Annotated in this window: 54 protein-coding genes, 1 other RNA gene and 1 pseudogene (2 of these 56 cut by a window edge); 28 read left to right on the forward strand and 28 right to left on the reverse strand. The window is 72.4% G+C overall.

What is annotated here, in order from left to right; all coding sequences use genetic code 11:
* The 7 genes from AB0947_RS07310 to AB0947_RS07340 all read left to right on the forward strand — a co-directional run.
* Positions 1-1,425: the 3' portion of an FtsK/SpoIIIE domain-containing protein gene (locus AB0947_RS07310; protein WP_366749282.1), read on the forward strand. The gene continues 723 nt to the left of window position 1, outside the view; the window shows 1,425 of its 2,148 coding nt (coding positions 724-2,148); its start codon lies beyond the left edge, outside the window; it ends in the stop codon at positions 1,423-1,425.
* A 207-nt stretch (positions 1,426-1,632) separates the two neighbouring features.
* Positions 1,633-2,100 (forward strand): hypothetical protein, encoded by a 468-nt coding sequence (locus tag AB0947_RS07315; RefSeq protein ID WP_366749283.1) that lies wholly within the window; start codon positions 1,633-1,635, stop codon positions 2,098-2,100.
* 15 nt (positions 2,101-2,115) lie between these two features.
* On the forward strand, positions 2,116-2,406 hold the full coding sequence (locus AB0947_RS07320) for a hypothetical protein (protein WP_366749284.1): 291 nt from the start codon (positions 2,116-2,118) through the stop codon (positions 2,404-2,406).
* Positions 2,407-2,491: 85 nt separating this feature from the next.
* The gene (locus tag AB0947_RS07325) at positions 2,492-3,367 is read left to right on the forward strand and encodes a bifunctional DNA primase/polymerase (protein WP_366749285.1); all 876 of its coding nucleotides are present in this window, start codon (positions 2,492-2,494) and stop codon (positions 3,365-3,367) included.
* A 2-nt stretch (positions 3,368-3,369) separates the two neighbouring features.
* Entirely contained in the window at positions 3,370-4,848 is a 1,479-nt protein-coding gene (locus AB0947_RS07330) for an ATP-binding protein (protein WP_366749286.1), read from the forward strand.
* Positions 4,849-5,291: 443 nt separating this feature from the next.
* On the forward strand, positions 5,292-5,531 hold the full coding sequence (locus AB0947_RS07335; RefSeq protein ID WP_366749287.1) for a helix-turn-helix domain-containing protein: 240 nt from the start codon (positions 5,292-5,294) through the stop codon (positions 5,529-5,531).
* 75 nt (positions 5,532-5,606) lie between these two features.
* Positions 5,607-6,875 (forward strand): site-specific integrase, encoded by a 1,269-nt coding sequence (locus AB0947_RS07340; RefSeq protein WP_366749288.1) that lies wholly within the window; start codon positions 5,607-5,609, stop codon positions 6,873-6,875.
* Between the two features lie 75 nt (positions 6,876-6,950).
* Here AB0947_RS07340 and glnA read toward each other — a convergent pair whose 3' ends face one another.
* Positions 6,951-8,312 carry a type I glutamate--ammonia ligase gene (gene glnA / locus AB0947_RS07345; RefSeq protein ID WP_030653337.1) on the reverse strand — a complete coding sequence of 454 codons (1,362 nt, stop codon included), beginning with the start codon at positions 8,310-8,312 and terminating at the stop codon, positions 6,951-6,953.
* A gap of 308 nt (positions 8,313-8,620) precedes the next feature.
* On the opposite strand from glnA, the gene AB0947_RS07350 reads away from it, so the two are divergent.
* A complete protein-coding gene (locus AB0947_RS07350; protein ID WP_366749289.1) occupies positions 8,621-9,805 on the forward strand; it encodes a globin domain-containing protein in 1,185 nt (394 codons plus the stop codon).
* Between the two features lie 87 nt (positions 9,806-9,892).
* Here the strand turns inward: AB0947_RS07350 and AB0947_RS07355 are convergent, their stop codons facing one another.
* Positions 9,893-10,342 carry an Rrf2 family transcriptional regulator gene (locus tag AB0947_RS07355; protein ID WP_366749290.1) on the reverse strand — a complete coding sequence of 150 codons (450 nt, stop codon included), beginning with the start codon at positions 10,340-10,342 and terminating at the stop codon, positions 9,893-9,895.
* 136 nt (positions 10,343-10,478) lie between these two features.
* On the opposite strand from AB0947_RS07355, the gene AB0947_RS07360 reads away from it, so the two are divergent.
* The 3 genes from AB0947_RS07360 (at position 10,479) to AB0947_RS07370 (ending at position 13,945) form a co-directional block, all read left to right on the forward strand.
* Positions 10,479-11,162, forward strand: a complete 684-nt coding sequence (locus AB0947_RS07360; protein ID WP_366749291.1) for a DUF3105 domain-containing protein — start codon at positions 10,479-10,481, stop codon at positions 11,160-11,162.
* A complete protein-coding gene (locus AB0947_RS07365) occupies positions 11,159-11,791 on the forward strand; it encodes a DUF305 domain-containing protein (protein ID WP_366749292.1) in 633 nt (210 codons plus the stop codon). Before AB0947_RS07360 ends, AB0947_RS07365 begins: the two co-directional genes overlap by 4 nt.
* Positions 11,792-12,001: 210 nt before the next feature.
* Positions 12,002-13,945, forward strand: a complete 1,944-nt coding sequence (locus AB0947_RS07370) for a S53 family peptidase (RefSeq protein ID WP_366749293.1) — start codon at positions 12,002-12,004, stop codon at positions 13,943-13,945.
* Between the two features lie 71 nt (positions 13,946-14,016).
* Here the strand turns inward: AB0947_RS07370 and AB0947_RS07375 are convergent, their stop codons facing one another.
* Positions 14,017-14,220 (reverse strand): DUF397 domain-containing protein, encoded by a 204-nt coding sequence (locus AB0947_RS07375; RefSeq protein WP_366749294.1) that lies wholly within the window; start codon positions 14,218-14,220, stop codon positions 14,017-14,019.
* Entirely contained in the window at positions 14,192-15,055 is an 864-nt protein-coding gene (locus tag AB0947_RS07380; protein WP_366749295.1) for a helix-turn-helix transcriptional regulator, read from the reverse strand. The genes AB0947_RS07375 and AB0947_RS07380 overlap by 29 nt, the downstream gene beginning before the upstream one ends.
* 114 nt (positions 15,056-15,169) lie before the next feature.
* Here AB0947_RS07380 and AB0947_RS07385 point away from each other — a divergent pair, with 114 nt between their 5' ends.
* Positions 15,170-15,391 carry a hypothetical protein gene (locus AB0947_RS07385; protein ID WP_366749296.1) on the forward strand — a complete coding sequence of 74 codons (222 nt, stop codon included), beginning with the start codon at positions 15,170-15,172 and terminating at the stop codon, positions 15,389-15,391.
* Entirely contained in the window at positions 15,388-15,744 is a 357-nt protein-coding gene (locus tag AB0947_RS07390; RefSeq protein ID WP_366749297.1) for an ATP-binding protein, read from the forward strand. The genes AB0947_RS07385 and AB0947_RS07390 overlap by 4 nt, the downstream gene beginning before the upstream one ends.
* A gap of 34 nt (positions 15,745-15,778) precedes the next feature.
* Here the strand turns inward: AB0947_RS07390 and AB0947_RS07395 are convergent, their stop codons facing one another.
* The 5 genes from AB0947_RS07395 to AB0947_RS07415 all read right to left on the reverse strand — a co-directional run bounded on the left by AB0947_RS07395 (position 15,779) and on the right by AB0947_RS07415 (position 21,248).
* Positions 15,779-16,306: an STM3941 family protein gene (locus AB0947_RS07395; protein WP_366749298.1), complete on the reverse strand. Its 528-nt coding sequence runs from the start codon at positions 16,304-16,306 to the stop codon at positions 15,779-15,781.
* 96 nt (positions 16,307-16,402) lie between these two features.
* On the reverse strand, positions 16,403-17,623 hold the full coding sequence (locus AB0947_RS07400) for an MFS transporter (RefSeq protein ID WP_366749299.1): 1,221 nt from the start codon (positions 17,621-17,623) through the stop codon (positions 16,403-16,405).
* A gap of 95 nt (positions 17,624-17,718) precedes the next feature.
* Positions 17,719-18,768 carry an endonuclease/exonuclease/phosphatase family protein gene (locus AB0947_RS07405; protein ID WP_366749300.1) on the reverse strand — a complete coding sequence of 350 codons (1,050 nt, stop codon included), beginning with the start codon at positions 18,766-18,768 and terminating at the stop codon, positions 17,719-17,721.
* Between the two features lie 187 nt (positions 18,769-18,955).
* A complete protein-coding gene (locus AB0947_RS07410) occupies positions 18,956-19,585 on the reverse strand; it encodes a TetR/AcrR family transcriptional regulator (RefSeq protein WP_366749301.1) in 630 nt (209 codons plus the stop codon).
* A gap of 76 nt (positions 19,586-19,661) precedes the next feature.
* Entirely contained in the window at positions 19,662-21,248 is a 1,587-nt protein-coding gene (locus AB0947_RS07415; protein WP_366749302.1) for an MFS transporter, read from the reverse strand.
* Positions 21,249-21,428: 180 nt separating this feature from the next.
* On the opposite strand from AB0947_RS07415, the gene panB reads away from it, so the two are divergent.
* The 3 genes from panB (at position 21,429) to AB0947_RS07430 (ending at position 24,284) form a co-directional block, all read left to right on the forward strand.
* Positions 21,429-22,307, forward strand: a complete 879-nt coding sequence (gene panB, locus AB0947_RS07420) for a 3-methyl-2-oxobutanoate hydroxymethyltransferase (RefSeq protein WP_171156881.1) — start codon at positions 21,429-21,431, stop codon at positions 22,305-22,307.
* Positions 22,308-22,440: 133 nt separating this feature from the next.
* Positions 22,441-23,466 carry an ATP-binding cassette domain-containing protein gene (locus AB0947_RS07425; RefSeq protein WP_366749303.1) on the forward strand — a complete coding sequence of 342 codons (1,026 nt, stop codon included), beginning with the start codon at positions 22,441-22,443 and terminating at the stop codon, positions 23,464-23,466.
* Positions 23,463-24,284: an ABC transporter permease gene (locus AB0947_RS07430; protein ID WP_366749304.1), complete on the forward strand. Its 822-nt coding sequence runs from the start codon at positions 23,463-23,465 to the stop codon at positions 24,282-24,284. The genes AB0947_RS07425 and AB0947_RS07430 overlap by 4 nt, the downstream gene beginning before the upstream one ends.
* A gap of 13 nt (positions 24,285-24,297) precedes the next feature.
* Here the strand turns inward: AB0947_RS07430 and AB0947_RS07435 are convergent, their stop codons facing one another.
* Positions 24,298-27,555: a BTAD domain-containing putative transcriptional regulator gene (locus AB0947_RS07435; protein ID WP_366749305.1), complete on the reverse strand. Its 3,258-nt coding sequence runs from the start codon at positions 27,553-27,555 to the stop codon at positions 24,298-24,300.
* A 35-nt stretch (positions 27,556-27,590) separates the two neighbouring features.
* The gene (locus AB0947_RS07440; protein ID WP_181140252.1) at positions 27,591-28,136 is read right to left on the reverse strand and encodes a Uma2 family endonuclease; all 546 of its coding nucleotides are present in this window, start codon (positions 28,134-28,136) and stop codon (positions 27,591-27,593) included.
* A gap of 133 nt (positions 28,137-28,269) precedes the next feature.
* On the opposite strand from AB0947_RS07440, the gene AB0947_RS07445 reads away from it, so the two are divergent.
* Positions 28,270-29,073, forward strand: a complete 804-nt coding sequence (locus tag AB0947_RS07445; protein ID WP_366749306.1) for a site-2 protease family protein — start codon at positions 28,270-28,272, stop codon at positions 29,071-29,073.
* Here the strand turns inward: AB0947_RS07445 and AB0947_RS07450 are convergent.
* From AB0947_RS07450 to AB0947_RS07460, 3 genes are all read right to left on the reverse strand, one after another.
* Positions 29,063-29,275: a hypothetical protein gene (locus tag AB0947_RS07450; protein WP_366749307.1), complete on the reverse strand. Its 213-nt coding sequence runs from the start codon at positions 29,273-29,275 to the stop codon at positions 29,063-29,065. The genes AB0947_RS07445 and AB0947_RS07450 overlap by 11 nt on opposite strands.
* A gap of 82 nt (positions 29,276-29,357) precedes the next feature.
* Positions 29,358-30,071: an NADPH-dependent F420 reductase gene (gene npdG / locus AB0947_RS07455; RefSeq protein ID WP_366749308.1), complete on the reverse strand. Its 714-nt coding sequence runs from the start codon at positions 30,069-30,071 to the stop codon at positions 29,358-29,360.
* 37 nt (positions 30,072-30,108) lie between these two features.
* Positions 30,109-31,182, reverse strand: coding sequence for a sialidase family protein (locus tag AB0947_RS07460; RefSeq protein WP_366749309.1), 1,074 nt, complete (start codon positions 31,180-31,182; stop codon positions 30,109-30,111).
* Positions 31,183-31,297: 115 nt separating this feature from the next.
* Between AB0947_RS07460 and AB0947_RS07465 the strand changes: the two genes are divergently transcribed.
* On the forward strand, positions 31,298-31,894 hold the full coding sequence (locus AB0947_RS07465) for a hypothetical protein (protein WP_366749310.1): 597 nt from the start codon (positions 31,298-31,300) through the stop codon (positions 31,892-31,894).
* Positions 31,895-32,476: 582 nt separating this feature from the next.
* Complete coding sequence (locus AB0947_RS07470; RefSeq protein WP_366749311.1) at positions 32,477-33,745, forward strand: MFS transporter; 1,269 nt, start codon at positions 32,477-32,479, stop codon at positions 33,743-33,745.
* Here the strand turns inward: AB0947_RS07470 and AB0947_RS07475 are convergent, their stop codons facing one another.
* Positions 33,746-33,979 carry a hypothetical protein gene (locus AB0947_RS07475; protein ID WP_366749312.1) on the reverse strand — a complete coding sequence of 78 codons (234 nt, stop codon included), beginning with the start codon at positions 33,977-33,979 and terminating at the stop codon, positions 33,746-33,748.
* Positions 33,980-34,037: 58 nt separating this feature from the next.
* On the opposite strand from AB0947_RS07475, the gene map reads away from it, so the two are divergent.
* Positions 34,038-34,895 carry a type I methionyl aminopeptidase gene (gene map, locus AB0947_RS07480; RefSeq protein ID WP_366749313.1) on the forward strand — a complete coding sequence of 286 codons (858 nt, stop codon included), beginning with the start codon at positions 34,038-34,040 and terminating at the stop codon, positions 34,893-34,895.
* Between the two features lie 51 nt (positions 34,896-34,946).
* On the opposite strand, the gene AB0947_RS07485 is transcribed toward map, so the two are convergent.
* Together AB0947_RS07485 and AB0947_RS07490 are read right to left on the reverse strand one after the other, a co-directional pair.
* Positions 34,947-35,144, reverse strand: a complete 198-nt coding sequence (locus AB0947_RS07485) for a hypothetical protein (protein WP_366749314.1) — start codon at positions 35,142-35,144, stop codon at positions 34,947-34,949.
* A 126-nt stretch (positions 35,145-35,270) separates the two neighbouring features.
* Positions 35,271-35,960 (reverse strand): PhzF family phenazine biosynthesis protein, encoded by a 690-nt coding sequence (locus AB0947_RS07490; RefSeq protein ID WP_366749315.1) that lies wholly within the window; start codon positions 35,958-35,960, stop codon positions 35,271-35,273.
* A 142-nt stretch (positions 35,961-36,102) separates the two neighbouring features.
* Here AB0947_RS07490 and efeO point away from each other — a divergent pair, with 142 nt between their 5' ends.
* From efeO to AB0947_RS07510, 4 genes are read left to right on the forward strand one after another with little or no spacing between them, the layout of a single operon-like run.
* Positions 36,103-37,239, forward strand: a complete 1,137-nt coding sequence (gene efeO / locus AB0947_RS07495; RefSeq protein ID WP_366749316.1) for an iron uptake system protein EfeO — start codon at positions 36,103-36,105, stop codon at positions 37,237-37,239.
* A 17-nt stretch (positions 37,240-37,256) separates the two neighbouring features.
* Entirely contained in the window at positions 37,257-38,513 is a 1,257-nt protein-coding gene (efeB, locus tag AB0947_RS07500) for an iron uptake transporter deferrochelatase/peroxidase subunit (protein WP_366749317.1), read from the forward strand.
* Positions 38,514-38,516: 3 nt separating this feature from the next.
* Positions 38,517-39,389: an iron uptake transporter permease EfeU gene (gene efeU, locus AB0947_RS07505; RefSeq protein WP_366749318.1), complete on the forward strand. Its 873-nt coding sequence runs from the start codon at positions 38,517-38,519 to the stop codon at positions 39,387-39,389.
* Positions 39,349-40,341 carry a hypothetical protein gene (locus tag AB0947_RS07510; RefSeq protein WP_366749319.1) on the forward strand — a complete coding sequence of 331 codons (993 nt, stop codon included), beginning with the start codon at positions 39,349-39,351 and terminating at the stop codon, positions 40,339-40,341. The genes efeU and AB0947_RS07510 overlap by 41 nt, the downstream gene beginning before the upstream one ends.
* Positions 40,342-40,380: 39 nt before the next feature.
* On the opposite strand, the gene AB0947_RS07515 is transcribed toward AB0947_RS07510, so the two are convergent.
* From AB0947_RS07515 to AB0947_RS07535, 5 genes are all read right to left on the reverse strand, one after another.
* Positions 40,381-41,121 carry a bifunctional DNA primase/polymerase gene (locus AB0947_RS07515; protein ID WP_366749320.1) on the reverse strand — a complete coding sequence of 247 codons (741 nt, stop codon included), beginning with the start codon at positions 41,119-41,121 and terminating at the stop codon, positions 40,381-40,383.
* Positions 41,122-41,260: 139 nt separating this feature from the next.
* Positions 41,261-41,875, reverse strand: coding sequence for a TetR/AcrR family transcriptional regulator (locus AB0947_RS07520; protein ID WP_366749321.1), 615 nt, complete (start codon positions 41,873-41,875; stop codon positions 41,261-41,263).
* 42 nt (positions 41,876-41,917) lie between these two features.
* Positions 41,918-42,895: a small ribosomal subunit Rsm22 family protein gene (locus AB0947_RS07525; protein ID WP_366749322.1), complete on the reverse strand. Its 978-nt coding sequence runs from the start codon at positions 42,893-42,895 to the stop codon at positions 41,918-41,920.
* 114 nt (positions 42,896-43,009) lie between these two features.
* The gene (locus AB0947_RS07530) at positions 43,010-44,185 is read right to left on the reverse strand and encodes a serine hydrolase domain-containing protein (protein ID WP_366749568.1); all 1,176 of its coding nucleotides are present in this window, start codon (positions 44,183-44,185) and stop codon (positions 43,010-43,012) included.
* Positions 44,131-45,447 (reverse strand): multidrug effflux MFS transporter, encoded by a 1,317-nt coding sequence (locus AB0947_RS07535; protein WP_366749323.1) that lies wholly within the window; start codon positions 45,445-45,447, stop codon positions 44,131-44,133. The genes AB0947_RS07530 and AB0947_RS07535 overlap by 55 nt, the downstream gene beginning before the upstream one ends.
* Before the next feature lie 135 nt (positions 45,448-45,582).
* Between AB0947_RS07535 and AB0947_RS07540 the strand changes: the two genes are divergently transcribed.
* Together AB0947_RS07540 and AB0947_RS07545 are read left to right on the forward strand one after the other, a co-directional pair.
* Complete coding sequence (locus tag AB0947_RS07540) at positions 45,583-46,614, forward strand: Gfo/Idh/MocA family oxidoreductase (protein WP_366749324.1); 1,032 nt, start codon at positions 45,583-45,585, stop codon at positions 46,612-46,614.
* Positions 46,615-46,670: 56 nt separating this feature from the next.
* Complete coding sequence (locus tag AB0947_RS07545; RefSeq protein ID WP_366749325.1) at positions 46,671-47,429, forward strand: SDR family oxidoreductase; 759 nt, start codon at positions 46,671-46,673, stop codon at positions 47,427-47,429.
* A gap of 291 nt (positions 47,430-47,720) precedes the next feature.
* Here the strand turns inward: AB0947_RS07545 and AB0947_RS07550 are convergent, their stop codons facing one another.
* Together AB0947_RS07550 and AB0947_RS07555 are read right to left on the reverse strand one after the other, a co-directional pair.
* Positions 47,721-48,914, reverse strand: coding sequence for a serine hydrolase (locus AB0947_RS07550; RefSeq protein ID WP_366749326.1), 1,194 nt, complete (start codon positions 48,912-48,914; stop codon positions 47,721-47,723).
* Positions 48,915-49,069: 155 nt separating this feature from the next.
* A complete protein-coding gene (locus AB0947_RS07555) occupies positions 49,070-50,050 on the reverse strand; it encodes an aldo/keto reductase (RefSeq protein WP_366749327.1) in 981 nt (326 codons plus the stop codon).
* A 285-nt stretch (positions 50,051-50,335) separates the two neighbouring features.
* Here AB0947_RS07555 and AB0947_RS07560 point away from each other — a divergent pair, with 285 nt between their 5' ends.
* The gene (locus tag AB0947_RS07560; RefSeq protein WP_366749328.1) at positions 50,336-50,881 is read left to right on the forward strand and encodes a DoxX family protein; all 546 of its coding nucleotides are present in this window, start codon (positions 50,336-50,338) and stop codon (positions 50,879-50,881) included.
* Positions 50,882-51,168: 287 nt separating this feature from the next.
* Here AB0947_RS07560 and rnpB read toward each other — a convergent pair.
* The 4 genes and pseudogenes from rnpB to AB0947_RS07580 form a co-directional block, all read right to left on the reverse strand.
* Positions 51,169-51,581, reverse strand: an RNA gene (gene rnpB / locus AB0947_RS07565) — RNase P RNA component class A.
* 115 nt (positions 51,582-51,696) lie between these two features.
* A pseudogene (locus AB0947_RS07570) lies at positions 51,697-52,476 on the reverse strand (EamA family transporter); the annotation flags it as partial.
* Complete coding sequence (locus tag AB0947_RS07575) at positions 52,473-53,321, reverse strand: AraC family transcriptional regulator (RefSeq protein ID WP_366749329.1); 849 nt, start codon at positions 53,319-53,321, stop codon at positions 52,473-52,475. The gene AB0947_RS07575 and the pseudogene AB0947_RS07570, both read right to left, overlap by 4 nt.
* A 109-nt stretch (positions 53,322-53,430) precedes the next feature.
* Positions 53,431-54,864 carry an RNB domain-containing ribonuclease gene (locus tag AB0947_RS07580; RefSeq protein ID WP_366749330.1) on the reverse strand — a complete coding sequence of 478 codons (1,434 nt, stop codon included), beginning with the start codon at positions 54,862-54,864 and terminating at the stop codon, positions 53,431-53,433.
* Between the two features lie 74 nt (positions 54,865-54,938).
* On the opposite strand from AB0947_RS07580, the gene yaaA reads away from it, so the two are divergent.
* Positions 54,939-55,570 carry the 5' portion of a peroxide stress protein YaaA gene (gene yaaA, locus AB0947_RS07585; protein WP_366749569.1) on the forward strand. It continues 151 nt past the right edge of the window, so the window shows 632 of its 783 coding nt (coding positions 1-632); it begins with the start codon at positions 54,939-54,941; its stop codon lies beyond the right edge, outside the window.

Below are 55,570 nucleotides of genomic sequence, written 5' to 3' on the forward strand. Positions count from 1 at the left end.
GTCAAGGCGCTGCGTGACCTGGGTATCCCGGCCCTGCGCAAGGCCATTACGGAGATGGGCGACGCCGGCGCCTCCATGCTGTCGCCGATCGTGATCGCCGGATGCGGTGTGGAAGTCGACGTGACCCTGCCGTCGGGGGTGTCGACCAACGAGGTGCAGGGCAAGCGGCGCAAGCTGGCGGAGAACCTGTCCCGGCACGAGCACGAGGTGTTCATCACCATCCCGCAGGCTGCCCGCACGGTGCGGCTGTGGGTGGCGGACTCCGGTGCGCTGGACGAGCCGATCGGCCCCTCCCCGCTGGTCACCGACGAGACGCTGACCGCCGACTACAAGAAGGGCCGCGCCCCCTGGGGTCAGGACCTGCGCGGGGACGCCGCCGCGCTGAGCCTGTACCAGCGGCACCTGCTCATCACCGGCCTGTCCAACCAGGGCAAGACCGCCTCCCTGCGCTCCCTCGCGCTGTGGGCGGCCCTGGACCGCACGGTGGAGTTCCGGATCGCCGACCTCAAGGGTGTGGGCGACTGGGCGATGTTCGACGGACTGGCGACCGTGCTCATCCAAGGGCCGGCGGATGAGCAGGTCATCCAGGCTACCGAGATGGTGGAGGGCCTGGTGGAGGAGATGAACCGCCGTATCGAGGCCCGCCGGACCGACCCGAACGCGGTGTTCCCGCCGCTGCTGGGCATCGTGGACGAAGCCCAGGTGGCGTTCATGTGCCCGGTCAAGGACGAGGACGGCCGGCCCTACGGCGGCTCCAAGGCCACCTCCCGCTACTTCATGGCCGTCCGCAAGGTCCACAACCAGGGCCGCGCCGTGGACGTGCTGATGTGGGAAGGCACGCAGGACCCCACCGACCAGAACCTGCCCAAGCTGGTCCGCGAGGGCGCCCACACCCGCGCGTCCCTCGCCCTGGGCACCGAATCCCAGGCCCGCATGGCGCTCGGTGACAAGGCCGTGGACGGCGGCGCCGCCCCGCACCTGCTCCGCCAGGGCCTGGACAAGGGCACCCTTGTCGTCGCCTCCGACGGCATCGAGATCCCGGCCGGGCAGGCGTCCATCACCGTGCGCACCCACTACATCGGCGACGACGACGCCCACGCCATCGCCGAGCGGGCCAAGGCCCTGCGCGACGGAGTTACCACCCTGCACGCCATCGAGCGCGACGACGCCGACCGGGACCCGCTCGCCGACATCGCCTCCATCATCGGCGACGCCGAACGCGTCTTCACGCAGGACATCGTCAAGCGGCTGTCCGTGCTCAACGCGGACGCCTACGGCGGCTGGACGTTCACCGACCTCAAGCGCGTGCTGGAGGCCGCTGGCGTCGAGCCGTACAAGTCGCACGGCCGCATGGTCGTCCGCCGCGACGACGTCACCCGCGCCCTCGCCGACCGCGACGCGGACGGTTCCGCTTCCGCCGCCTGACAACGGGGAGCCACCCGAACGCCGTGCGGGGAGGCGGGGAGAACTCCCCAACCGCCTCCCCGACCCGCCTCCCCCGCACTGATCAGCGAAAACACCCCTTCGGGGAGGCGGGGAGGCGCCCAGGTCAGCACCCCTGAAACCCCCTCCACAGCCACCCCCGAGGGGGGTGCGTCTGCCTCCCCGAGCGAGCACCGGAAGGGATTCCGCATGTACCCCGAACCGCTCCGCAACGCGCCCGACGAGCGGGCCGTAACCGTCCACCAGCCCGGCCCCCTCGCCCCCGTACCGGCCATCGCAACGGCGCTAGTTCCGGTGCAGCCGAGCGCAGTACCGACGGTAGCGAGCATCGTCCTGCCCGACGGCCGCGTCGTCACCGGCTACGCCGTCACACCGACCCACCCGGCACCGGCCACGGCCAAGCCGGCGGCCGTCTCCCGCACGGCGGTGAACATCGCGCTCGGCGGCATCGGCTTCGGGGCCGTCTGCGGCGGGCTGCTCCTGCTGACCACGTTCATCACCGCCCTCACGGCGCTGATCACCCAGCTCATCACCCTGGCCGCCATCTGCTTCGGCGGATACGCCGCCGTCCAGATCTTCAAGCCCAACCACAGCAAAAGCGGCATCACGTTCCACATCCGCAAGGCCGTCTTCAAGCGCAACCACTTCCACGGCTGACAGGAGACCAGCACCGTGCGACTGCGCATCCAGCTCACCACCTGGCCCCGCCGGGCCCTGATCCTCACCGACACCCCCCGCCCGAACTGCCGGATGTGCGACGGGGAGGGCGGCACCAACCACGACTACGGCGACACCGCCACCGGCGAGTACGCCGGCACCGACTGGGAGCCCTGCACCTGCTGGGACGAGAACCGCCGCCGGACCCTGCTGCCCTTTCCGCGCCGGCCCCGGTGGCTGCGCCGCCGTGACACCGGCTGTGACCCGTGGGCGCCCGGCGGCTACAGCAACGAACCGCCCTTCTAGCTACGCCAAGGGCGGCCCCCATCCGACCAAGAACCGGGGCCGCCCTTGTCTCCAGTCCTCAACAGACCTGCGGAGGTTTCCCAGCATGACCCAACTGACCCCCGTTCGGCGAGCGTCCGGCCACCGGCCGCCCGTGCTCGACACCGCGCTCACGCTCGCCGCCGACGGCCTGCCCGTGCTGCCGCTGCGGGCAGGCAAGGTGCCGTTCGGCAACTGCCTCACCTGCGCCGGCAACGCGTGCGGCGGCCGGCCGAACATGAAGACGCCGAGCACGTGCCACTGCCCCGGTGTCTGCCACGCGTGGGCCGCCGCCACCACCGACCCTGCCGTCATCACCTCGCCCCCGTGGCTGGTGGCGTGGGATCGGGCGGTGTGCGTGGGTTACCACCCCGGCGGCGCCGGGCTGACCGTGGTGGACCTGGACGACGCGGCGGCCGTCGCATGGGCCCGCGAGACGCTACCCGCCACCCGGACCGTGGCGACGACGCGCGGGGAGCACTGGATCTACCGGGGTGCCATGACCTCCCGCAACGCGGTCCGGCCCGGCGTCGACATCAAGTCGTCCATGGCCTACGCCCGCTACCTCGGCCCCGGCACCGGCAGTCTTGCCGACCTGCCCGACGCCGTACGCGCCCTGGCCATCAAGCAGCCTTCCCCGGTCCGGTCGGTGCCGCAGGCCGTCACCGTGCCCCCACGCGCCGGCGAGGAGTGCCCGCACCGCACGCCCGCCTTCTTGGAGCGCGGTATCGGCATGGCGGTGGAGCGAATCACCGAGGCGCGCAGCGCGATCCACGCGACCGTGTACCGGACGTTCCTCGCCGTGCTATCCACGCACGGCCGGTGCGGCTGCCTCACCGACGCCCACGTCATGCGGCTGTTCGCCGCCGCGCAGGCCAAGGGCGAGTCCCCGCGGCACTGCTCAGACGCGTGGACCAACGCCCGCACCACGTTGGGACTGTGAGCATGACCGACGACGACAAGAACCCCGCCCGCGAGATCATCACCAACTACGCGCAGGACCACTTCCGGTACTTCCGCACCGCCGACGGGACCGTGTACGCGCAGCGCAACGGCCACCCCGTGGCCCGCCCGATCCGCTCCCAGGGCACCACCGGCAGCCACCGCCAGGAACTCATGGTCGGTCTCTTCCGCGACGGAGTCGGCGTCTTTAACGGGACCGCGCTCAAGGAGGCTTTGGACTTGATCGAAGCCTTGGCGCTGACCGAGGACGTGCAGCCCGTCCACATCCGCGTCGCCCCCGGGCTCGACGGGGCAACGTGGCTGGACCTGGGGCGTGCCGACGGGCAGTCCGTCCGCATCCACCCCACCGGCTGGGACATCGCCGTCCCCGACCCGCGAGAGGTGTGCTGGCGGCGCACCCAGCTCACCGGGGAGCTGCCGATCCCGGCCAAGGACACCGACGGCAAAGGCATCGACCTGTTGCTCAGGTTGTGCAACTTCGCCAACGCGGAGACGGAGTGCCTGGCCATCGCCTGGCTCATCGGCTGCCTCGGACCGTCCGTACCTGTCCCCGCCCCATTCCTCACCGGCCCGCAGGGGGCGGGCAAGTCCACCAGCGGGCGGATGCTCGTGCGGGTCATCGAGGGCATGAGCGGGGACCTGCGCCGGGCCCCGAAGGACGAGGAAAACCTGATCGCGGCGGTAGCCGCCGGATGGGTCACAGCCTTGGACAACCTCTCCCACATGACCCCGGACCTGTCGGACGCGATGTGCTGCATCGTCACCGGGGCCGAGAACGTCAAGCGCGCGCTGTTCACCGACGGGGACGTCTTCCGCGCCCGCTACCGCCGCCCCCTGCTCCTGACCGGTATCGACGTCGGCGTCATCCGGCCCGACCTCGCGGAACGGCTCCTGCCCCTGCGGCTGGAGCGGCCCAAGGTCCGGCGCACGGAAGCGGAACTGTGGGCGGACTACGCCGAGGCACTGCCGGTCATCCTCGGGTCTCTCCTGGACCTCACGGTCAAGGTCCGCGCAGCAGAGGCAGACATCCCCACCGACCTGCGCATGGCCGACTTCGCCCACCTGTGCGCGCAGCTCGACGCGGCCACCGGCCTCGGAGCACTCGCCGCCTACCGGGCCAGCCTGGACGACCTCAACGACGACGTCATTGAAGGTGACCTGCTGGCGCAGACCGTCCTGAAGCACGCCGCCGGCATCGAGCCGGGCACCGAGCAGCGGATGACGTCGGCCGAGTGGCTGCACTGCCTCAGCGGCCTTTACGCGGGCGAGGACTTCCGTCCCCTGCCCAAAGGGTGGCCGACCACCGGCAAGGTGCTCTCAGACCGCCTCAAGCGCCTTCAGCCCACCCTCGCCGCCCGAGGCGTCCTCATCGACTGGGGCCGCACCAAGACGGCCCGCTACATCGAGATCGCGCGGCCGGCCCACTCACCGGCCCCGCACGAGCAGGCAGCGGCCTTCTGACCGCGCGGCACCACGCCCGCCCGCACAAGCAAGAGGAGCACCCGCCGCCGCGTGCTCCTCTTGCTGTTCGGCGGCGCCGCCGCCCTGTGATGGTCGCGCCGCGAAGCGGCCCGTTCTTTACTCTCTGAGCCGCGCACCACAACAGACACCACCCCCCCTCTTTGTCCGAAGTAGAAAGACGCTGCGTCACCTGCGTCACCCGCACCCCGTAAACGGCCGGTGACCTGCCGGAAGACGGGTGACGCAGACGGCCGATCTCTGCGTCACCCCGCGTCACCTGCGTCACCCGGTGACGAAGGCCTGCGTCACCGGTGACGCACCTTCTCGGTCCTGCGTCACCACGAAACGGCAGGTCAGGTGCATGAATGACGCAGATGACGCGGGTGACGCAGAAATCCGCACCTCGGACACACCCGGCCCTGCGCTCCCTGCTTGGAGTCCCTATGGCAAAGCCGACAGCCCCCGACCCCCGCGCCACCCTCCGAAGCGGCCTGCCGGACCGGTACCTAACCCCTGACGACATCGCCGGCATGTTCGAGGTGCCCCTAGAGACCGTCTACCAGTGGCGTAAGAAGCGCACCGGTCCGCCCGGCTTCCGCATCGGCAAGCACCTCCGCTACGACCCCGCCGACGTACGGGCCTATGTCGACCAGCTCAAGCACGCCGAAACCGCAGCCGCCTAACCAAACACCCACCACACAGCAGGGAGAGCCGCCCGTGCGGCTCTCCCTGCTGCATGTCGAGAGGACCATTGCCTGATGGCAGGGCACATCCAAGACCGGTGGTACAAGACCGAATCCGACGCCACCGGCAAGCCCCGTCGTGTACGCACGGACCGCTACGGCACCGGAATGCGTTACCGCGCCCGCTACATCGGCCCGGACGGAACAGAGAAAAGCAAGTCATTCCCCGACGGACAGAAGCGACTGGCCGATCAATGGCTCGCCCACATTGAGGCGGACATGTCTCGCGGCCAGTACGTGGACCCGGCCGCGAGTCGAGTGACGTTCCGGCAGTACGCCGAGAAGTGGCTGAACACCCAGACCACCGACATGACAACGCGAGAGTCGGTGGAGTCCGCGATTCGCGGCCATGCCATCCCCTACCTGGGACCGCGACCACTCGGTTCTTTCAAGCCGGAACACATCCGGGATTGGCTCAGCGAACTGGAACGGGCCGTCCCCGCGTCGTCATACCGGCGCGTGATCTACAACAACGTGTCGACGGTCCTTAACGCGGCCGTGGACGACGGCCACTTGGCGAAGAACCCGTGCCACGCGCAATCGGTTCGTCCGCCTGCTGCGGGTACTGGTCGCGTTGTGCCGTGGAGCGCAGAGCGCGTCTTTGCTGTGCGTGCAGCGCTGCCGGAGCGATACCGCGCGACGGTCGACCTCGGAGGCGGATGCGGACTCCGGCAAGGGGAGATCTTCGGGCTACCCGTCGACGCAATCGGCTTCGACTCCGGATGGCTCCACATCGCGAACCAGGTGAAAGTGACGAAACAGGGTCTCGTATTCGCCCCACCCAAGCGCAACAAGATCCGCGACGTTCCCTTGCCGGACCGCGTGGCGCACGCTCTCAAGCAGCACATGGAGGCGTTCACCCCGGTGGAGATCACCCTGCCGTGGCTCCGGGTGGACGGTCCGCCTGTCACGAAGCGGCTGCTGTTCACCCGCCTTGACGGCGCCGGCGCGGTTCGACGTACCGACTTCAACGACCGCGCATGGAAGCCCGCCCTCGTGTCTGCTGGAGTGATTCCCGCGCCCAAGCCCGGTCAGCGTCACCAGGCTGCCCGCGAGCACGGCATGCACGCCCTCAGGCACTTCTACGCCTCGGTCCTGCTGGACGCCGGCGAGAACATCAAGGCACTGAGTCACTACCTCGGCCACAACGATCCAGGGTTCACGCTCCGGGTCTACACGCACCTCATGCCGAGCAGCGACGCACGGGCCCGCAAGGCCGTGGACGGCCTGTACGAGGGCACCGATCCGACGCCGGACGGCCCAGAGACGGCCCAGGGTCAGTGAGACGCAATGGGGCCGACGGTCCGCAGCCGTCGGCCCCATCCGCCGAATCAGCGGGAACCCCGCTCTGACCTGCCCTTACAGCACCGGCAGGTTCTTCCGCAGCTCGAACGCCGTCACCTCGGACCGGTACTCCTCCCACTCCTGCCGCTTGTTGCGGAGGAAGAAGTCGAAGACGTGTTCGCCGAGGGTTTCGGCGACGAGGTCGCTGCCCTCCATGAGGGTCAGGGCCTCGCCGAGGTTCTGCGGGAGGGGCTCGATGCCCATGGCGCGGCGTTCGGCGTTGGACAGGGCCCAGACGTCGTCCTCGGCGCCCGGCGGGAGCTCGTAGCCCTCCTCGATGCCCTTCAGGCCGGCGGCGAGCAGGACGGCGTAGGCCAGGTACGGGTTGGCGCCGGAGTCGATGGAGCGGACCTCGACGCGGGCCGAGCCGGTCTTGCCGGGCTTGTACATCGGGACGCGGACCAGGGCGCTGCGGTTGTTGTGGCCCCAGCAGATGTAGGAGGGGGCCTCGCCGCCGGCGCCGGCGGTGCGCTCGGAGCCGCCCCAGATGCGCTTGTAGGAGTTCACCCACTGGTTGGTGACCGCGGAGATCTCCGCCGCGTGCCGCAGCAGGCCCGCGATGAAGGAGCGGCCGACCTTGGAGAGCTGGTACTCGGCGCCGGACTCGTAGAAGGCGTTGCGGTCGCCCTCGAAGAGGGACAGGTGGGTGTGCATGCCGGAGCCGGGGTGTTCGGAGAAGGGCTTCGGCATGAACGTCGCCTGCACGCCCTGCTCCAGCGCCACCTGCTTCATGACCAGCCGGAACGTCATGATGTTGTCGGCCGTGGAGAGCGCGTCGGCGTAGCGCAGGTCGATCTCCTGCTGGCCCGGCGCTCCCTCGTGGTGGGAGAACTCCACCGAGATGCCCATCGACTCCAGCATGGTGATCGCCTGGCGGCGGAAGTCCATGCCGACGTTGGTCGGGGTGTGGTCGAAGTAGCCCGAGTTGTCGGCGGGGGTGGGGCGGGAGCCGTCCAGCGGCCGGTCCTTCAGCAGGAAGAACTCGATCTCCGGGTGGGTGTAGAAGGTGAAGCCGAGGTCGGAGGTGCGGGCGAGGGCGCGCTTGAGGACGTACCGCGGGTCGGCGAAGGAGGGGGAGCCGTCCGGCATGAGGATGTCGCAGAACATGCGGGCCGTGCCGGGGGTCTCCGCGCGCCACGGCAGGACCTGGAAGGTGGACGGGTCCGGCTTGGCGATCATGTCGGACTCGTAGACCCGGGCGAAGCCCTCGATGGCGGAGCCGTCGAAGCCGATGCCCTCGTCGAAGGCCTGTTCCAGCTCGGCGGGGGCCACGGCGACGGACTTGAGGAAGCCCAGCACGTCCGTGAACCACAGGCGTACGAACCGGATGTCGCGCTCCTCCAAGGTCCGGAGCACGAACTCCTGCTGCTTGTCCATCTTCCGCTTCCCCATCCTTGCTGGTCAGGCCGCCTGTCCCCCGTATCACGGGAGGCGGTCGGGCACCTGAGCATCCCACCACAACACGGTTTCACGCGCGTTGCGGGCCTTGATCGCCCGGGCGTCCTCGCCCTGAACGCCTCCCGTACGGCAGGTGTAGTGCGCTCTCGACCCATCTTGCCTGCTCGGGCCGACATCCGTAATGGCCGGTCCGCTTCCCCCGTGACCGACACCACGCCCGTTAAATTTGCATCTCCGATGCAACTTTTCATAGCGTGTTGATCAGCCGAGTTCTCCGAGGGGTCCCGATGCTGACCGAGCAGTCCGCAACCACCGTCCGCGCCACCCTGCCCGCCGTCGGCGCGGCGATCGGCGAGATCACCGAGCGCTTCTACGCCCGCCTCTTCGACGCTCACCCCGACCTGCTGCGCAACCTCTTCAACCGTGGCAACCAGGCCGCCGGAACCCAGAAGCAGGCCCTCGCCGGGTCGATCGCCGCCTTCGCCACGCACCTGCTGGACCGCCCGGACCAGCGGCCGGACGCGATGCTCGGCCGCATCGCGCACAAGCACGCCTCCCTGGGCGTGGCCCCCGAACAGTACGACGTCGTCCACGAGCACCTCTTCGCCGCCATCGCCGAGGTCCTCGGCGAGGCCGTCACCCCCGAGGTGGCCGCCGCCTGGGACGAGGTGTACTGGCTGATGGCGAACGCCCTCATCGCGATCGAGAAGCGGCTGTACGAGGAGAGCGGCGGCCCCGGCCTGCGCGCCTGGCAGGTCGTCGAGCGCTTCGAGGAGACCCCGGACGTCGTCACCTTCCGGTTGCGCCCGGCGGACGGCGGCCCGGTGGCCGGCTTCCGCGCGGGACAGTACGTCTCCGTCGGCGTCACCCTGCCCGACGGCGCCCGGCAGATACGGCAGTACAGCCTGACCGGGGCGCCGGGCGAGACGGTGCGTCAGATCAGCGTCAAGCGCGTGCGGGGCGGGGCGACGCCGGACGGCGAGGTCTCGAACCACCTCCACGCGCGTGTGCGGCCCGGCGACGTCCTGGAGCTGTCCGAGCCGTACGGCGACCTCGTACCGGCCGGCGGCCCGGACACGCCCCTGCTGCTCGCCTCCGCGGGCATCGGCGTGACCCCGATGATCGCCATGCTGGCCGGCCTCGCCGCCGGCGGCCACCGCGCCCCGGTCACCGTCGTCCACGGCGACCGCTCCCCCGCCGACCACGCCCTGCGCGCCGACCACACGGCGTACACGGAGAAGCTGCCCGAGGCCGCCGCGCACTTCTTCTACGAGCGCGACGCCGAGCCCGGCACCCGCACCGGCCTGGTCGACCTGACCGGCATCGACGTCCACCCCGGCACGCGCGCGTACCTGTGCGGCCCCCTCCCCTTCATGCGCGCGATCCGCACCCAGCTGATCGAGAAGGGCGTCGCCCCGGCCGACATCCACTACGAGGTCTTCGGCCCCGACCTCTGGCTGGCCCAGGGCTGACCGCCCCGAAGGGGCGCGGGGAACCGCCGGCCCCGGCCCGCATCCATCTGGCGGCCGGCCCAGGCTGAGCATCCAGGAGACGCGCGTTCAGTCCGGCCCCGGCCGCCGGGAGATCCCCAGCAGCAAGGGCCCCGTCGGCCCGGTGACGAGGTCCCCGATCGTGACGGAGTCCAGCGCGGCGAAGAACGCCTCCTGGGCCCCCCGCAGAGCGCCCCGCAGGCGGCAGCCGGAGCGCAGGGGGCAGGCCGCCGTGCCCTGCGTCCCCTCGCAGTCCACCACGTCGCCCTCGCCCTCGAAGGTCCGCACGACCGCGCCCACCGACGCGGTGCGGCCCCGCTCCGTGAGCGCCAGCCCGCCGCCCCGCCCGCGCCGGGCGTCGACCAGGCCCAGGTGCTGGAGTTCGGCGACGACCTTCGCGGCGTGCGTGTAGGGCACGTCCATGTCGGCGGCGACCTGACGGGTCGTGGGCGTGGCGTCGGCGACCGCGAGTCGCATCAGGACGCGCAGGGCCAGGTCGGTGGAGCGCAGCAGCCGCATACCGCGAGCGTAGATAATGCGCATCCCCGCTTCAAATTTCCGGTTCCTGTGCCCTGCCCACGTCAAGCGCGGCCCCGCCGCATTACGATCAGCGGGCCCCACCGTCCACGTCCCCTTCCGCAGAAGGACACGCCTCATGGGTTCCGGCAAGAACAGCAGCACCGCGGCGCGCAAGGCGCGCATCGAGGAGATGCGGCGCGCGGACCGTGCCCGCGAGCGCCGCAACCGGGTGCTCACCATCGCCGCCAGCGCGGTGGTCGTCGTCGGTCTCGTCGTCGGCGGTGTGGTCCTGGTGAAGACGCAGAACGACTCCGGCAAGGACCAGGCCACGCCGAGCGGTGACGCCAAGGGCTCCGGGGACTCGGGGAAGTTCACCACCGGCGCGGACGGGGTGAAGACCTGGTCGGGCAAGCTGTCCCGGACGCACGTGACGACCAAGGTGTCGTACCCGATGCACCCACCGGTCGGCGGCAACCACAATCCGGTCTGGCTGAACTGCAACGGCGACGTCTACACCAAGGCGGTGCCCGAGGAGAACGCCGTGCACTCGCTGGAGCACGGCGCGGTCTGGGTGACGTACACCGGCAAGGCGGCCAAGGCCGACGTCGACGCGCTCGCGGCGAAGGTGAAGAAGACCCCGTACTCGCTGATGAGCCCGTACGAGAACCAGGACGCCCCGCTGATCCTGTCGGCGTGGGGCCACCAGGTCGCGGTGAAGAGCGCCAAGGACCCGGAAGTGGACAAGTTCTTCGCCACGTACGTGCAGGGGCAGCAGACGCCCGAGCCGGGCGCCTCGTGCACCGGCGGGGTCATGAAGTGAGGCGGCAGCACGTCGGCTGGGTCGCCGGAACCGCGGCGGCGGTGCTCGTCGCGGCCGGCGCGATCACCTACGCGGTCGCCGAGGAGACCGGCGGACCGAGTCCGAAGACGCCGAGCGCGGATTCGGCGGACGCCGGGTTCGCCCGGGACATGGCCGTCCACCACCAGCAGGCCGTCGAGATGTCGTACATCGTGCGCGACCGCACGAAGGACGAGGAGGTGCGGCGGCTCGCCTACGACATCGCGCAGACGCAGGCCAACCAGCGCGGCATGCTGCTGGGCTGGCTGGACCTGTGGAACCTGCCCAAGGTGTCAGCCGACCCGCCGATGACCTGGATGGGCATGGGCGGCATGGCCTCCGGCAAGGACGGCGCGCTGATGCCGGGGATGGCCACGAACACCGAGCTGAAGAAGCTCGGGTCGCTCAGCGGCAAACAGGCCGAGGTCTTCTACCTCCAGCTGATGACGGCCCATCACAAGGGCGGCATCCACATGGCCGAGGGCTGTGTCGCCAAGTGCACGGTCGGCGTGGAGAAGCGGCTCGCGCAGGGCATGGTCGACGCGCAGCAGTCGGAGATCGAGCTGATGGCCGGAATGCTCAAGGAACGGGGCGCGCAAGCCCGTTCGTAACACCGCCGTAAGGATGAAACGGTCAAACCGCCCTGCAGGGCGGTTACTTGAGCTTCTCTTGACTTTTACGTTCCCCTTGCATGAACGGTTCATCGCAAGAGTGGCCCCCATCGTGTGATCCACTCGTCGGCCGACACCGCCGCGGGCCGGCGCGCGCCTCCACGACGTGCCAACCACTACATGCATGCGAACCGCATCGCAGGGGGTTCTATGAGATCCAACCGCGCCACCGTGCGCGCCGGTGTGAGCATGGCAGCGACACTGCCCATGATCGCCGGTGCGCTGGCGCTGGGCATACCCGCGGCACACGCCGCGGACAGCCCCGCTCGTGACGTACTGAAGGGCACCAAGCCGCTGTGGGCCACGGCCAAGGCGGACAAGGGCGCGACCTCGGACAAGGCCCAGGTCAAGGCCCGCGTCTACCTGGCCGGCCGGGACGCGGCCGGACTCGCCGCCTACGCCAAGGCGGTGTCCGACCCCAGCTCGCCCCTGTACGGCAAGTACCTCAGCGCCAAGAAGGCGCAGGCCCGCTTCGGGGCCACCAAGGCCCAGGTGGCCGCCGTCACGTCCTGGCTGAAGTCGGCCGGCCTGACGGTCACCGCGGTCACCCCGCACTACGTCGCCGTCTCCGGTGACGTGGCCGCCGCCGAGAAGGCGTTCGGCACCCAGCTGCACAACTACGCCAAGGGCTCCAAGACCTACCGCGCCCCGGCGCGCACGGCCTCCGCCCCGTCCGCCCTGAAGGGCGCGGTCCTCACCGTCACCGGCCTGGACAACGCTCCGCACAAGGCGAACCACGACGACCAGCTGCCGCCCCCGGACGCGGTCTTCAAGAACGCGGGCCCCTTCTCGTCGTACTACGGCTCGAACGTCGCGACGACGCTCCCGGACGCCTACGGCCAGAAAATCCCGTACGCGATCAAGGGCTACACCGGCGAGCAGCTGCGCGCGGCGTACGGCGCCGGCACGTACACCGGCAAGAACGTCCGCGTCGCGATCACCGACGCGTACGCCTCCCCGACGATCGCCTACGACGCCGGCAAGTACGCCGTGAAGAACGGCGACGCGGCCTGGAAGACCGGCCAGCTGCACCAGGTGCTGCCGAAGAACTACACCAAGACCGACGAGTGCGGGGCCGCCGGCTGGTACGGCGAGGAGACCCTGGACGTCGAGGCGGTCCACGCGGTCGCACCGAACGCCGACGTCACCTACGTGGGCGCGGCCTCCTGCTACGACGACGACCTGCTGGACTCCCTCAGCAAGGTCGTCGACAGCCACCTGGCCGACATCGTCTCCAACTCCTGGGGCGACATCGAGGCCAACCAGACGCCGGACCTCGCCGCCGCCTACGACCAGGTCTTCCAGCTGGGCGCGGTCCAGGGCATCGGCTTCTACTTCTCGTCCGGTGACAACGGCGACGAGGTAGCCAACACCGGTGTGAAGCAGGTCGACACCCCGGCGAACTCCGCCTGGGTCACCGCGGTCGGCGGCACCTCGCTGGCCGTCGGCAAGGGCGACAAGTACCAGTGGGAGACCGGCTGGGGCACCGAGAAGGCGTCGCTGTCCCCCGACGGCAAGAGCTGGGTCGGCTTCCCCGGCGCGTTCACCTCGGGCGCGGGCGGCGGCACCAGCAAGACGGTGCCGCAGCCGTACTACCAGAAGGGCGTCGTCCCGAACGCGCTGGCCACGGCCAACAACGCCGCCGGCAACCGCGTCGTCCCGGACATCGCGGCCATCGCCGACCCGAACACCGGCTTCCTGGTCGGCCAGACCCAGACCTTCCCCGACGGCACCGAGCAGTACAGCGAGTACCGCATCGGCGGCACCTCGCTGGCCGCGCCGGTCATCGCGGCGGTCCAGGCCCTGGCCCAGGAGGCCCGCGGCGGCAAGCCCCTCGGCTTCGCCAACCCGGTGATCTACGCCAAGTACGGCAAGAAGGGCGTCTTCCACGACGTCACGGACAACCCGACGGGGTCGGGCCTGGCCGTGGCGCGCGTGGACTTCGCCAACGGCCTCGACGCCGCGGACGGTCTTCTCACGTCGGTCCGCAGCCTGGGCAAGGACAGCTCGCTGTCCGCGGTGAAGGGCTACGACGACGTGACGGGGGTCGGCTCGCCGGCCAACGGGTACGTGGAGTCTTTCCGGCAGCGGTAAGTCGCCGGGGTTGTCGTCCCGCTGACGGGGCGTGGGGTGCCGGGCACCTCACGCCCCGTTCGCGTCGCTGGTTACGCAGACTTCAGCGCGGCGACGAAGGGGGTCCAGGCGGCGGGGGCGAGGAGGAGGACGGGGCCGCCGGGGACTTTCGAGTCACGTACGGGGATGAGGGTGGGGATGTTGTGGGCTACTTCGACGCAGTCCCCGCCGCCCGCGTTGCTGTAGCTGCTCTTCACCCAGAGCGCGTCACTCAAGTCGATCCGCTTGCTTGCCATTTCGGTAATCCTCTGCCGCTGATTTGATCATGGCCAGGGACGCCTTCGGCGATAGTGCGACGGCCCTGAGCTGATCGTACGACCAGCGGTACTGCGCCACGAGGGTCGGATCATCGATGGTGTCACCGCTGTGTAGCGCCTCCGTGTAGAACAGTGGCGGGGCATCGGCAAAGGTCATGATCTTCGCCGGACCAGTCATGAGCGGATGCGCACCGACCTTCCGCAGGATGAGCTGCGGAGTGATCCGACGACGTTCAGCCAACTCCACGATGCGGTCGAGCTGCTCCGCCATCTCGGGCGGCGGCAGGATCGGGTCGGTGATCAGCGACTCGTGCAGGATCGCCCAGTACCCGGGGGTGCGGTGATCCAGATCGAAAAGCTCGGCACGGGCCATTCGGCCGCTGACCTTCTCCTCGACCTCCTCGTCGAGGGACAGCGGGAAGCCCGCCAAGATCACGGCTCGCGCATAGGCCGCAGTTTGAAGCAGCCCAGGAATGAGGATCGGGCACCACTCCTCGATGGTCAGGGCATACTTCTCGGCCTCCAAGACCTTCTCGAAGTACGCCGCATGCCCGCCCCTCTTGGCCATGCGCACATCCTCGCAACGGCGCTCGAAGAAGCCGTCGGTCCGGAGCACGCGATCCGCGTGGCGAGCCAGATCGATGGGCATCCTCCGCTCCCCGTGCTCGATGTCGCTGAGGTACGTCTTGCCGTAGAAGCTGCCCTCAAGGAACGCCTCCAACGACAGGCCGGCCGCCTCCCGCTTCCACCGCAACTCCTTGCCGTAGAAGGTCGGGACGCTCATCGAGCCGTCAATGTCCTTGCCCCGAGCCACCGCTCACTCTCCTCCGCTGCCCTGGTCGCGAACGCGAAACCTCTTCCACGGTAGCGAGCGTGGCGACAGTCTGTGAGGCGTTCGTCACACACCGCACAGAAGGTGCCGCCGCTCATGTCCGACCGCTCCCCCACCGCCTACGACGTCACCCTCTGCGTCGAGGAACTCCGCGCCGCGCTCGCCCTGCACGGCATCACGCTGCCCTCGCTCCGGGTCGACCTGCCGGGCTTCGCGGGTACGTACGACCCGCCCGCCGGACTCGTCACGCTCGGGAACTGCAACACGGCCACGGCGCGGGCGCTGGCCGCCGCGCTGAGGAAGGCGGCGGCGCAGTGACGACGTCACTGGAACTACACCTGCTGGCCACGGCGAAGGCGGCGCCGGAACTGCGCCACCACCTCCGTGGGCACGGCTTCGACGTCCGCCTGTGTGCGACGGAGCTGTTGACCAACGTCATCGACCACCTCGGCGAGGGAACACCGGTGACGGTCCGGGTCGGGGGTACGGCGGTGGGGCGTACGCGGATCGAGGTGACCGATCCCGACCCGCGCGCGTTGCCCGTCCTGCTGTCGGCCGCGGAGACGGCGGAGTCGGGGCGGGGGCTGGCGCTCGTGGACGCGCTGGCCGAGCGGTGGGGCGTGGACCAGGGGCCGGACCGGAAGACGGTGTGGTGCGAGCTGAGGAACTGAGGCAGGTGCCGCGGGGGCTCGCGGGGAGCGGGGCTCAGTGCTGGACCGGGAGTCCGGGGCAGTGGCGCCGCATCGCTTCCAGGACCGCTTCCGGCGGCACCGGCAAGGTGTTCGTGGCCATGTTGGCCGGGCCGAGGCCGAGCCGTGCGGTCGCGGGCGCGGTCCTGCGGACGAGCCTGGGCGCTCGCGCCAGGTAGGCATCCGGATCGTGCAGCACCAGCTCGATGAACCGCTGCGAGGTGGTGCGCACCCGCTGCTCCCGCATCCGCACGGCGGCTATCTCGTCCCAGCCGAACCGGCCCAGCCTCACGTGGTCCACGCCCGCGTCGTCCAGCACCAGCTCGGGTCGGTCACGGAACAGGCGCCGGATGAAGCTCACCGAGCAGGACCCGAAGAAGAGGACGGCCAGCGCCCCGGCCACAGTCATCTTCACGGTGCTGTGAGCGACCAGGAAGACGATGCCCAGGGCGACGAAGACCAGCGAACCGGCCAGCGTGGCCCACACACGTCCCTTGGCGAGCGGGAAGACCGTCGGGGGCAGCGGAGCCGCTTTTTCGACCACGGACCCAGACGATAGGACCAGAGCCCCGGCCGGCGGAACCCTTCGGGGTCCGTCGGCCGGGGCCGGCGCTGTCCGGGGATGCTCGCCTTCTTCGCGTCACCTCGGCAGCTCGGTCAGGTGCGGCTCCGGTACCCGGGACGCCACCACCCGCCCCACCGACGGAGTCTCCCGGCGGCGGTCCACCGCGTACGCCACGCTCGCCACGCCCAGGCCCAGGACGGCCAGGGCCGCTCCCGCGAGCGCCGGGGACGTCGCGCCGAAGCCGGCCGCCAGGGCGAGGCCGCCGATCCAGGCGCCGCCCGCGTTGGCCAGGTTGAACGCCGCCTGGTTGGCCGAGGAGGCGAGGGAGGGGGCCGCCGACGCCTTCTCCATCACCATCAGCTGGAGCGGGGATCCGGTGACGAACGCCGCCATGCCCAGCAGGGCGACCGCCAGGGCCGCGCTCCACTCCGCCCGCATCAGCAGGGGGAAGAGCGCCAGGACCGCGCCCAGGGACGCCAGGCCGCCGAAGAGGGTGGCGCGCAGGGAGTGGTCGGCGAGCCGGCCGCCGAGCAGGTTGCCCGCCGTGGCGCCGACGCCGAACAGGGCGAGGAGCAGGGTCACGCTGGAGTCGGCGTAGCCCGCCGCGTCCGTCAGCATCGGGGTGACGTAGCTGTAGGCCGAGAAGAGCGCGCCGAAGCCCGCCACCGTCGTACCGAGGGCCAGCCAGACCGGTACCGACTTCAGGGCCGCGAGTTCGCCGCGCAGGCCCGTCGACGTGGCCGCGTGGTTCCGGTCGTGCGGGATCAGCAGGGCCAGGGAGGCGATCGCGGCGATGCCGATCACGCTCACTCCCAGGAACGTCGCCCGCCAGCCCAGGTGCTGGCCCATCAGGGTGGCGACGGGGACGCCCGCGATGTTGGCGACGGTCAGGCCGAGGAACATCAGGGACACCGAGCGGGCCTTGCGCTCCGGTGGGACCATCGCCGTGGCGACGACCGCGCCGACGCCGAAGAAGGCGCCGTGCGGCAGGCCGCTGAGGAAGCGGGCGGCCAGCAGGGAGCCGTTGCCGGGGGCGAACGCCGACAGGGCGTTGCCCGCCACGAACAGGGCCATGAGGGAGATCAGGACCGTGCGGCGGGACATCCGCGCGGTCAGCGCGGCCAGCAGCGGGGCGCCGATGACGACGCCCAGCGCGTACGCCGAGACCAGGTGGCCGGCGGCGGGGATCGAGATGTGCAGGTCGTCCGCGACGTCGGGCAGGAGGCCCATCATCACGAACTCGGTCGTGCCGATGCCGAAGGCGCCCACGGCGAGGGCGAGCAGGGCCAGGGGCATGAGGGACCTTTCAGAGAGCGCGGTGCCGTACAGGTTCAGTCTCGCGATATGTTCCTGGGCGGAACAAATTCTCTCAGGTCCACTATTCCGGCAGGTTAAGCCCCTGTGTCGAGCTTCACACGGGCCGCTACGGGCAGGTGATCGCTGTTCGTGCGCGGCAGCGTCCAGCTCTTCTCCGGCTCCACGCCCTTCACCAGGATCTGGTCGATGCGGGCCATCGGGAACGACGCCGGCCAGCTGAACCCGAAGCCGCTGCCCGCCGCGCCCTGCGTGGAGCGCATCTGGGAGGTGACGCCGTTGAGGGCGCGGTCGTTCATGGTGCCGTTCAGGTCGCCGAGCAGCACGACCTGCTTCAGGGGCTCGTCGGAGATGGCCTCGCCGAGCGCGTCGGCGCTCTTGTCCCGCTGCCGGGCGGTGAACCCGGCCTCCATCTTCACCCGCACCGAGGGCAGGTGGGCGACGTAGACCGCGACCGGGCCCCTGGGCGTCGCCACGGTGGCGCGCATCGCCCGCTTCCAGCCGAGCTTGATGTCGACGGCGTGGACGCCGGTCATCGGGTACTTGCTCCACAGCCCGACCGTGCCGACGACCGCGTGGTACTTGTACGTCGACGCCAGCGCCTTCTCGTAGACGGGTACGGCGGAGGCGGGCAGCTCCTCCAGGGCCAGTATGTCGGCGCCGGACGCGGCCACGCCGGTGGCGGTCGCGGCCGGGTCGGGGTTGTCGGCGTTGACGTTGTGGGTGGCCACCGTGAGGTCGCCGCCGGTGCCGGACTTGTCGGTCAGCAGCCCGCCGAAGAGGTTCAGCCAGACGATCGCCGGGAGCAGGATCACGATCAGCGCGGTCAGCGACCGGCGGACCAGGGCGAGGACCAGCAGCACCGGGACGGCCAGGCCCAGCCAGGGCAGGAACGTCTCGGTGAGCGAGCCGAGGTTGCCCACCGCGTTCGGCATGTGGGCGTGCAGCAGCATCACCAGGGCGAGCAGCAGGGCCAGCACGGCGAGGACGACGCCGCGCCGCCAGACGCCCGGATCGTTCCGCCACCCGGTGAAGAGGCGGTGCGCCAGGCGTCGGAGCCGGGATCCCGGTCGCTCGGGCTCCGAGCCGTCGCCCACCGTCTCCGTCATGTACGCCTGCTGCGCCATACCGTCTGCCTCACTGCCTGCCGTGCACACCGTTCGCCCCCCGTGTTCTTCCGACCCTAGGGGATGATCGGCTCCGTTCCGCCGTCCCATGACGGCCGTACGGAAGACGAGGACGAACGAGCCGGGGCCGCGAGTTCCGGTGACCCCCGGGGTGCGCGGGATCTGTGACGAAACGCGCACATTAGTGCTACGGCACCGTGGACCTGACGGGGCGTAGGCCGTCCAGGACCGCGTCGACGATCTGCTCCGCCAGTCCCTCGGGCAGTTCGGCGTCGGGGCGCATGACGGAGCGGACGAGCATGGGGCCGACGAACATGTCGTTGGCCAGGTCCAGGTCGATCTCCGCGCGGATCTCGCCGTTCGCCTGCGCGCGGCGCAGCAGGTCCAGGGCGAGGTCGCGGCGGGGCGCTATGACGCTGGCGTGGTACGCCGCCCAGATCCGCGGGCTGCTCTTCATCTGCGCGTACACGTTGTGCAGGATCGCCGAGGAGCGGCTGACCAGGCCGCGCCGGCGCAGGGACTCCAGCAGCACGACGAGGTCGTCGCGCAGGGAGGTGCCGGGGAGTTCGGGGTCGGGGGGCTCGGCGGCGCGTACGACGTCGACGAACAGTTCCTCCTTGCCGCTCCAGCGGCGGTAGATGGTGGCCTTGCCGACCCCGGCGGTGCGGGCGACCCGCTCGATGGACAGCTCGGCGAGGGGCACGCCCTCCTCCAGGAGCTTCATCACGCCTTCCAGGATGGCGCGTTCCACCGCTTCGCTGCGCGGCCGGCCGCGCGCGGGTCCGTCCGGACGCGGTCGGCTCTCGGCAAGGCTCACGACGATCCGTCCTCTCACTGGGCTGCGGGGATTGTCCCGCAGCCCCCTCCTTCCCCCGTGGAACCCCGCGCGTGCCTCATTCCCCCGCGGCGACCAGCTCCGGCTCCTTGTCCTGCCGCCGGCCGGCGGGCGGCTTGCCCGGCAGGAACAGGAAGGTCACCACGGCGCCGACCAGCGCGACGCCCGTACCGCACAGGGCGGTGACGTGCATGGCGTGCAGGAACGCGTCGTTGGCGGGGGTGACCAGGGCCTGGCCCCGCGGGCCGAGCTTCTCGGCGACGCCGAGGGTGGCCTCGATGGACTCGCCGGCGGTGGCGCGCAGGCCGGGCGGCAGCAGGCCGAGCTTGTCCTCGATGCCGTTGCGGTACGAGGTGGCGAGCACCGAGCCGAGGACGGCGATGCCGAGGGCGCCGCCGACCTGGCGGAAGGTGTTGCTGAGCGCCGAGGCGGAGCCGGCCTTCTCGCGGGGCAGGGCCTGCATGATGACGACCGAGGTCGGGGTCATGATGTGCGCCATGCCGGTGCCCATGAGGAAGAACACGACCTCCAGCAGCCAGATCGGCGTGTCGGCCTGGAAGGTGGCGAACGCGGCCAGCGTCGCCGCGATCAGCACCAGACCGCCGGTGGTGGTGGCCTTGTTGCCGAACCGGTCGACCAGCAGCCGGGCCCGGGGCGCGAAGATCAGCTGGGCGGCGGCGAGCGGCAGCATCAGCACGCCGGACTCCAGCGGCGAGTAGCCGCGCACGCTCTGGGTGTAGAAGACGCCGAAGAACGTGACGCCCATCAGCGCGAAGAAGACCAGCGCGATGGCGCTCATGGCGGCCGAGAAGACCTTGTTGCGGAAGTAGGTGACGTCCAGCGACGGGTGGTCGCTGCGCTTCTCGAAGACGACGAAGGCGGCCAGGACGACGAGGCCGGCGACGATGGTGCCCAGCGCCTTGGCGTCGGTGAAGTCGGCCAGCTCGCCACCCTTGATGATGCCGTAGACGAGCAGCACGAGGCCGACGACGGACAGGACCACGCCGATGGGGTCGAGGCGGCCGGGCCGCGGGTCGCGGGAGTCGGGCACCAGCCAGGCCATCAGGACCAGCGCGACGATCACGATGGGCACGTTGACGAGGAAGACCGAGCCCCACCAGAAGTGGTCGAGGAGGGCGCCGCCGGTGATCGGGCCGATGGCGATGGCCAGGCCGACGCCGCCGGCCCAGATGCCGATGGCCTTGGGCTGTTCCTCGCGCTCGAAGACGTTCATGAGCACGGCGAGAGTGGCGGGCATGACGAAGGCGGCACCGAGGGCCATCACCGCCCGGTAGGCGATCAGCTGGCCGGGCGAGCCGGACTCGGCGGCGAGCGCGGAGCCGATGCCGAACACGAGGATGCCGCCGAGCAGCACCTTCTTGCGGCCGAGCCGGTCGCCGACGAGTCCGGCGGTGAACAGCAGGCCGGCGAAGACGAGGGTGTAGGCGTTGATCGCCCACTCGATCTGGCTCTGCGTGGCGCCGAGGCCGGTGGGCGCCGGGGTGGCGATGGTCTTGATGGCGACGTTCAGGATCGAGTTGTCGAGCACCACGATCAGCAGGCTGAGCATGAGCACGCCGAGGATCGCCCAACGGCGTCGGTGCACCGCTTCCGGTATTCGGGAGGCAGGGACGGGACTTGTCATGCGTCCGAGCCTACGATCATTCCGATACGGAACCGTCTCGTATCTTATTTCTTTACCAAGGCCTTACGCGGTTCGGCTCACACGGGGGTACCCCTGGCCCCGAATGGCACGAGGTGCCACCATGGAGTCGATCCGGGGACGCCGTCAGGGCGCCTCGAGATGACTGAAGGAGCCGTTGCCATGACGCAGCTTTCGGCTGCCCAGAACAAGCCCTCCGACGGCAGCAAGGCGCTGTACGGGGGCCTCTACGGAGGAAAGGGCACCCGCCGCATCACCGTCCGCGACATCGCCCTCGCCAAGGAGCGGGGCGAGAAGTGGCCCATGCTCACCGCGTACGACGCGATGACCGCGTCCGTCTTCGACGAGGCCGGCATCCCGGTCATCCTGGTCGGCGACTCGGCGGGCAACTGCCACCTCGGGTACGACACCACCGTCCCCGTCACCCTCGACGAGATGACCATGCTGTCCGCGGCCGTCGTACGCGGCACCACCCGCTCCCTGATCGTCGGCGACCTGCCCTTCGGCTCCTACCAGGAGGGCCCGGTGCAGGCGCTGCGCTCGGCGACCCGGCTGGTGAAGGAGGCCGGGGTCGGCGCGGTCAAGCTGGAGGGCGGCGAGCGGTCGCACGAGCAGATCCGGCTGCTGGTGGAGTCCGGCATCCCGGTCATGGCCCACATCGGGCTGACCCCGCAGTCCGTCAACGCGATGGGCTACCGGGTGCAGGGACGCGGCGAGGAGGCGGCACAGCAGCTGCTGCGCGACGCCAAGGCCGTGCAGGACGCGGGCGCGTTCGCGGTGGTGCTGGAGCTGGTCCCGGCGGAGCTGGCGGCCGAGGTGACGCGGGTGCTGCACATCCCGACCGTCGGCATCGGCGCGGGACCGGAGACGGACGCGCAGGTCCTGGTCTGGACGGACATGCTCGGGCTGACCTCCGGCCGGGTCCCGAAGTTCGTCAAGAAGTACGCGAACCTGCGTGAGGTCATGGGCGACGCGGTCAAGGCTTTCGCGGAGGACGTGGTCGGCGGGACGTTCCCGCTGGAGGAGCACTCCGTCCACTAGACCACTGCGGCACCACCGGGCAGCCCGCCGATCGTCCCCCGTCGGCGGGCTGCTGGCCGTCCGTCGGTCGACTGTCGGCGGGTGTCGGTCGGCTGTCGGTGGTTTGTCGGTGGGGGCTGGCACTGTCATCGGCATGACACGCATCGACGACAACCCCGTCGGCGGACGCTCCGCCGTGACCGTACGGGGACTGGTCAAGCACTACGGCGAGACCAAGGCGCTGGACGGTGTCGACCTGGACGTGCGCGAGGGCACCGTGATGGGTGTGCTCGGACCGAACGGCGCCGGCAAGACCACCCTCGTACGCATCCTGTCCACCCTCATCACCCCCGACGCCGGGCAGGCCACGGTGGCCGGCTACGACGTCGTACGGCAGCCCCGCCGGCTGCGCCGGGTCATCGGCCTCACCGGCCAGTACGCCTCCGTGGACGAGAAGCTCCCGGGCTGGGAGAACCTGTACCTGATCGGCCGGCTGCTGGACCTGTCCCGCAAGGACGCCCGCGCCCGCGCCGACGAGCTGCTGGAGCGGTTCTCGCTGACGGAGGCGGCCAGGCGGCCCGCGGGCACGTACTCCGGCGGCATGCGGCGGCGGCTGGACCTGGCCGCGTCCATGATCGGCCGGCCCGCCGTGCTGTACCTGGACGAGCCGACCACCGGCCTCGACCCGCGCACCCGCAACGAGGTGTGGGACGAGGTGAAGGCGATGGTCGGCGACGGCGTCACCGTGCTGCTCACCACCCAGTACATGGAGGAGGCCGAGCAGCTCGCGTCCGAACTGACCGTGGTGGACCGGGGCAAGGTCATCGCGAAGGGCGGGATCGAGGAGCTGAAGGCCCGCGTCGGCGGACGCACCCTGCGGGTGCGGCCGGTGGACCCGCTGGAACTGCGCCCGCTCGCCACGATGCTGGACGAGCTGGGCATCACCGGGCTCGCCACGACCACCGTGGACACCGACACCGGGACCCTGCTGGTGCCGATCCTCAGCGACGAGCAGCTGACGGCCGTCGTCGGCGCGGTCACCGCGCGCGGCATCACGGTCTCCTCCGTCACCACCGAACTGCCCAGCCTGGACGAGGTGTTCCTGTCGCTCACCGGCCACCGCGCCAGTGCCCCGCAGGACGCCACGCCCGCCGACGACCGTCAGGAGGTCGCCGTATGACCGCCGCCACCCTGTCCCCGGCCGCACCGAAGACCGACACGCCGATCCCGCTGCGCGCCCATCTGCGCCACACCGGCGCGCTGATCCGCCGGAACCTGCTGTGGATCCGCCAGGACCCGGAGTCGATGTTCGACGCGATCCTGTTCCCGGTCGTCTTCACCCTGCTGTTCGTGTACGTCTTCGGCGGCTCCATCGGGAAGTCCCTGGGCGGCGGGCAGGACCAGTACGTCCAGTACGTCGTCCCCGGCCTCATGGCCATGATGGGCATGAACATGGCCCAGGGCGTGGGCACCGGCTTCAACCAGGACTTCAACTCCGGTGTCATGGACCGCTTCCGGTCCCTGCCGATCGGACGCGGCTCCGTGCTCTTCGCGAAGATCGCGGTGGAGCTGATGCGGATGCTGTTCGCGACCCTGGTGCTGCTGGTGGTGGCCCTCCTCGTGGGCTACGACATCAACAGCTGGAGCGGTCTGCTGGCCTCCGTGGGACTGTCGGCGGTGTTCGGCTCGGCGCTGATGTGGGTGTTCCTGACCCTCGGCGTGGTGATGAAGAACGCGCAGTCGGTGCAGGCGATGGGCTTCCTGGTGCTGATGCCGCTCCAGTTCGGCTCGTCGATCTTCGCACCGACCTCCTCGATGCCGGGCTGGCTCCAGGCGTTCACCGACTACAACCCGCTGTCGTCGCTGGCCGACACCGCGCGCGGCCTGATGGAGGGCGGCCCGGTCGCGCACGACCTGTGGGTGACGCTGATCTGGTCGGTCGGCCTGACCGCGGTCATGGCCCCGGTCGCCATCCACAAGTTCCGCACGAAGAGCTGACGCCTCCCGGCGCTCAGAGCAGGGCGGTGGCCTCCGCGAGGGAGAGGCCACCGCCCTCGGCGTACGCGGCCTCGTACGAGACCGGGTCCAGCGCCTCCCGGATCCGCGCCTCGGTCATGGCGTGGCACCGCCGCTCCACGTCCGAGGGGATGTGGCCGGGCGGCAGCAGCGCGTCGGCGGCGCCCAGGCAGCGGGCGGCGTCGCTGGCGCGGCTGCCGCCGTCGGCGCGGGCGAGGGCCATCGCCGCGGTGGTGAGGCAGATGGAGTTCAGGTGCGGGTTGAGGGCCTCGGACAGCGGGTCGGTGGCGAGACGGACGGCCCTGCGGACCCGGGTGAGGGCGTCCTCCGTGCGCTCGTCCACGGCGTCCACCCATGCCTCCTGAGAGGTGATCAGCGCGTCGAACACGACGAAACGCGCGATGGTGACCTCCTCGCGCGTCAGCCGGAGCTGTTCGCGGGCCTCCGCGGTGCGGCCGGTCAGACTGAGCCAGCCGGCGAGGAAGAGCCGCGCGAAGGGCACGGCCTCGTTGTGGACGCCCCCCTCGTCCATGGTGACGTCGCGGAGCATCCGCTCGCCGCGTTCGTTCTCGCCGGCCTGCACGAGCACGCTGCCGAGCCGGGCGCGGAGCACGGCGACCTGGGCGCGGGCGCCGAGGCGTTCGGCGTGTTCGATGGCGGCCTGGTAGTCGGCGGCGGCCTCGCGGTGGGCGCCCTTGCGTTCGTTGGCCTCGCCGCGGGCGGACAGGGCCTCGGTGGTGCCCCAGGCGTCGCCGAGCCGGTGGTAGATCTCCAGGGACTCGTCGGCGTCGCGGGTGGCGTCGCCCGCCCAGGAGCCCCGGTTGGCCAGGAGGTTGGCGCGCAGGTGGAGGGCGCCGGCCAGCTCCCACTCGTAACCCGGGGTCTCCCGGCAGGTCCGCACGGTGGCGTCCACGATGGTGCGCACCTGATCGGCGCCGCCGGTCAGCAGCCCGGCGAAGAACCACAGCATGCCCGGGGGCCGGCAGGTCTGCGGCAGGCCGGGCTCGTAGACCTGGGTGACGACACGGAGCTTCGCCGCCGCCTCGGGGGTCTGCCAGAGGTCGATCTCGGTGTCCATGCACGCCAGATGGGCCAGATGGACCCCGCGCCGGGCCTCGGCGAGGAGCTCTCCGGTGTAGGGGGGCGGGGTGTCGGTGCAGCGCTGCCACACCGGTTCGGCGCGGCGGACCGGTTCGGTGAACGGGTCGGGGCCGAGCGCCATGACCTCCCGGCACCAGGTGCGGATCTCGATGCGCTGGTCGCGCATCTGCCAGAACCAGAACAGGGACAGCACCAGGCACAGGCACTCCTGTTCGTCGCGCTGGGCGACGGCGTGCCGGAACGCGGTGCGCAGGTTCTCGTACTCCAGCTGGAACCGGTCGATGGCGGCGCGCTGCCCGGAGCCGCGCAGCAACGGGTCGGTGGTGCGGGCGAGTTCCCGGTAGTAGGTCAGGTGGGCGCGCTGGGCCCGCGCGCGGTGGCCGGTCTCGGCGAGGCGTTCGGCGGCGTACTCGGCCACGGTCTCCAGCAGCCGGTAGCGCATGCCGCCGTCGGCCGCCGGGGCGGCCACCACGAGGGACTTGTCGACCAGGGAGCCGAGCGCGTCCAGGGCGGCCGGCCCGCACACCGCCTCGGCGGCGGCGAGGTCGCAGCCGCCGGCGAACACCGACAGCCGGGCGAGGACGTCCCGTTCGCCGGCGTCCAGCAGGTCCCAGGACCAGTCGACGACGGCTCTGAGGGTCTGCTGGCGGGGCAGCACGGTGCGGCTGCCGGAGGTGAGCAGCCGGAAACGGTCGTCCAGCCGGTCCGCTATCTGACGAGGCGTCAGCATGCGCAGCCGGGCCGCCGCAAGCTCGATCGCGAGGGGCAGTCCGTCCAGGCGGCGGCAGATCTCGGCGCACGCCTCCGGGTCGTCCTCGACCCGGAAGCCGGGGCGGGCCGCCGCGCCCCGGTCGGCGAGCAGCCGCAGCGCGACCGGCTCGGGCAGCGGCTCCACGGGCCGGACCAGTTCCCCCGGCACGCCGAGGGGTTCCCGGCTGGTGGCGAGGACGGTCAGCTCCGGGCAGCGGGCCAGCAGGTGCTCGGCGAGCCGGGCGGCGGCGTCCACGACGTGCTCGCAGTTGTCCAGGATGATCAGCATGCGGCGCCGGGCGCAGTGCTCCACGAGCCGTTCGACGGGGTCGCCGTGCCGGTCGGAGACCGCGCGCATGCCGTCCACGCCGGCGCCGTGCAGCACGGTCTCGCGGGCGCCGATCGCGGTGAGCACGGCCTGCGGTACGGCGTCCGGGGCGTCCACGGGGGCCAGCTCGGCGAGCCACACCCCGTCCGGGGCGGTGTGCCGTACCGCCTCGGCGGCCTCCTGCGAGAGCCGGGTCTTGCCGGCGCCGCCGGGCCCCAGCAGGGTGACCAGGCGGGCCGTCGCCAGGTCGGCGCCGATGGTCCTGAGGTCGGCTTCCCGGCCGACGAAGGAGGTGAGCCGGGCGGGCAGGTTGCCCGGCCGGGCCGCGGGAGCCGGCTCGGCCGGTTCCTCCCGCAGCAGTTCGGCGTGCAGGGCGCGCAGTTCGGGACCGGGATCGGAGCCGAGCCGGTCCGCGAGGAGGCGTCGTACGTCCTCGTAGGCGGCGAGTGCCTGGGCGGGGCGGCCGGTGTCGCGCAGGGCGCGCAGCCGCAGCGCCTGGAGGGGCTCGTCCAGCGGGTGGCTGTCGCACAGGGCGGTCAGCTCGGGCAGCGCCCGCTCGGCCTCGCCGAGGGCGAGGGCGGCGGTGTGCCGGGCGCGCAGGGCGTCGAGCCTGCGGGTCTCCCAGCGGGCCGCCTCGGCGGTGCGGTCGGGCAGGTCGGCGAGGGCGGGGCCGCGCCACAGGGCGAGGGCGTCGTCGAGGACGGCGGCGGCCTTGGCCGGGTCGCCGTCGGTGAGGGCGCCGAGGCCGTCGCCGGTCAGCCGGTCGAAGCGGGCGAGGTCGACGTCGTCGGGTGCGGCGGTGAGCCGGTAGCCGCCGTCGGCGGAGACGACGGCGGCGGCGCCGAGGGTCCGGCGGAGCCGGCCGACGAGCGCCTGGAGGGCGCCGGTGGCGTCCGCGGGCGGGTCGGCGCCCCACACCTCGTCCACCAGCACCCCCGCGGGCACGGTCCGCCCGGCCCTGAGCGCGAGCACGCTCAGCAGGGCGCGCAACCGCGCCCCGCCGACCGGGACGGCCGTACCGTCGGGACGGATCGCCTGAGTGGTGCCGAGCAGCCGATAGCGCACGGGGTCCATTGTCCCTGGGGACCACCGGGCGCCGCTCGCGGGTCTTAGATGCGGATGAACTGGGAGGAGTCGAGGACGAGGGTCTGGTCGGCGACGGGGATCTTGATCTGATCCCCGAAGACGCCGGACTCCTGGTGCTGGTACTCGCCGTCCTCCGGGCGTGTCAGCAGGGTCCAACGGCCGGCGAGCACGTCGACGATGAGGTAGGCGGGGATGCGGCGCAGAGCGTAGTGGCTCGGCTTGGTGTTGTAGTCGCGGTTCTTGCTCTCCGGTGAGACGACCTCGACCACGAAGGGCAGCAGCTCTTCGCTGATGTCGCTCTTGTCCGTCTCGACCAGCTCGCGCGGAATCGCCGTGGCATCGGGTTCGGGCTTGTAGCCCTCCCGGGGAGGGACGACCGAGAACTCGCTCGTCGCCACCCAGCCCGGCAGCCGTTCTTCGATCTGGTTCTCGATGCGCCGCTGAGTCGCCCTGTGCGCGTAGGTGACCGGTACCAACGTGAGACCATTCCTCGTCAGGCGGAGGCGCGCGCTCTTCGGCACATGAATGGCGTCCTGGACAAGCTCGACCCAGCCCTCGGCGATCGTCATGGCCACCTCCTCAGTCGACTCGATGACAGCGTAACGACTAGCAGGAACCTCCGGCCGCTCGCAGGACGTTTCCCCGCGATCACCGGTACGGTCGACCCCGGCCCGCCCGACGCGACCCGAGGAGCTCTTCCCCATGACCACCGCCACCACCCGCCACGGCGATCGGCAGATCAGCCCGGTGTTCGTCGGCATCCTGGCCGTGACGGCGGTGACCGGCTGGGCCACCTGGAGCGGGTTCGCCGCGCAGCCGGGCGTCGCGGTGTTCCTGTTCGTGACGGCGGCCTGGATCGTCTCCCTGTGCCTGCACGAGTACGCGCACGCCCGCACCGCCCTGCACAGCGGGGACATCACGGTCGGCGCGAAGGGCTACCTCACGCTGAACCCGCTGAAGTACACGCACGCGCTGCTGAGCATCGTGCTCCCGGTGCTGTTCGTGATCATGGGCGGGATCGGTCTGCCCGGCGGCGCGGTGTTCATCGAGCGCGGCCGCATCCGGGGCCGCTGGCGGCACAGCCTGATCTCGGCGGCGGGCCCGCTGACGAACGTGCTGTTCGCGGCGGTGTGCACGGCCCCGTTCTGGCTGCACGCGCTGGACGGCGTCCCCGCCGACTTCCGGTTCGCGCTGGCCTTCCTCGCGCTGCTCCAGGTGACGGCGGCGCTGCTGAACTTCCTGCCGGTGCCGGGCCTGGACGGCTACGGGGTGATCGAGCCGTGGCTGTCGTACAACGTGAAGCGGCAGGTGGAGCCGTTCGCGCCGTTCGGGCTGCTGTTCGTGTTCGCGCTGCTGTGGCTGCCGTCGGTCAACAGCGCGTTCTTCGACGTGATCGACTCGGTCATGCGGGCGCTGAACGTCGACGACCTTTCCCGCTACTGCGGCCAGGACCTGTACCGGTTCTGGCAGGGCGCCGACGAGTACTGCTCCGCGGTCAGCCCGTGACGGACCCGCCGCGGGCCGTCTTCCCTCGCTTGACGTAGTACCAGGTCATGTTGGACGACAGGCCCGCCAGCAGCACCCAGACGATGCCCAGCCAGCTCCCCTGCACGAAGGAGACGACCGCCGCGGCCACGGCGAGGAGGCAGACGACGAGGGTGTAGAGGGCGAGTCGCCGGGTCGGGCTGGGCGGGGGCAGGGGGGGCATGCGGGTCGGCTCCGGATCCTGTCGGGGGGGACACTGCTTGAGGTTCCAGTGTCCCCCATGGCCGGACATGGCCGGACCCGGCTCACACGTCGGTGACGCGGAGCCCGGCGTGGGCCTTGTACCGGCGGTTGACCGAGATCAGGTTCGCGACCAGCGACTCGACCTGGTGGGCGTTGCGCAGCCGGCCCGCGAAGACGCCGCGCATGCCGGGGATGCGCCCGGCCAGCGCCTGCACGATCTCCACGTCGGCGCGCTCCTCGCCGAGCACCATCACATCGGTGTCGATCTGCTCGATCCGCGGGTCCTGGAGCAGGACGGCCGACAGGTGGTGGAAGGCGGCGGCGACCCGGGAGTCCGGCAGCAGGGCGGCGGCCTGCTCGGCGGCGCTGCCCTCCTCCGGCTTGAGGGGGTAGGCGCCCTTCTTGTCGAAGCCGAGGGGGTTGACGCAGTCCACGACGAGCTTTCCGGCCAGCTCCTCGCGCAGCGCCTTCAGGGTGTCGCCGTGGCCCTCCCACGGTACGGCGACGATCACGATGTCGCTGCGGCGCGCGGTCCCGGCGTTGTCGGCGCCCTCGACGCCGTGCCCGAGTTCCGCGGCGGCGGCCTGGGCCCGCTCGGCGGCGCGGGAGCCGATGATCACCTTCTGGCCGGCCCGGGCGAGCCGGTAGGCGAGGCCCTTGCCCTGCGGTCCGGTGCCGCCGAGCACGCCGACGACGTACCCGGAGACGTCGGGCAGGTCCCAGGGGTCCTTGGCGGGGGCCTTGGCAGGGGTCTGTGCGCTGTCGGTAGAGGTCATGGGCCGACTCTACGTCCGCCGCCGGGCCCGTACCGGCTCAGGTCAGCCGGCGTACGGGCACCCGGCGGAAGGTGATCGTCTCGTAGGCGCCGAAGTCGCCCGTCTCGTACAGGAGCCCGACGGTGTGCGGGTCGACGCGGACCAGGTCGGAGTAGGCGGCGGGCAGCCCGTCGACGGTGAACGCCGGGCGCCAGGTGACGCCGCCGTCGCCGGAGGCGCGGATCGTCATCAGGGCGCGGGCGGCGGGGTCGGCCGGGGCGGAGAAGAGGAGCAGGTCGGGGTCGCGGAGCTGGAGCACGGAGGCCTCGCAGACCGGCGCGGTCAGCCCGGCCTGCGGCCGGAAGGGCTTGACGAGGGTCTTCCCGCCGTCCTCGGAGTGGGCGTCGGCGCGGTTGCCGGGTGACGGGGAGTCGTTGCGGGTGTTGAGGTAGACGCGGCCGTCGGGGAGTTCGGCGGCGGTGGTCTCGTTGACGTTGACGTAGCCGTCGGTGTTCTCGTCCAGGTAGCCCAGGTACCAGCTCTCGCCGCGGTCGTCGCTGAGCAGGCAGTGCCCGCCGTTGTGCCTGGCCTCGGCACCGGTGTCGGTGCCGGTGGGCGGCAGGGTGTGGTTGGCGGGGACGAGGACGCGGCCGGAGGCCAGCTGGAGGGCATGGCCGAGGGTGGTGGCGTACCAGCGCCAGCCGGGCTTCTTCACCTGCTGGGTGATCTCCTCGGGCCTGGACCAGGTCGCCCCGTCGTCGTCGCTGTGCTGCACCCACACGCGCCGCCCGTCGGCGTCCCCGACCTGGCCGCGCAGGATGGCGGCCTCGGTGGCGGAGGCGGCGGCGCGCACGTGCACGAGCAGGACGCGGCCGGTGTCCAGGACGACGGGGGCGGGGTTGCCGGCGAGGTTCGCGCCGTTGTCCGCTGCGACCTGGAGCGGGCCCCAGGTGCGGCCGCCGTCCGTGGAGCGTTTGAGCACGATGGCGATGTGCCCGTGGTCGGCGGCGGAGTCGGCGCGGCCCTCGCAGAACGCGAGCAGGGTGCCGGAGCGGGTGGCGACGACGGCCGGGATGCGGAAGCTCGCGTAGCCCTCGTGGCCCGCGCGGAAGGGGACGGACACGTCGGTCATCGGGCGGCTCCTCGGGCGTGCGGGGCGGGCGGGGTGGCAGCCACCATCCCCGGGTCGGGCGAATTCGCGGTGAACTCGGTGTCACGAGTGCCGCGTTGCGGCAGGATGCGGTCGCATGGACGCCGTACGGGTCGCGTTGCTGCGGGAAGTGCTGGCCGGGACCGAGTGGCTGGGGGCCACCCGGAGGTTCGCGGGGGTGCTGCGCGGGTCGGTGGTGGCGCACGGTGGCGGGCTGCTGCTGGTGGGGACGCCGGAGTACGAGCCGTGGCACCTGGCCGCGCACCTGGTGGACGAGGCCGCGTGGTCGGGCACGCCCGAGCTGGCGCCGACGCTGGTACGGCATCACGCGCGCCCCTGCGATCCCGCGCACCTGGCGGTGGGGCCGGGGCGGATCGCGGCGGCGCGGCGCGGGGAGACGCTGCTGGTGGTGGCGCCCGAGGAGCCGGCGCCGCTGCTGGAGCGGGTGCACGACGCCCGGCGGGCCGGGGTGACGGTGCTGGCGCTGGGGGCGGGCGGGGGCGAGCTGGCCGCGATGGCGCATGACACGCTGGCCGTGCCCGAGGGGGCGGAGCTGGACCTGGACAGCGTGCAGCACCTGGTGAGCGCGGCGGCGGGCGAGAACGGGGGCTCTCCGAGGGCGCGCCGGGGGTTCCGGGACCGTCTCTCCCGGCTGACGGAAGCGCTGACGGCTCCGCCGCCCGCCCCGTGGTGACCGCCTCGCCCACCCACCCGGCTCGCTCGGCCAAGAGGCCCCTACCGAACGCCTCTTGACGGCGACCGGCCCCTTCCGCCCAGCAGACGGCCCGGCTTGCTCCCCCTCCCGGCCCGTCGCCGGTCCCGGCCGGCGCCTCTCGGCCCGCCGGCCCTCGCCGCCGGCCGACGGTCCCGACTTCCCCCACCCCGCCGGGCTCCCCCGGCCGACCGACCGTCCCTCCCGGACTCCCCCGTCATTCGCCCCTCTCGGGCTGCCGCCCCCGGACCTCCCGGGCCTCCGGCCCTGCCGGCCTCCAGGGCCTCCGGGCTCACCGGCCCTCCCAGCCCGCCGGGCTCCCAGCCCTCCGCCTCTCCCGGCCGGCCGACGGTCCCGGTCCGCCGCTCCTCCCAACACCCCGCCGGGCCCCGGCCGCTCGTCCCCCACCAGCCGGCCCCGCCCCGGTCGGACCGGGCCGGGAGGAGGCCGCAGCGGTCCGTGTCCGGCACGGTGCCACACCGGTTCGCGGGCGGCACCGTACGGTCTCGAGGCAGGGGCGGAAAACCAGTTGCCCGGCGGTGCCGGGCCGTCGAGCATTCCCCGGTGAGCCGAGCACTCCTCCCCGACCTCGCCCCCTGGAAAGCCTCCGCCGACTTCCGGCGCCTGTGGAAGTCCGGTCTGATCAGCAACTTCGGCAGCTTCCTGACCTTCGTCGCGCTGCCGGTCCAGCTCAAGGATCTGACGGAGTCCGCCGCAGCGGTCGGCGCGATCGGCGCCGTCGAGCTGCTGCCGCTCATCGTGTGCGGCCTCTACGGCGGCGCCCTCGCCGACGCCCTGGACAAGCGGAAGCTCATCGTGTGGACGGAGGCCGGCCAGGGCCTGCTCAGCGCCGCCCTGCTGCTGAACGCCCTGCTGCCCCGCCCCGCCCTCTGGCCGCTGTACGTCGTCGCCGCCCTCTCCTCCGCGCTGGTCTCCGTGCAGCGCCCGGCCCTGGACTCCCTGTGGCCCCGGATCGTCGCCCACGACGACATGCCGGCGGCGGCCTCGCTGAACTCGCTGCGCTGGACCGTCGGCGGAGTGGCGGGCCCGGCGGTCGCGGGCGTGGTCGTGGCCTACGCGGGCCTCGGCTGGGCCTACGCGGCCGATCTGCTGACCTTCGCCGTCTCGCTGGCGTACATCGCGCGGATCGCCCCCTCCCCCGCCGCCGAGGAGGCCGCGAAGCCGGATCTGAAGGCGATCGCGGAGGGCGCCCGGTACGCGTGGAGCCGCAAGGAACTCCTCGGCACCTACGCCGTGGACCTCGCGGCGATGTTCCTGGCCATGCCGCTGGCCGTGCTGCCGTTCCTCGCCGACGACCTGCACGCGCGGTGGGCGCTCGGGCTGATGTACGCGACCATCCCGGCGGGCGCGCTGCTGGTGAGCCTGACGAGCGGCTGGACCTCGCGGGTGCACCGGCACGGGGTGCTGGTGGTGCTGTCGGCCGCCGGGTGGGGCCTGGCGGTGGCGGCGGCCGGGGTCTGCGGGAACGTCTGGCTGGTGCTGCTGTTCCTCGCCGTCGGCGGCGGCTTCGACATGGTCAGCGGGATCTTCCGGGCGGCCATGTGGAACCAGACGATCCCGGACGAGCTGCGCGGCAGGCTCGCCGGGATCGAACTGCTGTCGTACTCGGTCGGCCCGCAGCTCGGTCAGGTCCGCGCGGGCGGCACGGCCGCGTGGGCGGGCGTACGGGCCTCGGTCTGGTCCGGTGGCCTGGCGTGCGCGGGCGCGGTGGGGCTGCTGGCGCTGTGCCTGCCGGGGCTGATGGCGTACGACGCCCGGACGAACGAGCACGCGGTACGGATGCGCGAGCGGCGCGCGGCCGTGTCGGCGTGATCAGTCCTCGTCGGTGCCGCCCCCGGCGGGCGCGTCGTGCCAGCGCGGGTCGTTCTCCCACTGGAGGTTGCGCTCGGCCGCTCTCTCCATCGCGTGCCGCGCCTCCTCGGGGGAGGCGTACGGACCGAAGCGGTCCTTGCCCGGGCAGTCCGGGCCCTCCTCGACCTTCTTGTGTTCCAGGCAGTAGTACCACTCGCCCGGCTTGCCGACGGTGCGCTTCTTGAACAGGGCCATGAACAGCTCCTCTCGCCACCGACATGTTCCCCCATGTCCGCTGGTTAGACTCGCTTGCATGTCTGGCCAGTCGCTGCTCGTACCGGGGGAGCTGTCCCCCACCCGTCCGGTTCCCGGAAACATCCGCCGCCCCGAGTACGTCGGCAAGCCCGCGCCGGCGCCGTACACCGGGCCGGAGGTGCAGACCCCCGAGACCGTCGAGGCGATGCGGACCGCCGGCCGCATCGCCGCGCGGGCGATGGCGGAGGCCGCGAAGCTGATCGCGCCGGGGGTCACCACGGACCAGCTCGACAAGGTCGCCCACGCGTACATGTGCGACCACGGCGCCTACCCGTCCACGCTCGGTTACCGGGGTTTCCCCAAGTCGCTGTGCACCTCGGTCAACGAGGTCATCTGCCACGGCATCCCGGACTCGACGGTCCTCAGGGACGGCGACATCGTCAACCTGGACGTGACGGCGTACATCGGCGGGGTGCACGGCGACAACAACGCCACCTACCTGGTCGGTGACGTGGACGAGGAGTCGCGGCTGCTCGTGGAGCGCACCCGCGAGGCGCTGAACCGGGCGATCAAGGCCGTGAAGCCCGGCCGGCAGATCAACGTCATCGGCCGGGTCATCGAGTCGTACGCCAAGCGGTTCGGCTACGGCGTGGTGCGGGACTTCACCGGGCACGGCATCAGCACGGCGTTCCACTCCGGGCTGATCATCCCGCACTACGACAGCCCGCACGCGACGACCGTGATGCAGCCGGGGATGACGTTCACGATCGAGCCGATGCTGACGCTGGGCACGCACGAGTACGACATGTGGGACGACGGCTGGACGGTCGTGACGAAGGACCGCAAGCGGACCGCGCAGTTCGAGCACACGCTGGCGGTGACGGAGACCGGCGCGGACATCCTGACCCTCCCCTGAGCGCGGTACGACCGGGTCCCCCGCCGCGCACGGGAGGGGACCCGGGCCGGATCAGCGCAGGTAGTCGCTGCAGTGGGCGCCCGACCACGTCAGGTGGTTCTCCAGCGAGGTGAGGGTGCCGGCGTACGGGCTGCACACGGCCTCGTCGTCGGTCTTCTCGTCGTGGTGGGCGGCACTGGCCGTCGTGGCGCCGGACGCGGCGAGGGCGGCGGCGAGGGCGGTCGCGGCCAGGACTGATCTGATGCGCATGGTGCTCCTCTCAGGGAGGCGGAGTGGTCTCGCCCAGAGGTCCCCGTTCGCCCCCGCCGGCCGTCGCGCGCACCCGTGAATCCACCCGAACGGGGTCCCGGGCGATCCCCCGGACGCGCGCACGCGTCAGCGCTCCAGGCGGACCCGTCCGCCGACCTCGGTCCACCCGTGCGGCTGGGGGGCGGTCAGGAGCTGGGAGCCCTTGCCCTGGGTGATGTTCAGCGCCCGGCCCAGCCGGTCCGTGAGGAGCAGCGCCGCCGCGCCGGTGGCCTCGTCCTCCTCGACACCCCCGGCGCGAGCACCGGCTCCACCGGAGCGGCTGTCGCCGCGCTCATCGACGCGCCCGGGGAAGGCGCGGGCCCGGATCCGCCCGGCCGCCTCGTCCTCCCAGGCCCAGGCGTAGATCCACTCCCCCGGCGGCGGCACGTCGAGGGCGTCCACCTCGGCGGCGCTCGCGTACTGGCGCAGGGTGCGCGGGGGCGCCCACTCCGCGCGGGCCTCGATCCAGGTGAACTCGCCGTCCAGGCGGGTCCCCACGACCCCGGCGGGGGTGACGAGTTCGGGCACGTCGAGCAGCCAGGCCGCGCCCACGCAGGGGTGGCCGGCGAAGGGCAGGCGCAGGGTGGGGGTGTAGATGTCGATCACTCCGCGCTCGGGGTCGTCCACGAACACGGTCTCGCTGAAGCCGAGTTTGGCCGCCAGCGCCTGCCGGTCGCTCCGCTCGGGCAGCACCGAGCCGTCGCGGACCACGCCCAGTTCGTTGCCGTAGCCGCCGTTCGGCCCGCAGAAGACGCGGAGTACGTCGTATTCAGTCACCGGGGAATTGAAGCACCGCGGCCCGGGCGACCGCTTCATGATCTTTCCATGAGATCCGAATCACGGGAGGCGGGGGTACGAGTGAGGGTAGCCTCATGTAAGTTAGGGCAGCCTCACCAGACTAGATCCGCTTGGAGCCTGCATGCGCGCCGTCCGACTGACCGTCACCGCCGCCGCCACCGCGGCGGCTCTGACCGCCCTCTCGGCCTGCACCGCGAAGAGCGATGCCAAGGACGGTGACGCCATACAGGTCACGGCCGCCGATGCGAAGTGCGAGACCTCCAGCACGTCGGTGCCGGCCGGCCAGGTCACGCTGAAGATCGAGAACAAGGGCTCGAAGGCGACCGAGGTCGAGATCCTGTTCCCGGACGACCGGATCGTCTCCGAGAAGGAGAACATCGGTCCGGGCACCAAGTACACGCTCACCGCCGAGGTGAAGGCCGGCTCGTACGAGATCGCCTGCCGGCCCGGCATGAAGGGCCACGGCGTCCGGCAGAAGCTGACCGTGACCGGTGGCGCCGGCGCCGCCAAGCGGAACCCGAAGCTGGACCAGGCGGTCGCCGAGTACCGCCAGTACGCGCAGGACCAGGCCGACGAGACGCTGCCGAAGGCCGAGACCTTCGTGAAGGCGGTCAAGGACGGCGACCTGGAGGCCGCGAAGAAGGCCTACAGCCTCTCCCGGCTCGGCTGGGAGCGCACCGAGCCGGTCGCCGAGTCCTTCGGTGACATCGACCCGAAGGTCGACGTCCGCGAGGACGGCCTGGAGTCCGGCCAGAAGTGGACCGGCTGGCACCGGCTGGAGAAGGCCCTGTGGCACGACAAGAAGATCGGCGCCGAGGAGAAGACCCTTGCCGACCAGTTGCTGACGGACCTCAAGGACTGGCAGGGCCGGGTCGGCAAGGCGGAGATCACCCCGACCTCCATGGCCAACGGCGCCAAGGAACTGCTGGACGAGGTCGCCACCGGCAAGGTCACCGGCGAGGAGGACCGCTACGCCCACACCGACCTGGTCGACTTCAAGGGCAACGTCGAGGGCGCCCAGAAGGCGTACGAGCTGCTGAAGCCGGTCGCCGCGAAGAACGATCCCGCGCTCACCAAGGAACTCGACAAGCAGTTCGCGGCGCTGGACACGCTGCTCGACAAGTACCGCACGGACAAGACGTCCTACGACTTCGTGTCCTACGACAAGGTCACCAAGGACCAGCGCAAGGAGCTGTCGGACGCGGTGAACGCGCTCGCCGAGCCGCTGTCCAAGCTCGCCGCCGCGGTCGTGAAGTAGACGAGGGGGCAGAGGCGATGACCGAGACCCAGGAGACCAAGGCCGGCCCGTCGCGCCGCGCGCTGATCGGCTGGGGCGGTGCCGGGCTCGCGCTCGGGGCCGCCGCGGCCGGCGGGGCCGCGGCCATGGCCAGGACGGGCGACGACATGGACCCGGCCGCCGCCGAGACCGGCGGCGCGGTGGAGTTCCACGGCGCCCACCAGGCCGGCATCGCCACCCCGGTGCAGGACCGGCTGCACTTCGCCGCGTTCGACGTGAAGACCGACGACCGCGACCAGTTCGTCCAGATGCTCAAGGACTGGACGGCCGCGGCCCGCCGGATGACCGCGGGGAAGGCCGTCGGCGAGGGCGCCTACGGCGGGCTCGCCGAGGCCCCGCCGGACGACACCGGTGAGGCGCTCGGGCTGAAGCCGTCCCGGCTGACGCTCACCATCGGGTTCGGCCCCTCGCTCTTCACCAGGTTCGGGCTGGCGGACCGGCGGCCCGAGGCCCTGGTCGACCTGCCCCAGTTCCCCGGCGACAACCTCGACAGGTCCCGCACCGGCGGCGACCTGTGCGTGCAGGCCTGCGCCGACGACCCGCAGGTCGCCGTGCACGCCATCCGCAACCTCGCCCGGATCGGCTTCGGCAAGGTCGCCATCCGCTGGTCCCAGCTCGGCTTCGGCAAGACCTCCTCGACCACCCCGGGCGCGCAGACCCCGCGCAACCTCATGGGGTTCAAGGACGGCACCCGCAACATCGCGGGCACCGAGACCGATCGGCTGGAGAAGTTCGTGTGGGCCGGCGAGGAGGACGGGCCCGACTGGATGACCGGCGGCTCGTACCTGGTGGCCCGGCGCATCCGCATGAACATCGAGACCTGGGACCGCGCCTCGCTGCAGGAGCAGGAGGACGTGTTCGGCCGGGACAAGCGCGAGGGCGCCCCGGTCGGCAAGGCCAAGGAGCACGACGAGCCGTTCCTGAAGGCGATGAAGCCCGACGCGCACGTGCGGCTCGCGCACCCCGACTCCAACAACGGGATCACCATCCTGCGCCGGGGCTACTCCTTCACCGACGGCACCGACGGCCTCGGCCGCCTGGACGCGGGACTGTTCTTCCTCGCCTACCAGCGGGACGTGCGCAAGGGCTTCATCCCGCTCCAGCGCAAGCTCGCCGCGCACGACGCGCTCAACGAGTACATCCAGCACGTGGGTTCGGCGGTCTTCGCGATCCCGCCCGGCGTCCGGGACTCCGGTGACTGGTGGGGCCGCACGCTGTTCTCGAAGGGGGCATAGCCCGTGTTCTCCAACTACCTGATCGGCCTGCGCGAGGGACTCGAGGCGTCGCTCGTCGTCTGCATCCTGATCGCCTACCTGGTCAAGACCGGCCGCAAGGACGCCCTGCGGCCGATCTGGATCGGCATCGGCATCGCGATCGCCATCGCCATGGGCTTCGGCTGCGCCCTGGAGTTCGGCTCGCAGGAGCTGACGTTCCAGGCGCAGGAGGCGCTCGGCGGCTCCCTGTCGGTGGTCGCCGTCGGCCTGGTGACCTGGATGGTGTTCTGGATGCGGCGCACCGCCCGGCACCTGAAGTCCGAGCTGCACGGCAAGCTGGACGCCGCCCTCGCCCTGGGCACGGGCGCGCTGGTCGCCACGGCGTTCCTCGCGGTCGGCCGGGAGGGCCTGGAGACCGCGCTGTTCGTGTGGGCGTCGGTGCACGCGGCGAGCGACGGCACCCCGCGCCCGCTGGTCGGCGTCGCCCTCGGCCTCGCCACGGCGGTGCTGCTGGGCTGGCTGTTCTACCGGGGCGCCCTGAAGATCAACCTGGCCAAGTTCTTCACCTGGACCGGCGGGATGCTGGTCGTGGTCGCGGCGGGCGTGCTGGCGTACGGCTTCCACGACCTCCAGGAGGCCGACTGGATCCCCGGCCTGACCGATCTCGCCTTCGACATCAGCGGCGCCATCCCGCCGGACAGCTGGTACGGCACCCTGCTGAAGGGCGTGTTCAACTTCCAGCCGGACCCGACGGTCCTTCAGGTCACGGTGTGGGCGCTGTACCTGGTCCCGGTGCTCGCGCTGTTCCTCTCCCCGGTAGGGTTCGCCTCCGGGAAGGGGAAGGTGAAGGAGCCCGATGACCAGGGAACGCAGCCGTCGGCGGCTTCGCAGGCGTGACCGGAACGCACTCATAGCGGCCTCGCTGACCGCTTTGTCGCTGACCGCGAGCGGATGCGTGGTGGTGCACGGCGAGCGGGTGGTGGTTCCCGCCGCCACCCGTGCCGAGGCCGCCAAGGCGGTCACCGCGTTCACGGACGCCTACAACCGGGCCGACAAGGCCTACGACAGCTCCCTGGACGCTCCCTACGTCACCGGCGCCCTCTCCGACATCGACTCCGCCCGGCTGCGGGCCGGGCACGTCAACAGCCCGTCGGGCAACGCCGGCCACACCCCGCTGACGCTGACGGACGTGAAGATCACGATCCCGGAGAAGGCCGGCTGGCCCCGCTGGTTCGTCGCCGACGCCCGGGGCAACAAGGGCGGCGCCTACCGCTGGGTGCTGGTCTTCACCCGCGGCGACCTCGGCGAGCGCTGGCAGGTGAGCTATCTGACGCTCATGGCCCCCGGCACCGTCCCCGAGTTCAGGACGGACGAGGACGGCCGGGCCGAGGCCGTACCGGCCGCGACCGGCGGACTGGCCGTCCGCCCTGACGAGTTGAGCCAGGCGTACGCGGACTACCTGAAGAACGGCGGGAAGACCTTCGCGGACGGGCGCGACACCAGCGGGCTGCGCGCGGGCCGTGCGAAGGAGGCCGAGAAGCCGGGTCTGGTCCGGCAGTTCATCGACGAACCGCTCACCCACGGCGACTACGCGCCGCTCGCGCTGCGCACGGCGGACGGCGGGGCGCTGGTGTTCTTCACCACGCACCACTACGAGAAGCAGACCGCCTACACGGGCGCCACCGTGCCCGTCCCGAACAAGGACGTGCGGGCCCTGACCAAGGGCGAGGTGAAGCAGTCCCTGACGCTGGAGTCGATCGCCAACCAGGCCGTGCTCGACCCGGCCGGCAGCGGCCCGGTGCGGATGCTGGGGCGGGTGCAGGGGCTGACGTCCGCGCAGGGCGAGTAGGGCGGGCAGGAAGCGCGGGACCGGGGGGCGCACCGGCCGTCAGCGGTGCAGGGGCCAGGCCGTGCCGTGGTGGCCGGGCTCGGTGCCCGGGTGCCGGGCGCAGGAGTCGGTCAGTGCCTCCAGCAGGCTCAGCGGGTCCGGCAGCGGATGCTCCGGGCCGCGCACCCAGCGCACCCGCTGGTCGGCGTCGCCGGGCAGCCGGGCGGGCGGTACGAGGACGTAGGAGCCCCGGCAGTGCCAGCGCAGCCCGGGATGCTCGTCCATCGTCTCGGGGTGGCAGTCCAGCTCACAGGGCCACCACTCGTCCTCGTCCTCGGGGGTGCCCCGGGTGAGGGTGAAGAACAGCATGCGGCCGTCGTCGCTCTCGGCGACCGGGCCGACCTCGACACCGGAGCCGAGCAGCCGGTCCAGCGCCTCGCGGCCGGCCGCCAGGGGCACGTCCAGCACGTCGTGCACCATGCCGGTGGCGGTGATGAAGTTCGCCGCCGGCTGGTGCCGGGCCCAGCGCTCGATCTGGGCGCGGTCGGTGGTGGACTGCGTCTGCCAGGCGAACGACACCGGGTGCCGGGCGGGAGTGGGACAGCCCACGCGGTCGCAGGAGCAGCGGTAGCCGTCGGCGGGGTGCGCGGCGGGGGCGAGGGGCAGGCCCGCCGCGGCGGCTGCGAGCAGCAGGGTCTCACGGCCGCTGTCGTCGGCGGCGGCCTCCTTCGGGCGGCGTCCGAGCAGCCATTGGGAGAGTTTGCCCTGCCGGCCGCTCCGGCCGCCGAACGTCTCGCTCATCTATCCCCTCGGTCCGTGGTCGCCTCGCTGCTGTGCGGACAGCATGCCTCATCGTCCCGCCTTCGCGTGCCTCGGGGGTCGCCGCGGGCGAGTGGCCGGCGGTCACCGGCGGGTGGGCGGGCGGTTCGGCGGGGGCGGCTCAGCGCGGCGCGATGCCGTGCAGGGCGTACTCGACGAGGGTGTCCGTGTACGCGTACGAGACCGGTCCGCTGCGTTGCAGCCAGCGTTGCGCGAGCGGGGAGACGAACAGTTCCAGCGCGATCCGCGGGTCGACGCCGGCGCGTACAGCCCCCGCGTCCTGGGCCGAGCGCAACCGGGCGACGTACAGCTGGAGCTGCGGTTCCAGCAGCTTGGCGACGACCTCGCGGCCGAGCTGCTCGTTGACGACGCCCTCCGCGGCCAGCGCCCGCGCCGGCGCCTCGAAGCGCGGGTCGAACAGCTCGTCCACCGTGGCCCGCAGCACCGCCTTGAGGTCGGCGGCCAGGTCACCGGTGTCCGGGAGGGCGTTCACGTCCTGCCCCGACGCCCGCGCCGCCTGCCCGGCGAGGTCCAGGAAGGCCTCCAGCAGGACGTCCGCCTTGGACGACCACCAGCGGTAGATGGTCTGCTTGCCGACCCCGGCCCGTGCGGCGATGGCCTCCACGGTGGTCCTCGGGTACCCGACCTCCCCGACCAGGGCGAGGGCGGCGGCGTAGATGGCCCGGCGGGACTTCTCGCTGCGGCGGGTGGCGTCGGGTGCGGGCTTGCTGACCATGGAGTCGAAAGTAACAAGCGGCGGGGCCGGCCACGACACCCGTCAGGACGCGGGGTCGTACGGCGGCCAGGCGTCGCCCCAGTCCGCGTCCCGGGCCGCCTTGTACAGGTCGCCGTGGCGCTTGGTGACCGTCGTGCGGCGCAGCCGCTCCTCGGTCTCGCACAGGTCCAGCAGCACCTGCCCCTTGCGGATCTGCGGGCGCCGGACCACCCGGGCGGGGGCGGGCTCGGCGGGCAGCCGGGTCGCGGCGACGTAGGAGAACTTCTCGTCCTCGTACGCCAGTGAGCCGCCCTTGACCTGGCGGTGCAGGGAGGAGCGGCCGACGCGGGCGGAGAAGTGGCACCAGTCCGTGCCGGGCGCGATGGGGCAGGCGGCGCTGTGCGGGCAGGGGGCGGCGATGCGGAAGCCGGCCCGGACGAGCCGGTCGCGGGCCTCGATGACGCGCGCGTAGCCGGCCGGGGTGCCGGCCTCGACGATCACGACGCTCCGCGAGGCGCCGGCGGCTGCGTCGACGAGGGCGGCGCGGTCGGCCTCGGCGAGTTCGTTGAGGACGTACGACACCGTGACCAGGTCGGTGGCGTCCAGGGTGAGGTCCTTGCCGATCCGGGCGCGCTGCCAGCGGGCGTCCCGCAGGGCCGGGTTGGCGGCGGCGATCTCCCGGCCGAGGGCGAGGGCGGGTTCGGCCCAGTCCAGCACGGTGACGCCGCGCTCGCCGGGCCAGGTGGCGCTGACGGCCCAGGTGGCGGCGCCGGTGCCACCGCCGACGTCGGCGTGGCTGCCGGGGGTCCAGTCGGGGACGGTCGCCGCGAACGCCTCCAGGGCGCGGTGCACGGCCTCGAAGGTGGCGGGCATGCGGTAGGCGGCGTACGCGGCCACGTCGGCGCGGTCGCGGAGGATCGGCGCGTGGGTGGGGGTGTCGCCGCGGTAGCTGGCGATCAGCCGGTCCACGGCGGCGGTGACCTCCGTGGGGGGCAGGCCGTCCAGCAGCTCGGCCAGGGCTGTGCGCAGGGGGTCGTTCACCTGGCGATTCTACGGCGCCCGGCCCCTCCGGGGGACACTCCGTGGCACCCGGCACCGGTACCGACCCGCTGGGGGCTCCGGCACCTCTGCCCGCCCACCCGGCTCGGGTGGTTCTCAGATGACGGCTCTCGCCAAGCGTGTCGCCAGCCTCGCTCGGGGACCGCTGTCCGGGGGCCGGCGCTTCGGGTGGACCGTGTTGGCCAGGAGCACGAGGAAGGTGTCCGTCGCCCGGTCCAGGACCAGGGCCGTGCCGGTGAAGCCGGTGTGGCCCGCCGCGCCCCGGCCCGCCAGCTCGCCCATGAACCACGGCTGGTCCAGGTGGAAACCCAGTCCGGGCGGGGTGAACAGCAGCTCCACGTGGTCGGGGCCGAGGATGCGCGCGGGGCCGTAGGAGCCGCCCGCGAGCAGGGCGCGGCAGAAGACGGCCAGGTCGGGCGCGGTGGAGAAGAGGCCCGCGTGGCCGGCGACCCCGCCGAGCGCCCAGGCGTTCTCGTCGTGGACCACGCCCCGCAGCATCCCCCGGTCGGCCTTGGCCCACGGACGCCGCTGGTCCTCGGTGGCCGCGGCGCCGGGGCAGGGCCCGAACGCGGTGGCGGTCATGCCGAGCGGCCGGGTGATGCAGTCCCGCACGAGCACGTCCAGGGTGCGCCCGGTGACGCGTTCCAGGACGAACTGGAGCAGCAGCATGTTCAGGTCCGAGTACCCGTACCGGCCCACCTCCCCGGACGGGGCCTCGGCGCGCAGCAGGTCGAGCCGGGTGGCGTCGTCCGGGCAGTCGTACAGGGGCAGTTCGGGGCGCAGGCCGGAGGTGTGGGTGAGCAGTTGCCGCACCGTGACGCGGTGCGCGGCGACGGCGTGGAAGTCGGGCAGGTAGTCGCCGACGCGGGCGTCCATGCCGACGGTGCCGCGCTCGATCTGCTGCACGGCGGCGACGGACGTGAACAGCTTGGTCAGCGACGCCAGGTCGAAGGGGGTGTCGACGGTGGCCGGGACCCGGGCGGCGGGCGGCAGTTCCACGCCGGCGCCGGTGCCGGGGTCGTGGGCGGCGTAGCGCACGGCCCAGCCGGCGGCCTCGGCCACGGCGATCACGGGTCCGCGGCCGGCCACGACGACGGCGCCGGACGCCCAGGGGCGCTCGCCGGCGGTGAGGGCGTGCACCTCGTCGACCAGGTGCCCGAGTTCCACGGGGTCGAGCCCGGCCCGTTCCGCTGTGCCGGCGCGCAGTCTCGGTGCGCTCAGCTCTCGTCTCCCTCCGACCCGGCACGGGTGGTTCCCCGTGCCACCGCCCAGGGACGGCACATTCCCACGAAGCAGGCCACGGCGACCAGCGCTCCGGCCAGTTGGACGACGGCCATCGGGACGGCGGTGTGCTCCCCGGCGACGCCGACGAGGGGGGAGGCGACCGCGCCGACGAGGAAGGAGGAGGTGCCGAGCAGCGCGGAGGCGGAGCCGGCGGCGTGCCGGGTGCGCAGCAGGGCGAGGGTCTGGGCGTTGGGCAGGGTGACGCCCATCGCGGACATCAGGACGAAGAGGGCGGTGGCGACGGGGAGGAGGCCGGTGTCGCCGAAGGCGCCGGTGGCCATCAGCAGCAGGGCGGTCGCGGCGAGCACGATCACCGCCAGGCCGCAGGCGAGCACCTTGTCCAGGCTGACCCGGCCGACCAGCACCTTGCCGTTGAACTGGCCGACGGCCACGAGGCCGACGGAGTTGAGGCCGAACAGCAGGCTGAAGGTCTGCGGGGAGGCGCCGTAGATCTCCTGGACGACGAAGGGGGACGCGCTGACGTAGGCGAACAGCGCGGCGAAGGCGAAGCCGCCGGCGAGCATGTAGCCGGTGAAGGGCAGGTCGGCGAGGAGGCCGCGCATCGCCCGCAGGGCCTCGCCGGTTCCGCCGTCGTGCCGTTCGCCCGGCGGCAGGGTCTCCGGTAGCCGGACCCAGACGAGGGCGGTGAGCGCGGCGCCGACCACCGTGAGCACCAGGAACACGCCCCGCCAGTCCGTCACCCGCAGGATCTGCCCGCCGACGAGCGGCGCGACGATGGGGGCCGCCCCGGAGATCAGCATGAGGGTGGAGAAGAAGCGGGCCATGGCGACGCCGTCGTACAGGTCGCGCACGACGGCCCGGGCGATGACCACTCCGGCCGCGCCGGCGAGGCCCTGCACCAGCCGGAAGGCGATCAGCGTCTCGACGGTGGGTGCGAGGGCGCACAGGGCGGTGGCGGCCAGGTAGACGGCGAGTCCGGCGAGCAGCGGGCGGCGCCGGCCCCAGCGGTCGCTGAGGGGGCCGACGACCAGCTGGCCGAGCGCGAGTCCGGCCATGCAGGCGGTGAGGGTGAGCTGGACGGTGACGGCGCGGGCGTCCAGCGAGCGGGTGACCTCCGGCAGCGAGGGCAGGTACATGTCCATCGCGAGCGGGGTGGTCGCGGTGAGGCCGCCGAGGAGGAAGGTGACGAGCGGTCCGGTGCTGCGTGGTGCGCGGGCCGGTGACGGTACGGGGGCGGAGGTGGGCCGCTGCCCTTGTTCCGGTGTCGGTGCCGCCGCGTGGTCCGGCATGTGCCCCCCTGCTTCCCCGGCTGTTCTGGCTTCTTCGGCTTCTCGTGCTGCTCTGACATCGGTGTCGTCGGCACGACCGGCACCTATGCTCTCAGCTCGTACACACTGCCGAGGCACGGATGAGCGAGGGCGGGGATGGCGGGAGAGAACGTGCGCTGGGGAATCCTGGCGACGGGCGGGATCGCGGCGGCGTTCGCGGCGGATCTGGTCGATCTGCCGGACGCGGAGATCGTGGCGGTGGCGTCGCGCCGCCGGGAGTCGGCGGAGGCGTTCGCCGAGCGGTTCGGGGTGGAGAGGGCGTACGGCGACTGGGAGTCCCTGGCGGCGGACGCGGACGTCGACGTGGTGTACGTCGCCACTCCGCACGCGGCGCACCGGGCGGCGGCCGGGCTGTGCCTGGCGGCGGGCCGGAACGTGCTGTGCGAGAAGCCGTTCACGCTGAACCTGCGCGAGGCGGAGGAACTCGTCGCGCTGGCGCGGGAGCACGGCCGCTTCCTGATGGAGGCGATGTGGATGTACTGCAACCCGCTGGTCCGGCGGCTGAAGGCGCTGGTGGACGACGGGGCGATCGGCGAGGTGCGCACGGTGCACGCCGACTTCGGCCTGGCCGGTCCCTTCCCGGCGGCGCACCGGCTGCGGGACCCCGCGTTGGGCGGCGGGGCGCTGCTGGACCTGGGCGTGTACCCGGTGTCGTTCGCGCAGCTGCTGCTGGGCGAGCCGGACGGGGTCGCCGCGAGCGCGGTGCTGTCGGCCGAGGGCGTCGATCTCCAGACGGGAGCGGTGCTGTCCTGGGGGAGCGGCGCGCTGGCCTCGCTGCACTGCTCGATCGTCGGCGGTACGGCGGTCACGGCGTCGGTCACCGGTTCACGCGGCCGGATCGACATCCCGTCCGGTTTCTTCCATCCCGACCGGTTCGTGCTGCATCGTGACGGCCGTGACCCGGAGGAGTTCGCCGCCGACCCGGCCGACGGGCCGCGCACCAGCATGCGGCACGAGGCGGTGGAGGTCATGCGGGCGGTGCGGGCGGGTGAGAAGGAGTCGCCGCTGGTGCCGCTGGAGGGCACGCTCGCGGTGATGCGGACGCTGGACGCGGTGCGGGAGCGGATCGGGGTGCGCTACCCCGGGGAGGAGACGGCGGATGACGAGGCGGTCGCCCTCGCCGGGTAACCGTATGGCGGACACCTGATTCCGCATGGCGGACTTCCCGCCTACGCTGCGGAACCATGACTGACAGGCAATCGAACATCGCGGTGGTGACCGGGGCCGGCTCCGGCATCGGGCGGGCCGTCGCCGTGGAGCTGTTGCGGGCCGGCTGGTCGGTGGCGCTGGCCGGCCGGCGCGCGGAGCCGCTGGCGCGGACGGCGGCGCTGGTGCCGGGGGCGGCCTCGCTCGCCGTACCCACCGACGTGTCACGGCCCGAGGACGTCGAGGCGCTGTTCACGGCGACCGTGGACCGGTTCGGCCGGGTGGACCTGCTGTTCAACAACGCGGGGACCTTCGGCCCCGGCGGGGTCCCGGTCGAGGAACTGCCCTACGACGCCTGGCGGCACGTGGTGGACACCAACCTGAACGGCGCGTTCCTGTGCGCCCAGGCTGCCTACCGGCGGATGAAGGAGCAGGACCCCCAGGGCGGCCGGATCATCAACAACGGCTCCGTCTCGGCCCACGCGCCCCGCCCGCGGTCGGTCGCCTACACGGCGACCAAGCACGCGCTGACCGGCCTGACCAAGTCACTGTCCCTGGACGGGCGGCCGTACCGCATCGCGGTCGGGCAGATCGACATCGGCAACGCGGCGACGGACATGACGGCCCGGATGGGCACGGGCGCGCTCCAGGCGAACGGGGAGGTGGTCCCGGAGCCGGTGATGGACGTGGCCGACGTGGCCCGCACGGTACGGCACATGGCGGAGCTGCCGCTGGAGGCGAACGTGCAGTTCGCGACGGTACTGGCGACGACGATGCCGTACATCGGGCGGGGCTGAGGCGCACTCCCCCGCCCCGGCAAACGGAATTTGAACATCCGCGCTATTGCGGTCGATCGATGACATGTGCTCAACTTTTCTCCACCAAAGCTTCACAGTTGGAGCACACGGGTTCCGCGGCCACTGCCAGGGGGGAGGCGGCGGCCGTTCCACCGGACGGGAGTTGGGGGTGGACCTCGCGGCGGACCGCGGGGTACACACCGGCCGGTGGAACGACCGCCGCCACATATCGGCGTACGGCGGGTTCGCCGGCGGAGCGGGCGGTACGGCCGTTCGGCCCCGGCACCCCGGTCAGCGCCGGCGCCGGTGCCCGCGCCTCGTCTCCGCCGCCTCGCCCGCCGCCGCCCCCGCCGTCCGTGCCCGGCGCCTGCGCAGGGTCCAGGCTCCCGCCCCCAGCAGCGCGAGCGCCCCGGCGGCGCCCTCCGCGATCCGCTGGCCCGAGCCGCCGCCGGACACCGAGCCGGACGCGCCGGCCGCCGCCCGCACCGGCTTCCGCGCGGGCACCGGGGCCGCGCTCGCCCCGCCCGCGCTGAGCGGCTCGACCAGCAGGCCCACCGGCTGCGCCGAACGCCCGTGGGTGAAGCCCCAGTCGAGCAGCGCGGCGGTGTGCTCGTACACGGCGTTGCCGCCCGCGCCGGGATGCATCACGGTGACCAGCAGGGTGCGCCCGCCCCGGGTCGCCGCGCCGGTGAAGGTGTTCCCGGCATGGCTGGTGTAGCCGTTCTTCACACCGATCAGGCCGTCGTACGTCTTCAGCCCCCACGACCCGGTCAGCAGGCGGTCGGTGTTCTGGATCTGGAAGGTCTTCTTCCCGCCCGCCGGGAAGTCGGCGGTCCGCGTGCCGCAGTAGGCACGGAAGTCGGGGTCCTTCAGGCCGTGGCGGGCGAAGAGCGTGAGGTCGTACGCCGAGGAGAGCTGCCCCTTGTGGTCGAAGCCGTCGGGGCTGACCACATGGGTGTCCCGGGCCTGGAGGTCCGCGGCCTTGGCCTGCATCTCGGCGACGGTCTTCGCGACGCCGCCGTTCATGTGGGACAGGACGTGCACGGCGTCGTTGCCCGAGCGCAGGAACACGCCCTGCCACAACTGCTCGACGGTGTAGGTGAGGCCGGGCTTGATGCCGACGAGGCTGGAACCGGCCGGGATGTCGGCGAGGTCGGCGTCGGTGACCCGGTACCGCTCGGTGCGGTCGAACCTCTTCAGCACGGTGTCCGCGAACAGCATCTTCAGCGTGGACGCGGGCGCGAGCCGCCGGTGCGCGTTGAAGGAGGCGAGCACCTCCCCGCTCTCGCAGTCGGCGACCAGCCAGGAGCGGGCGGTGAGCTTCTCGGGCAGCCCGGTGGCACCGCGCACCTGGACGCCGGAGCGGGCCAGCCGCTCGCCGCCGACGACGGTCGCCGCGGCGGCGGAGGTGGCCGTGGACAGGGGAAGGGCGGCGGCCGTCAAACCGAGGACGGCACGCCGGCTGAGCCGGGAACTTTCACGCACCCGGGGACCGTACACCGCGTCCAGCAGGGACTTCACGAACTGATGGCCGAGACGGCACGGAATTTGCCGCGTTATGAAATTCCGACGATCCGCGTGACACCCTCGTGCCGGCGGCACCCGTCCCACCGGTCCCTCCCGTACGGTCCCAGGGCCGCTCACCTGCCGAGCAGGCGGTCGATCTCGGCGGACTGCGCCGCGGTGAGCGGTCCCTTCGCGAGCGCCCCGGCGTTCTCCTCGGCCTGGGCGACGGTCCGGAAGCCGGGGATGGGCACGGTGCGCGGGCTGCGGGCCCACAGCCAGGCGAGGGCGCCCTGGGCGAGGCTGCGGCCGTCGCTGGTGAGGACGGAGCGGACCGCGTCGATCCTGGCCAGCCACCCCGGATCGGCGCCGGAGCCGTCGTCCGCGTACCCCGGCAGCCAGGCGGGCGGCCGGCTGCGGATGTCCCCGGCCTCCAGCGGTCCGCCGCGCCGCCCGGCGAGCAGCCCCATGGCGAGCGGGCCGCGGTTGACGCTCGCCAGCTCCAGCCGCTCGCACAGGGCCACGACGTCCGGCGCGTCCTGGAGCACGTTGAGGGTGTGCTGCACGGCCGTGCAGTGCGGGCCCTCGGCGAAGACGGCGGCCCGCGCGGGGTCGTCGGTGCTCCAGCCGTAGGCGCGCACGAGCCCTTCGGCGACGAACTCCTCGCAGGCGTCGCGGAGTTCGGCGGCACGTGCCGGGTCCGCGTCGGAGATGTGGAGCTGGTAGAGGTCGACGCGGTCGGTGCCGAGGCGGCGCAGGGAGGCGGTCAGGGCCCGGCGGGCGTACTCCGGGGTGGCGTCGGTGCCGGTGAGCGTGCGGGTGTCCGCGTCGAAGACGTTGCCCCACTTGGTGGCGAGGACGACGTCGTCCCGCCGCTTGCCGAGGGCCTTGGCGAGGATCTCCTCGCTGTGCCCGGTGCCGTAGGAGTCGGCGGTGTCGAAGAAGGTGACGCCGAGGTCCAGCGCCCGGCGGACGGCCCGTACGGACTCCTCGTCGTCCACCTTCCCCCAGCCGACGGGCTGCCCGTCGGCTGTCTGGTGCTCACCCCCGATGGCCCAGCACCCGAAACCGAGCGCGCTCACCTCGATGCCACTGCGTCCCAGCGTCCGTGTCGTCATGGGTGGGAAGCTAGGAGTTGGAGCGCACGCGAACACAAGCCCCCGCGGGCGTTATTGCGGACGCGCCCCCTCAAGCCCCTTCGGCGAGGTCCCGGTCGGAGCCGTCGTCGGCCGTGGTCGCCCGACGGGGTCGCCGGGCTTGGCCGGCTGAATCGTCATGGCGTCAGGCTCACACCGCGCCGGCGGTCCGCCACCCGAACGGCGGCCAGGGCGGGCCGGGCGGCGTCCGCGGTGCGAGGGTGGGACGCGGGAGGGACGTGTCCGCCTGTCTGCTGGGGAGTCACCGTGACCTGTTACGACCGACGAGATGTGGGCCTGCTGCTGCTTCGGCTGAGCACCGGCGGGGTACTGGCGGCACACGGCGCGCAGAAGCTGTTCGGCTGGTTCGGCGGGCACGGACTGGAGGGCACCGGCCAGTACATGGAGTCCATCGGCTTCGCGCCCGGCAAGCTGAGCGCGACGGCGTCCGGCCTGGCGGAGGCGGGCGGCGGCACCCTGCTGGCCCTGGGCCTCGCGACCCCGGCGGCGGGCGCGGCGGCGGCCGGCGGGATGGCGGGAGCCGCGACCGTGCACATGCCTCATGGCTTCTTCGCGCAGGAGGGCGGCTACGAGTACGCGGCGACCCTCGGCCTGGCCGCGGCCGGCCTCGCCGTCACCGGCCCGGGCCGGCTCTCCCTCGACCACGCCCTCGGCCACGTCCTCGACCGCGGCTGGATGGTCCCGGCCGCCCTCGGCGTGACCGCGGCGGCGACGGCCCTGGTGGTGGGCGCCCGCAACCGCCGGGTACGGCAACGGGCGGAGGGCGAACAGGAGACGCTGTTCGAGGAGTGAGCGGGCGGTCGCCCTGGGGAGTGGCGGGCGGCGCGTGGGTCTCCGCCGAAGCGGGCGGCGCGTGAGCCTGTGCGGCAGCGGGCGGTGTCGAGCGGTTCCGTGGTCTCGGGACCCGGTGGCGACGGCGCGGCGGTCGCGGGCGGTTGCGCCGGGCCCTCAGCGGCGGGCGGTGCCCGAGCCGGCAGCGTGGCACCGGCTTCGGCGCGCGAGCCGCACGGCACACCTCCCGAGGGACGGCACTCCGCCTCGATGATCCGCTGTGGCTGACCCGCGGAAGAACAGAGCGGCAGACGAGTCGGGCTGTACGCCGGGTTCTGTTCCCCGGTGCCCTCGCGGGCGCCGGGGCGACGGCCATCCATCTAGGGCCGGCGTTGCCGCCGGCCTCGTGCGGTCTACCCGCGGACTCGGGCGGGCAGCCCTCGATCGTCCGCGCAGGGACGCCCCTCTCGCGAGAGGCGGCCCCTCTTGACCTTGCTCCGGGCGGGGTTTACCTAGCTGCCCAGGTCACCCTGGGCACTGGTGGTCTCTTACACCACCGTTTCACCCTTACCAGGGGCCGGAGCCCCGGGCGGTCTGCTTTCTGTGGCACTGTCCCGCGGGTCACCCCGGGTGGCCGTTAGCCACCACCCTGCCCTGTGGAGCCCGGACGTTCCTCGGGAAGCCCCTTAAGGGGACTCCACGCGGCCGTCCGCCCGGCTCGTCTGCCGTGCCGACCATGGTACCGGGCGCGTGCCGCGCCGGGGACCCGCGGCCGTCGCGAGGACCGAGCCGGCCAGGATGAGGGCGAAGGCGGCCAGCACCGGGAGGGTCAGCGGTTCGTCCAGGAACAGGGCGCCCGCCGCCACCGCCACCGCCGGGTTGACGTAGGTGATCACCGTGGCCCGGGTGGGGCCCGCCTCCCTGATCAGCTCCAGGAACGCCACGAACGCCACGGCGGTGCAGATCACGCCCAGACCGGCCAGCGCGGTCAGGACGGTGGCGGAGGGCAGCGCGGCCGGGCGGGTGAGGGCGGCCGCGGGTGCGTAGACCAGGGCGGCCAGGGTGAGGCAGGCCGCCGTCAGATGGAGCGACGGGACCTCCTTGAGGCGGCGGGCGGCGATCAGGGGGGCCGTGGCGTAGCCCAGGACCGTCACCAGGACCTCCGCCAGGGAGCGGGCGTCGCCGCCGGTGAGGTGCGGGAGGGTGAGGACCGTCACCCCCGCCAGCCCCAGGGCCAGGCCCGAGATCCGGCGGACGCCGAGGTGTTCCGTGTCGCCCAGGAACCGGGCCAGGACCACCCCGACGATCGGCACGCCCGCGATCAGCAGGCCCGCCGTCGAGCTGGACAGGTGCCGCTCGGCGTCGGTCAGGGTGAACCAGGGGATCATGATCTCCAGGACCGCGAAGGCCAGCATGGGGCGCCAGTGACGTCGTACCGCGTCGCCGAGGCCGCCCTGGCGGAGGGCGAACGGGAGCAGCAGGGCCGCGCCGAGCGCACAGCGCGTGAACACCACCACCGGCGGGGACACCGCGTCCACCGCCACCTTGATCATCAGATAGGGGATGCCCCAGACCACTCCCATCAGGGAGAACAGGAACCAGCCGCGTGCAGTCATGCGGCCGAGTGTCGGCCGCCCGGTCCGGGGCTGTCTTGAACGCTGTTGCGGTAGGCCGCCGGGGTCACCCCGAGCACCCGGCGGAACCAGCGGGTGAGGTGGGCCTGGTCGGCGAAGCCGACGAGGGCGGCCACTTCGGCGGGGCGCAGGCCGGCCTCCAGCAGGACCCGCGCCTTGGTGACGCGGTGCTGGGCGAGCCAGGCGTAGGGGGGTATGCCCATCGTCGTGCGGAAGGCGCGCAGCAGCTGGTAGCGGGACAGACCGAGGTCGGTGGCGAGCAGGGCCAGGGAGGGCGGGTCGGTGAGTTCGTCGGCGAGGCGGTCGCGGACCGTGCGGGCTATGGCGTCGGCGCCGGGGACGCGGTCGGCGAGCGGGCGGGCCGTGGAGTGGCGCCGGGCGAGTGCCGAGAGCACCCAGGGCAGGACGGACTCGGCCTCCAGCGGGTCGGGGCGGGTGCTGAGCCGCGTGTGGGCGGTGCGCAGGGCCCGGGCCAGCGCCGGGTCGTCGACGAGGGGTTCGCGGAAGTGCGGCGGACCGCCGAGGGTGCCGTCGGCCAGCAGGGACGGCTCGGCGTACAGGGCGCGGTAGGCGTAGCCGTCGGTGGGGTTGCCGGGGCCGCCGGTGTGCATCTCGCCGGGTTCGAGGACGACGATGGTGCCGGGGCCGGTGCGGATGTGGCCGCCGCGGTAGTCGATGATCTCGGAGCCGCCGACGCAGACGCCGATCGTGTACTCGTCGTGGGCGTGCGGGGCGTAGACGTGCCGGCGGAAGCTCGCGGTGAGCAGGTCGAGCGGGGGTCCGCAGCGGCCCAGCCGGGCCCGTGTCCAGCGCGCCTGTTCCCCCATCGGACCGTCCTCCCACGGCTTCCGCCACCGGCGCCCTTCCCACGCCGTGGCCCCCTCACCGCGTACAGCGCCGGAAGCCGTCATTCCATGCCGCGTTCTTCCGGGCGGCTCACGCCACGGCGAAGAGGATCTTCGACGTGCCCGGGTCGGCGCGGGTGAGCCGGACGCGCAGGCGTTCGCCGAGCGGCAGGTTCGTGCCCTCGACGCGTCCGATGACCGCCGGGGACAGCACCTGGACGGTGCCCACGGTCGGCCGGTGCTCGTCCACGTCCACGACACAGCCGTCGAAGACGTCCCCGACCCGGTCCTTGAGCAGGGCCGCCTCCACGATGTCGACGCACTCCCGCTCGACCGTGCCCGCGCGCCGGGAGCCGTCGGCCATCCGCCGGGGCAGCGCGGCGAGCGCGGCGAGCACCCAGTCGGGCGGGTCCTGGCCGGCGACGGCGGCGAGGCAGACCTCCGAGGCGTACCGGTCGGCGAGGCGGCGCAGCGGGGCGGTGCAGTGCGCGTAGGCGGCGGCGACGGCCGCGTGCGTGGTGAGCGCGGGCGGCTCGCCGTCCCGGAAGACGGTGTAGCCGGCCCCGCGCAGCAGGGTGGTGCACTCCTGGAGGAAGGCCGCGTGGTGCGGGTCGTGCGGGTCGAGGGTGCGCAGCAGGGCCGCGTACGACACGTGGTGCGGCCAGTCGATGTGCAGGGCGGTGGCGGTGCGGCGCAGCCGTGCGACGGCCCCGTCCGGGGCGGTGGGCAGGGTGCGCAGGATGCCGGTGCCGTGGGCGAGCATCAGATCGGCGGCGGCCATGCCGGTGAGCAGGGAGAGCTGGGCGTTCCAGCGGTCGGCGGGCAGCGGGGCGCGGTAGCGCAGCGCGTAGGTGTGGTCCCGCTGGACGATCTCCTGCTCGGGCACGTTCAGGGAGATTCCGCCGCGCTCGGCCTCCAGCCGTTCCCGCGCCTCGCCGATCTCCTTGAGCAGCGCGACGGGTTCCTCGGCGGTCCCCGCGTCGATGTCCCGCTGCACGTGGGCGTAGTCGAGCTTGGCCCGGCTGCGGACGAGGGCCCGGCGCACGTCGACGGCGAGGGTGCGGCCCAGGGCGTCCAGGTCGATCGTCCACAGCACGGCCGGCCGGGTCTGTCCGGGCAGCAGGCTGGCCGCGCCCTCGCTGAGCACGGTGGGGTGCAGCGGGACCCGCTCGTCGGGGAAGTACAGGGTGGTCACCCTCCGGTGCGCCTCCGCGTCCAGGGCTCCGCCGGGTGCGACGAAGGCGGCGACGTCGGCGATGGCGTACCGGACGCGGTAGCCGGTGCCGTGCCGGGACAGGTGGGTGGCCTGGTCGAGGTCGGTGGAGGTGGGCGGGTCCAGGGTGAAGAACGGGATGTCGGTGGCGTCGTGCACCGGCAGCGCCGGGTCCTTGGCCGCCCGCTCGGCCGCCGCCAGGACCTCCGGCGGGAAGGTCTCCGGGATGCCGAGTTCGGAGCGGAGCGCGGCGAGCGCGGCCCGGAGGGGCGCTTCGGGGGCGCCGGTGACGCGGATCTTGCGGCGGGGCATGGAGCGAGCGTAGGCGGAGGTGGCACGGGAGTCACGCCGTACCCTGGCGCGGAGGTCTACGTGAGGAGTACGTGTTGCTGGTCCTGCTGCCGCCCTCGGAAGGCAAGGCGAACGGGGGCGAGGGTGCCCCGCTTCGGCTGGAGTCGCTGTCCCTGCCGGGGCTGACCGCCGCGCGGGAGGCCGTGCTCGGGGAGCTGGTCGAGCTGTGTTCCGGTGACGAGGAGAAGGCCCGCGAGGTGCTGGGGCTGAGCGAGGGGCTGCGCGGCGAGGTCGCGAAGAACGCCGGGCTGCGCACGGCCGGCGCCCGCCCGGCCGGGGAGGTCTACACCGGTGTCCTGTACGACGCCCTCGGCCTGGCCACGCTGGACGCGGCGGCGCGGCGCCGTGCGGCGGACTCGCTGCTGGTCTTCTCCGGGCTGTGGGGCGCCGTACGGGTGACGGACCGGATTCCCTCCTACCGCTGCTCGATGGGCGTGCGGCTGCCGGGTCTCGGGGCGCTGGCCGGGCACTGGCGGGCGCCGATGGCCGGGGTGCTGCCGCAGGCGGCGGCCGACGGCCTGGTCCTCGACCTGCGGTCCTCGGCGTACGCGGCGGCCTGGCGGCCGAAGGGCGAGGTGGCCGGGCGCACGGCGACGGTACGGGTGCTGCACGCGCCGACCCGGAAGGTCGTCAGCCATTTCAACAAGGCGACGAAGGGCCGGATCGT

Origin of the sequence: Streptomyces sp. NPDC047841, from assembly GCF_040704085.1 — a bacterium.
In the GTDB taxonomy this organism is placed as follows: domain Bacteria; phylum Actinomycetota; class Actinomycetes; order Streptomycetales; family Streptomycetaceae; genus Streptomyces; species Streptomyces argyrophylli.

Coding starts and splice junctions, on each gene's coding strand:
- AB0947_RS07315 (WP_366749283.1), top strand. CDS start 1,633: ATGTACCCCGAACCGCTCCGCAACGCGCCCGACGAGCGGGCCGTAACC.
- AB0947_RS07325 (WP_366749285.1), top strand. CDS start 2,492: ATGACCCAACTGACCCCCGTTCGGCGAGCGTCCGGCCACCGGCCGCCC.
- AB0947_RS07330 (WP_366749286.1), top strand. CDS start 3,370: ATGACCGACGACGACAAGAACCCCGCCCGCGAGATCATCACCAACTAC.
- AB0947_RS07335 (WP_366749287.1), top strand. CDS start 5,292: ATGGCAAAGCCGACAGCCCCCGACCCCCGCGCCACCCTCCGAAGCGGC.
- AB0947_RS07340 (WP_366749288.1), top strand. CDS start 5,607: ATGGCAGGGCACATCCAAGACCGGTGGTACAAGACCGAATCCGACGCC.
- glnA (WP_030653337.1), bottom strand. CDS start 8,312: ATGGACAAGCAGCAGGAGTTCGTGCTCCGGACCTTGGAGGAGCGCGAC.
- AB0947_RS07350 (WP_366749289.1), top strand. CDS start 8,621: ATGCTGACCGAGCAGTCCGCAACCACCGTCCGCGCCACCCTGCCCGCC.
- AB0947_RS07355 (WP_366749290.1), bottom strand. CDS start 10,342: ATGCGGCTGCTGCGCTCCACCGACCTGGCCCTGCGCGTCCTGATGCGA.
- AB0947_RS07360 (WP_366749291.1), top strand. CDS start 10,479: ATGGGTTCCGGCAAGAACAGCAGCACCGCGGCGCGCAAGGCGCGCATC.
- AB0947_RS07370 (WP_366749293.1), top strand. CDS start 12,002: ATGAGATCCAACCGCGCCACCGTGCGCGCCGGTGTGAGCATGGCAGCG.
- AB0947_RS07375 (WP_366749294.1), bottom strand. CDS start 14,220: ATGGCAAGCAAGCGGATCGACTTGAGTGACGCGCTCTGGGTGAAGAGC.
- AB0947_RS07385 (WP_366749296.1), top strand. CDS start 15,170: ATGTCCGACCGCTCCCCCACCGCCTACGACGTCACCCTCTGCGTCGAG.
- AB0947_RS07400 (WP_366749299.1), bottom strand. CDS start 17,623: ATGCCCCTGGCCCTGCTCGCCCTCGCCGTGGGCGCCTTCGGCATCGGC.
- AB0947_RS07405 (WP_366749300.1), bottom strand. CDS start 18,768: ATGGCGCAGCAGGCGTACATGACGGAGACGGTGGGCGACGGCTCGGAG.
- AB0947_RS07415 (WP_366749302.1), bottom strand. CDS start 21,248: ATGACAAGTCCCGTCCCTGCCTCCCGAATACCGGAAGCGGTGCACCGA.
- panB (WP_171156881.1), top strand. CDS start 21,429: ATGACGCAGCTTTCGGCTGCCCAGAACAAGCCCTCCGACGGCAGCAAG.
- AB0947_RS07425 (WP_366749303.1), top strand. CDS start 22,441: ATGACACGCATCGACGACAACCCCGTCGGCGGACGCTCCGCCGTGACC.
- AB0947_RS07430 (WP_366749304.1), top strand. CDS start 23,463: ATGACCGCCGCCACCCTGTCCCCGGCCGCACCGAAGACCGACACGCCG.
- AB0947_RS07435 (WP_366749305.1), bottom strand. CDS start 27,555: ATGGACCCCGTGCGCTATCGGCTGCTCGGCACCACTCAGGCGATCCGT.
- AB0947_RS07440 (WP_181140252.1), bottom strand. CDS start 28,136: ATGACGATCGCCGAGGGCTGGGTCGAGCTTGTCCAGGACGCCATTCAT.
- AB0947_RS07445 (WP_366749306.1), top strand. CDS start 28,270: ATGACCACCGCCACCACCCGCCACGGCGATCGGCAGATCAGCCCGGTG.
- AB0947_RS07450 (WP_366749307.1), bottom strand. CDS start 29,275: ATGCCCCCCCTGCCCCCGCCCAGCCCGACCCGGCGACTCGCCCTCTAC.
- npdG (WP_366749308.1), bottom strand. CDS start 30,071: ATGACCTCTACCGACAGCGCACAGACCCCTGCCAAGGCCCCCGCCAAG.
- AB0947_RS07460 (WP_366749309.1), bottom strand. CDS start 31,182: ATGACCGACGTGTCCGTCCCCTTCCGCGCGGGCCACGAGGGCTACGCG.
- AB0947_RS07465 (WP_366749310.1), top strand. CDS start 31,298: ATGGACGCCGTACGGGTCGCGTTGCTGCGGGAAGTGCTGGCCGGGACC.
- AB0947_RS07475 (WP_366749312.1), bottom strand. CDS start 33,979: ATGGCCCTGTTCAAGAAGCGCACCGTCGGCAAGCCGGGCGAGTGGTAC.
- map (WP_366749313.1), top strand. CDS start 34,038: ATGTCTGGCCAGTCGCTGCTCGTACCGGGGGAGCTGTCCCCCACCCGT.
- AB0947_RS07485 (WP_366749314.1), bottom strand. CDS start 35,144: ATGCGCATCAGATCAGTCCTGGCCGCGACCGCCCTCGCCGCCGCCCTC.
- efeO (WP_366749316.1), top strand. CDS start 36,103: ATGCGCGCCGTCCGACTGACCGTCACCGCCGCCGCCACCGCGGCGGCT.
- efeB (WP_366749317.1), top strand. CDS start 37,257: ATGACCGAGACCCAGGAGACCAAGGCCGGCCCGTCGCGCCGCGCGCTG.
- AB0947_RS07510 (WP_366749319.1), top strand. CDS start 39,349: ATGACCAGGGAACGCAGCCGTCGGCGGCTTCGCAGGCGTGACCGGAAC.
- AB0947_RS07515 (WP_366749320.1), bottom strand. CDS start 41,121: ATGAGCGAGACGTTCGGCGGCCGGAGCGGCCGGCAGGGCAAACTCTCC.
- AB0947_RS07520 (WP_366749321.1), bottom strand. CDS start 41,875: ATGGTCAGCAAGCCCGCACCCGACGCCACCCGCCGCAGCGAGAAGTCC.
- AB0947_RS07535 (WP_366749323.1), bottom strand. CDS start 45,447: ATGCCGGACCACGCGGCGGCACCGACACCGGAACAAGGGCAGCGGCCC.
- AB0947_RS07540 (WP_366749324.1), top strand. CDS start 45,583: ATGGCGGGAGAGAACGTGCGCTGGGGAATCCTGGCGACGGGCGGGATC.
- AB0947_RS07545 (WP_366749325.1), top strand. CDS start 46,671: ATGACTGACAGGCAATCGAACATCGCGGTGGTGACCGGGGCCGGCTCC.
- AB0947_RS07555 (WP_366749327.1), bottom strand. CDS start 50,050: ATGACGACACGGACGCTGGGACGCAGTGGCATCGAGGTGAGCGCGCTC.
- AB0947_RS07575 (WP_366749329.1), bottom strand. CDS start 53,321: ATGGGGGAACAGGCGCGCTGGACACGGGCCCGGCTGGGCCGCTGCGGA.
- AB0947_RS07580 (WP_366749330.1), bottom strand. CDS start 54,864: ATGCCCCGCCGCAAGATCCGCGTCACCGGCGCCCCCGAAGCGCCCCTC.